This window comes from Chryseobacterium kimseyorum (assembly GCF_025971945.1).
GTDB classification, from domain to species: Bacteria; Bacteroidota; Bacteroidia; order Flavobacteriales; family Weeksellaceae; genus Chryseobacterium; species Chryseobacterium kimseyorum.
The window spans coordinates 141,334-199,004 of the sequence record NZ_JAPDHW010000008.1 but is presented as its reverse complement, the minus strand read 5'-3'; the positions used below and the strand labels follow the sequence as shown (position 1 = coordinate 199,004).

Here is a 57,671-nt window from a genome sequence, read left to right as displayed (position 1 = left end):
GCATATAGAATAAAATTGGTTACTACATAAACAACAATATTGATAATAATGATATTCTTCGTTAACGGCGGTATATTATTAAACATGTACTTTAAAATTTATTTTTAAAATCATTAAAAGGAACTTCATAAAAGCATCTTTTTCCTGTGGGTAAAAATTCCGGGAAACCCAATGCAGTGAAGTCTTTAATTAATTGCTCAGCATCAGCCTTATAAATAAAATCAAACCTTGATTTCGACTGCATTTTTGCCCACTGATTGTGGTAAAACTGCATAAATTCATCTTCGGTTTTATATTCCAGAATGTCGAAAAGATTTTCCAGAAACTTCATTACCTGAGTTTCTTTCAGTCCTTCAGGGACGGTGTCGATTCTAAGCACGTTCTCATGTGCAATTTTCATGTCAAACCCGAGTTCCGGCAGAAATTTTTTAATCGATTTGTATTTATTCTTCTCGATTTCGTTCATGTGATACTCCAAAGAGAACAATAAAGCATGACTCACGTTACCTTTCTTGACATTTTTACTGTTTTCGGCAACCAGCAATCGGTGCATTCTGCCTAAATCGAGCATCAGCGTTCTGTCTCCTTTATTGAAGAGCCAATATCCATTCGGAAGCCTCATCAAGTCTTCATCAAAGTCTTCATCTTCAAAAAGATTGATTTTTGAAGGCTCTGCAGAAATATTCTGATGATACATTTCTGTAAGATTCTGAATTTCAGCTTTTGAAGTTTCTCTTTCCTCTAAAAATGGATTGTAATCACGGTCTACAATAATCTCCGGCATTTTTAAGCTTCCACCAGAGTTATTGCTTTTGCTCGGAAAACTTTTCTGCATCATCTCATCCAACTGCGGATCTCTTTCAAAATCTAAGCTGGGTGCAATGTTATAAATCCCTAAAGATCTTTTAATGGTAGAACGGATTAAAGCAAAAATCAAATGTTCATCTTCAAATTTCACCTCCGTTTTTTGAGGATGAATGTTCACATCAATTTTCTCAGGATCTAATTCCAGGAAAAGAAAAAATGTAGGAATATATCCAGGTAAAAGCAATCCTTCAAAAGCTTCCTGAACTGCTTTGTTGAAATATGGACTTTTAAAAAATCTTCCGTTTACGAAAAGAAACTGCTCACCACGTGTTTTCTTGGCGCCTTCAGGTTTGGCAACAAATCCATGAAGTTTACACCAAAGAATATCCTCTTTAATAGGAATCAATTGCGGATGAAGCTTTCTGCCGAAAACATCTACAATTCTCTGCATCTGTGTTCCCTTTCTCAACCTAAAAACTGGATCGTCATCATGAAACATGGAAAATTCTAAATTCTCATGCGCCAACGCCACGCGCTGAAATTCATCAATGACGTGTCTGAATTCTATATTGTTGTTTTTCAGAAACTTTCTTCTCGCAGGAACGTTGTAGAACAGATTTTTAACTAAAAAATTAGATCCTTCAGCGGTCTGTACCGGTTCCTGAAACTGAAAAGTTCCTCCTTCAATGTAAATATTGGTTCCTAACGGAGATTCTGCCTGTTTGGTTTTCAGTTCGACTTGTGAAACTGCGGCAATAGAAGCCAGAGCTTCGCCACGGAAACCTTTTGTAGCAATCTTAAAGATATCATCAGTCGCTCTTATTTTTGAAGTAGCGTGTCTTTCAAAAGCCATTCTGGCGTCGGTTTCAGACATTCCTTTTCCATCATCAACCACCTGAATGAGGTTTTTACCTGCATCTCTTATAATCAGTTCTATTTTTGAAGCTCCGGCATCGATGGCATTTTCCAAAAGTTCTTTTACAATAGAGGCAGGTCGCTGCACCACTTCACCCGCGGCAATTTGGTTGGCTACATGATCCGGTAAAAGCTGAATAATATCTGACATAAAATGATAAATGAACTTACAAAAATAGTCAAAGGAAATAAGAATTAAAATAAATAGGCGATGAATTAAAAATTAAGTATTTAAAATATACCAATCAATGTCGTTGAACATTACAAAAAATGAAGATTGGCCCGTCGGAACTTCCGAGTTCTGCCCATCAAAAATTATGACAGCTATTTAAAAAGTAAAAAACCGATTAAAAAAGCCCCCATTTGTAAAACAAATAGAGGCTACAAAAACTAAGTATATACGATTTGTGCTGTCGGTTGATTAATGATCTTAAGATTCTTCTAAGACAAGCTTAGATTTTTCTTTCTTATGGGTGTTGATTACCACCTCTCCATTTCCATGGATTTTGTCATACATATACGCCATGAAATTTGGTTTGTTGTATATTTTTGAATAGCGGTAATTGGTTCTGAAGTGTCTGATGTTGATCTTGTAAAAATCATATCCGATTACGACCAATAAACATAAACTGATAATGTAAAATACACTGAATTCTAAAGAATAATAAACCAGTCCAGAGAAAATAGCTCCGAAAACGTAAGCGACCATAATACTTGACAGAAGTTTTGCTCTTGCAATCAGTTCAGGGTTCTTTCTGTATTTTTTATGTGTAAACATGGATGCTAAAATTCCCAAGTCGGTAGTTGTACCGGTAAGGTGGGTTGTTTTAACCAAAAAGTTAGATATACTTGCCGTCAGACCATTCTGTAAACCAGTTGCGAAAAGCATTAAGGCTACAAGAAATTCAGCTTCCTCAAGCGTTTTTCGGTAATAGAACTGCCCGTAAAAACCTACTCCAACGAGACATAAAATCTCTAAGATCAGTGGCATTGCGTGGGCAAAATATTTACTTTTCTTATTAAAATTAATCACGAAAAAGTTTGCGGTAAAGCTTCCGAAGAAGAATAAAAAAATCCATGCACCGACTACGGCAACCTGTGACCAGTTACCTTTACTGATTTCTGCGGCGAATACAGCGTAGTGACCTGTTACGTTTGAGGTAAAGGATAAAAATATAAGTAGAGATGCAATGTTTATAGTTCCTGCTGTAAATGCAGTCAGCGTCCCCAGTCTTATATTGTCTCCCAATGTCCTGCTGTTACTATAATTTCTTAACATTTTTTAAATTTTAAGTAGTTAATATTTAACTTTAAACTTCAACAAAAACTTCTGCAAGTCTTCCTCTTTCCGGCATAAATTCCTGCACGGTAAGAGTTATTTCCTTCACCTGAATATCCTTAGCCTTTTTGATGTAAGGTGCCAGGTCAAATTTCCCTTTTGTATTTTTATCTTTCAAAGACGGTGTGTAGTAAGCTTCTTCAATATTTTCTGCTTTCAGATAATTATTGAATGCCCGCTGGAAACTTCCTGTGAAAATGTCGCAAACGATTTTATTAACCAGGTGTGGATATTTATTTTTGATGATGCTGTACGCATCACAGAATTCTTTTGATCTGATTTTGTTAAAAACCGTTCCTTTGGTATTGAATAAAAGATCTCTGATAGAATCTCCCATATCATAACCCGATACAAGCATAATGTTGTATTGTGTATTTTCTTCTGTAGAGTCTTTCTCCTTTAAAACTTTCTTTAAAATATTTAAAGATTCAAGAGAATAGTCTGTTGCAATTAAAATGGTCTTGATCATATCTTTAAGATTTTGTGATTACCTATTTTGATAATACAAATCTATATCTGTAAGATTAGAGGACCTTTGGAACGAAATTAAAATGTAATTAAAGAGATTAAAATGAGATTAGAATTTCATGGTATGAAATGTTTCATTTTGAAGCTAAGATTGTTTTTCTTCCTGCTGAGCTGCATAAATAGTAGGAAAGCGAAGCTGTACAGTTGTTCCCTGATTTTCGTGTGAACTTACAATCAGCTCGCCATTATGCATTCTCACAATATTTCGTGCGAGTGGAAGACCGATCCCATAACCTTCATAGTTTTTAGTATTGGAAGCTCTGAAGAAAGGATCATAAATTTTATCCATTTCCTGTTCAGGAATTCCGATTCCGGTATCTTTGATAATGATGTAAACATCTGTATCTGTAGCACCCAAAGATACTTTCACCTGCTGAAAATTTGAGTATTTACATCCGTTATTCACAATATTGGCAACTGCAAGGTGAAGAAGCTGCTCATTCCCCTGAACTTTAAGTTTCTTAGGATTGTCCGGCAGCATGCTGATATCAAGGTAAATGTTGTTGCGGGAATCAATCTTTCTGATGGTTTCAATAACGTCCCATAGCAACTGATCAATTCTCACTTTATCAATTTTCTGAATTTTCCCGTCAAAACCTGTCTGTGCAATGATCAGAAGTGCTTTAATCTTTTTGTCAAGCTTCTCAGCTTCATCGAGGATAATTTCTAAAGTTTCTTTGTATTCATCAGCGGTTCGGTTTATAGAAAGTGCTACATCCGCTTCCCCCATGATTGATGTAAGCGGAGTTCTCAACTCATGAGAAACATTTCCGATCAGATGATTCTGGGTTTCAAAAGAGGTCTCAATTCTTGTCAACATGGTGTTGAACGTTTCTACCAATTCGTTTAATTCTCTGTTGTCCGGCTGTGGTTCCAGTCTTAAATGCAGATTTTCTGAACTGATTTCCTTTACTTTACCGGTGATTTTAAGAATAGGTTTGAATAATGTTTTAGACAGATAGAAAGAAAAAATCATACTGAAGAAGATGGAGAGTACCATACAGGTGATAATTGTTCTCTTTAGAAATCCCAGATAATAAACAACATAATGGTTTTTTGCAGAAGCAATGGCAATATATTCTTTTTGATTAAATTTAAATGACTGACCGATGTAGTAAAACTCTTTGTCATTGTAATTGGCTTCTCCTTTTCTGATGATATTTTTAAAAAAAGTATCGGGAATGTGTACTTCTTTGGAAATGTTTTTAAAATTAGAATCTGCAGGAACAGCAAAAACATAATCCCGTTCCATAGGAAGTTCTTCTTCATTTAAACTGTTGAGAATGTGATTCTCAGGTAGATCAAGCTGTTGTTTGCTTTTTTCGATCTGCACGATGGTAGTTGTACGGATTTTTAAAAGCTCATAGAAACGCTGATGTGAAAAATTTACGATAGAGAAATAAACCAATCCACCGAAAAGCGAAATGACGGTTATAAAAACAACCATCAAAAGCACCATCGTTTTGGTCTGATTTGTTATCACTTTATTCGGCATCTGCTAAGGTTTTTTCAGTACATAACCCATTCCGATAACTGTGTGGATGAGTTTTTTGTCATCCTGATTATCTATTTTCTTTCTTAAATAATTAACGTAAACATCTACTACATTTGTTCCCAGCTCGTAATTTACTCCCCATACTGCATCCAGAATTTCAGCTCTGGAGATCACTTTTTCAGGATTGTTGAGGAAGTACATCAATAATTTATATTCTGTAGAGGTAAGAGAAATTTCTTCTCCGGCGCGCGTTACTTTTTTCGTGTAATCATTCACTTTCAGATCTGAAAACTGAAAAAGATATTCATTAAAAGTTTCATCTTCGGTAACTTCGGGAGTCGCGATGGGAACACTTCTTCTCAATAATGACTTAATTCTGGCAACTAATTCAATAAACTTAAAAGGTTTCACCAGATAATCATCACCGCCACTTTCGAGCCCGAGAACAATATTCTCAGAACTTCCCAGGGCCGTCAGAAAAAGAATAGGAACGTGTTTATTGGTTTTTCTGATTTCTTTGCAGACATCAAGGCCATTCATTCCTGGAAGCATAATATCTAAAATCACGAGTTCGAAATCATTCTCCTGCACCAGGCTTACACCGGTCAGTCCGTCAAATGCCACCGAAACATCATATCCCTTTTCCTGAAGTCCTTTTTTAATAAAAGAAACTACGCTGGTTTCATCCTCAATCAGAACAATTTTTTTCACTTTGAAATCTTTTTTTTTAGGTAAATCTTGCTGACAACTTTAGAAATTTATTTAAAAAAATAAAGTCGGAAGCATTAAACTAACCGAATTAGACAAAAATAAGCAAAAGAATATAAATGCTTCACCCAATTTTTACAGGAGATTTTTAAAATAAAAAAAGCGGAAATTACTTTCCGCTTCTGTTTCTTATTAGTTTTTACCCGAGCTTTTAACTATTGTTTCAACAGCGTTAAATCTTAATAGCTTTGGCAAAAATATTCATAATTTTTTGATATTTATTACGTGGTAACGTAATTTTATTAAATAATTCCCAAATCTTTACAAAAAGCGATCAAATGCTCATTGCTTTTGACGCCTAATGAAGTTTTTAACAGGCTAATTCTCTTCTCAACTGCACTTAAACTGCTCGGACTGATGTTTTTTAATTTTAGAACTGCAGGAATATCTTTCAGAAAAGTTCCGTTCGCCAGCAGTGAGATAATTTGTGTGTCATACTTGGTAATCTCGTAGGTATTCATCTTTTTTACCGACTGCTGAACGTCCAGTGCCAGATGTTTCTCGTCTTTATACACCGTTTTAATAGCCTGGGAAAGTTCTTTGCTGTCGTATCTCGCTTTACGTACATAACCGTCAATTTGGAAATCTGTAAAAAGTGAATCTATAATTCCTGACTTACTTTCTCCTGAAAAAACGATAACTTTTAAATTAGCTTGTTCTGCCTTAGCTGCCTGTAAGAGTTCTTTACCACTTTTTATATTCTGAACATAATGATCTTCTTCAAATGATAAATCAGTAATCAGCAAGTCATATGGATTGCCGTCTCTCAGGCTTTTTTTAATTTTTGCCAAGGCGTCATCACAGTAGTAGACATGGTCTACATCTTCTATTTTAAGATCTTCCAGAACTCTCTGTACCGAAAGATTGGCACTTTCATAATCTTCTGCAATTAAAACTTTTTTAAACATGTGTTTTTTTTAAAAAACAGGAAGGCTCAGCTCGATCTTCAGTCCTGTTTCGGTTTCGGTTTCAAAATTAATTCTTCCACCGAGAACTTTTGTGCGGTTTACCGTATTTCGGAGTCCATTTTTGTGAGTTTTTTCATTTGCAATTCCGATTCCGTTATCAGAATAGTTGATATTGATCTGATTGTCAGTTCGTTCAAATCGTATAACGACAAGGTCGGCTTCACTGTGTTTTTTCATATTTACCATTAATTCCTGCAGAATATGATAGATATTTTCTTTTTTGAGTTCAGATAGTCCGTCCCAGATATTGCTTTCATTCCCGATGATGAATATTTTTCTGTTTTCACTCTGAAAGGTGCTCAGAAGTTTTGAAATTTTATCACTGAAAGGCTCTTCAGTTCTGTTCTCAGCTGTTTCGTAAGAAATATTTCTTGATTTTTCATACACGCTTTCGAGCTTATACAAAATGCTTTCGCGGTTAATTTCCTGTTGATTTTCAACTTCTGTCATCACATGATAAATTCCGTTAGCCACCACATCGTGTACCTTTTTAGAAATTTTCAGTTCTGAATCTTTCAGTTTCAGCTCATTTTTCTGTATCTGAATTTTATGTCTCTTTTGAAACCAGATAAAAATGATAATTAAAACCAAAATTAGAATTCCGACTAAAAAATACTGTCTGAAAATGTGATTTTCTCTCTGTACTCTGTCTGTTTTCAGCTTTAGATTTTCAGTTTTTTCTTTTTCTACTCCAAATCTGATGTAGGCAAACTCATCTTTAGCATCGTTTCTTGACCTTTGAACACTGTCGTTAAGATTTTGATACTGATCAAAGTATTTTGATATTTGATTCTGATTTAAATTGATAATCTTCCGTAAAGCCTGGAGTTTATCATCAGGACTGTCCAGTTCATCTGCCGTTTTAAGCATTTTTTCTGCAAATTCCAAGGCCTTTTTTTTGTCCGTGCTGCTGTAATAACTGGACAGCTCTGCAAAACTAGAATTTTGACCAGCGATGTCATTCTGATTCTGGCGTATTTTCAATGCTTTGTAGTAGAGTGGTAAAGGATCAAAGTTCTTGTCATCAGAAGCTTCAGCTCTCGCAAGATTGTGCAGAGCTCTTGCATAACTTATGCTGTCGGATACCTCCAGTGCTTTCTGAAAGCAAAGTATAGCCTGTTTACTTTTACCTTCACTTAAAAGTGCGTCACCCAGATTATTGTAAAATACTTTTTTGTTTTCATCTACAGAAGTCAGACCGATTGCTTTTTTATAAGAATCGATTGAATTTTTATACCGGTACAAAAATGAGGATGAAATTCCGATGCTGTTGTAGTTAGACGCCAACAATTCCCTGATGAGACTGTCTTTCTCATTGGTAAGATATCGGTTAGCTTCCAAGGAAGTTTCTATACTGCCGTGACAGTCGCCCTTACCACTTTGAATAATGGCCATGTTGATCAATGATTTTGCGGCTCTCAGTGAATCGTGCGTTTTTAAAAACTGATCTTTTGCAAGGTTGTAATAGTAAAATGCAGAATCTGAAACTTTAGAATCCCTAAATACAACGGCTTTGTCATAAAATGAATTGCTTGTATTTTTATTTTCATCTGTCGGTTTATTCTTGTTGCAGGAAAAAAGGAGAACTAGTAAAACAGTAGAAAATAAAGATTTCATGAAGGCGTTGGTTTTATCGTGCAAATTAGGAAAAATGATGATATTTTAATAGGCAGATGCTGAAATATTATGTTAAATTATAGATGCAAATAAAAAAGCGAAGATTTCTCTTCGCTTACGTTATTAAAATGAATTTGTTTTAATTTTTTTTGGAGATATAGGATAATCGGAATAATCATTTCGTGCAATAATTTAAACAGAAAACCCCTGAATAATTCAAGGGTTTCAATATTTATTCTGAATCTGCCTCAAGCATTCCCAGTTCTCCGAAATGTTTTTTGAACTTCTGAATTTTCGGGCCCACTACCGCGCTGCAGTACGGCTGGTTCGGGTTCACGTGATAATATCCCTGATGATACTGCTCTGCCGGCCAGAATTTTTCAAATGCCGCCAATTCTGTTACATATTTTCCTGACCATTTTCCTGTGGCCTCAGATTCTCTGATGGCATTTTCTGCGTTCTGTTTTTCAGCATCATCTTTATAGAAAATTACAGAACGGTATTGTGTTCCGATGTCATTTCCCTGTCTGTTGAGCTGCGTAGGATCGTGAAGGAAGAAAAATACGTCCATCAACTGATCATAAGAAATAATTGAAGGATCATAAGTGATCTGTACTACTTCTGCATGTCCGGTTTCGCCGGTGCAGATTTCTTCATATGTTGGATTGCTTGTATGCCCACCTGAATATCCTGAAATTGCAGATTCTACTCCTTTCAACATATTAAAACAGCTTTCAACACACCAGAAACATCCGCCTCCGAAAGTGATTTGCTGTGAATTGTCTTTATTCATTTTCTGATTGATTTATTGTTTAAACTGTTTTTCATTTGTAACCAAAGAGTGGATGTGAAAAACTTATCAAAAATAAGAAAAATAGAATCAAATCTTCTTTAAATACAATATCTAAACACCAATTATACTCATAGATTTCACAAATAACTTGTGCCAGATTTTTATTAAAATAATTTAAACGAAAAACAAAAAGCATCCTCAAAGAGAATGCTTCAATATTTTAAATTGTTGACAGTTATTTTTCCCAAACCAAAGCGCTTGCTCCCAAAATAGCAGCATCCGCTTCATCAAGTTCACTGAAAACCAACCGTACTTTATTTCTGAAAATAGGTAAAAGGTTTCTTTCCATGTGAAGTTTTGCCGGCTTCAGAATAAAATCTCCCGCTTTGATCACTCCTCCGAACAGCAAAATAGCTTCCGGTGAAGAGAACATTACAAAATTGGCTAATGCTTCACCCAATTTCTGACCGGTATATCTGAATACTTCGATGGCTACAGGATCTCCCTTCAGAGCGCATTCGTGTACTGTTTTAGAATTGATGGTATCTTCAGGATATTGATTCAGCATAGATTCAGGAAATTCAGCTCTCATTTTCTTCGCAGTAATGGCAATGCCTGTCGCTGACGCATAAGATTCAAGACTTCCTTCAGAACCCGTGCTCCAGTGTTTTCTTCCGCCCGGCTTTACAATGGTATGACCTAATTCTCCTGCAAAACCGTCGTGACCGTAGATCAGATGTCCGCTAGAAACGATTCCGCTTCCTACGCCTGTCCCCAAAGTAATCATGATAAAATCTTTCATGCCTCTGGCTGCACCGTACATCATTTCGCCTAACGCTGCTGCATTGGCATCATTGGTCATTTTACAAGGCTGTCCGAATTTTTCTTTCATCAGATCAGCAAACTGAATCACACCTTTCCAGGGAAGGTTAGGGGCCTGCTCGATGGTTCCTCTGTAATAGTTTGCGTTGGGAGCTCCTACACCAATGCCTTCCATCATTTTATCTACACCATGCTCGTCGATCAACGGTTGAATTTTTTCATGTAAAGCATCTATAAATGCTTCCGGAGTATCATACTGATCGGTGGGAAGTGAACCTTTTGCTAAAATCTGGCCTCTGTGATTTACTAAACCAAATTTAGTATTGGTTCCACCGATATCGATACCTAATGCAACCTGTTTTGACAAATCTATTACTGACATTTTCTTATTGTATAATTTCGAGGCAATAAATTTATAAAAAAGATTGTATTAATAATGATTTAACTCAACTTTTATTTGAAAATAGTCAGATTACTTTTTTGTTTTTTTTCTTCTTCCCCACCAAACTAAGAATCCTGTTACCGGAAGAGAAGCGCAGATTATACTGACGATAAAAGCAATAATTTTTGTCGGCAACCCTAAGATTGATCCTACATGGATATCATAATTGGCACCTACTGTTTTCTCACCAAAATTTTTATCTTTCATATCATGCGTATGAAGTAGCTCTCCAGAGTTTTCATCAAAAATCAAACTGCTGCTTTTGTGATAAGAATAGGATAGATGTTTTACGTAAATCTCGAAATTCGGATGCTCATGATCGTCGATGTGAGGATGTCCTAAGTCAATCGCGAAGCCATAAGAATTGGGATATCTTGCCTTTACCGTATTGCTGATTTTATCTAAAGTACCTTCAGTTCTCAACTCTGTGGGAGCTTTTGTTTTTATGGATGAGAAATCAGGGTAAACCGTACTTCCTCCTGAAAAAATAAAATAAAACGCCGCCTGTACAACAAAAAATGCATAGAACAAACCGGTAAGAGAAAATATTAAAGCAAATATAGATGCGTAAAATCCTAGAACATTATGAAGGTCATAATTTTTTCTTTTCCAGCTTTTTACATTTTGCCATTTGAATGAAAAACGTTGTTTTCTGGCTGCTTTATTTTTTGGCCACCATAGAATTATTCCGGAAATAAGCATGATGACAAAGATAATTACCGGAATTCCGACAACGTAAGTTCCCCATTCCTGCTTCAGTAAATAACTCCAGTGGATCATTTTTACAATCTGAAAAAAACCATTTTTCTCGTCGTACGTCTGTAGAACTTTTCCGTTGTATGGATTGACATAAGCAACTTTGTAGATAGGAAATTCTTCGAAATAATTCCAGGCATCCGGATTGTGCTCGTACCAGTAAAACTGATAAGACATTTTTTTATCAATAGGAATATTCACCCAGTGTACAGGATATTGTTCTTTTACCTGTGCAACAACCGATTTTTCCAAAACCCTGATTGGAAGTATTTCTTTTTGATCAATATTTTGCTCGTTGTGGTAAATAACATCTTTCCGGGTGAAGTTTTCCACTTCATCTTTAAATACGTAGAGAGCACCGGTAATTGAGATAATGAATATCAAAAATCCTACTCCCAGTCCGAACCATAAATGCAGTTTCCCAGTCCATTTTTTGAATGGGCTCGGTTTCCTTTTAGGGTGATGTTTTTTCTTCATGAATTTCTAAAGTTGTGCAAATATAAGATTTTCCATTTTTATTTAGATTAAATATAATTAACGGTTGGTAAGAACTTAATCTAAACAAATCTGCCAAACTACTCTTGCAGTTTGGCAGATGATTTTAATGTATATTCTGGATTAGAATTTATAGTTTAAACTTAAAGAAAGAGTTCTTAATCTCTGAGGTGTTACCGTAGACCAGCCAGAATAATATTTCTTATTTGCAATATTATCAAGTTTTAAGATGACACTATATTTATCTTCATTATAAGAAAGAGCAGTATTAAAAATTGCATAACTTGGAATAGTGAATGTTCCAATACCTGCTCTGTTTAATGTGTAAAGATTACTAGCAGAGTTTGCTCCGAAACCTATTCCTACATTTCTTAATACACCATCTTGAACTTTATAGTTTGCCCAGAAGTTGAATATATTTCTCGGACCTGCCTCTTCAGGGCGGTATCCAACGTAAGTAGGATCTCCTACAGTAACTTCACTGATGTTTTGGCTGAAACCTGCGATTACATTTAATCCTACAACAGGACTTCCAACTACGCTAATTTCAAAGCCTTTACTTTCTACCTCACCTCCTTGAATGCTCGCCAAAGGATTGGTAGGGTCAGCCATTACCTTATCTTTTACTAAAATGTTGTAATAACTTGCAGTAATGGATAATTTATCTTTAATCAAACTGGCTTTAGTTCCAACCTCCCATTGATTGGCATGTTCAGGATCAAAATATACAAATGATTTATTTCCATTTAGATCTGTGTTTTCTACAGGTTCAACATTTTGGAAACCATTCATGTAATTCGCAAAGATGGAAAGTTTGTCTTGAATTGGCTGATAAACCAAACCTAATTTTGGAGAAAATGTTGTTGTGTTTTTAGATTTTTCTACTGCATAAGCTGTTGGATTCCCAGTAAAGTGATCCATTCGGAGGCTTAGCATTGCAGATAAATTAGGAAGAATATTAACAACATCTGAAACATATGCGCTGTAAATTTTAGTTTCCATACTTCCTATTGCTTGAGAAGTTGTTGCCAAAGCATTATCTACAGCACCTTTGTTTAGCATGCCTGCATTGGTGTCTGATTGATTAACCAATGAGATGGTTCCAAATCCGGCCCAACCTGTTCCACCGAGTAAAAATTCTCTCTGGAAATAATCTAAACCAAATAGAAGTTTATTTTTCACACTTCCAATATTGAAGTTTCCTACAAAATTTTGTTGAATTGCTGTTGTGTTGGTTTCTCCACCTAGCTTTGAAATAAATCTCGTAAATTCATTTCCGTTTGAAGAATCCCACAAATAATGATTGTATCCATCAGTTTTTGTATTTCCCCTTGAAACGATAGTGCTTGAAGTCCAGTTATCTGAAATTTTATACTGAGCCTGAGCTTGGATATTAAATGAAGAATTCTTTATGCTTAAGTCGTTTGAAGTGTAAGAATTTTTATAATTCTGCTCAAATAAATCAATAGAATTAAAAGAAAGCGGACTGTATCTGCTTAAGAAAATCATAGGTGCATTAGCTGCGTCAGACTTCTTGATTTCAGTATTTACAAAGAAAGTCAATCTGTTATTTACAACATACTTAATAGATGGATTCACGTAGATAGATTCGCTGTAACCTGCATCCTGAAATGAGTTTTGCTTTTGGTATGCTGCATTAACTCTTGCATACAGATTTTTACCTACTGGCGTGTTTACATCTGCACTAACTCTATTTAGGCCATAAGTACCCGTAACGTATCCTACTTCACCTCCAAAATGATTATATGGCTTTTTAGTAACAACGTTTAATAATCCACCATAAGAAATTACACTACCTCCATAAAGTGTTCCCGAAGGACCTTTTATAGCTTCAATCACTTCAATTCCTGCTGGATCTAAAGTTCCGTTGTTGAAAGCAGGCATTCCATTGATAAGATTTGGCTGTAAAGAAAAACCTCTCATCGAATAATATTCTCCTCCGTCATTTCCCCTTCCAGTAGATTCCCAAAGTCTTGCAATACCAGTGATGTTTTTAAGAGCGTCATTAAAGTTAGTAACAACTTGCTCTTTAATTACGTTTTTATTTACAGTATTATAAACTTGAGGATTTTCAATATCTTTTAGTGGCATTTTGTTTGCCGATTGACTGTCTTTTGTTATGTATCCGGTGACAACTACCTCATCAATTTCGTTAGATTTTATAGTATCACTTTCCTGTGCAAACGTTATCATTGAACCTAGCAACGAAGCGCAAACCAATAGTTTTCTCATGAAGAATAATTTTTTGCAAATATATTGTTTTTAATTATTCTAAATAAAACGCTAAAATTGACATTTGTCATGTTATTGCCAAAGTACTATTCAATGAATAACAAAAAAACCGCTCCAAAAGAAGCGGTTTTTTATCATATCTGTAATATTTCTTATGCAGGAATTTCTCCTCTGTACAAGAATGAAATAATTTCTTTATTCATTTTGTCTACCATTTCGCTAAACAAGTGGAAAGATTCCTGCTTGTAGATTACCAATGGATCTTTCTGTTCGTAAACAGCACCCTGAGAAGATTTTCTTAAATCATCCATTTCACGAAGGTGAAGTTTCCAGTTCTCATCGATGATTGATAATGTTATATTCTTCTCGAAATCATTGATCAAACTGTCACAGTTCGTGTCGTGAGCTTCTTTCAGATCGGTAACGATGGTTAAAGTTTTAACTCCGTCTGTGAAAGGAACCTGAATCATTTTAAACATTGAGCCCTGGTTCTGATAAACATTCTCAATAATCGGGAATGATTTTTCTTTCAGAAGATTCAGCTTCATGTCATAGTCAGCCTGAGCTGCTTTAAAAAGAAGATCTGTAAGTTCAGGAATCTGTTTAGATTTAAAATCATTTTCAGAAACCGGAGATTCCATTGTGAAGTTTTTAATGACTTCGAATTCAAAATCTTTATAGTTTCCAGTTGCTTTTCCTTTCGCTACAATAGAATTGGCAACATCAAAAATCATATTGGTGATATCATACTTCAGGTGATCTCCGAATAATGCATTCTTTCTTCTCTTGTAGATTACGTCACGCTGTTTGTTCATTACATCATCGTACTCAAGAAGTCTCTTTCTTGTTCCGAAGTTGTTTTCTTCCACTTTTTTCTGAGCTCTTTCGATAGATTTAGAAATCATAGAATGCTGAATTACTTCGCCATCTTTATGACCCATTCTGTCCATCATTTTAGCAATTCTTTCAGACCCGAATAAACGCATTAAGTTATCTTCTAAAGAAACATAGAACTGTGAACTACCAGGATCTCCCTGACGTCCCGCTCTACCTCTCAACTGTCTGTCAACACGTCTTGAATCGTGTCTTTCTGTTCCGATGATCGCTAAACCACCTGACTCTTTTACTTCTTTAGTAAGCTTAATATCGGTACCACGACCTGCCATGTTGGTTGCAATGGTTACAACTCCTGGCTGACCCGCTCCGGCAACGATTTCCGCTTCTTTCTTGTGAAGTTTCGCATTCAACACCTGGTGCTGAATTTTTCTTAACTGAAGCGCTTTTGAAAGCAATTGTGAAATCTCAACAGAAGTCGTACCTACCAATACTGGTCTTCCCGCAGATGTTAAGTTCTCAATTTCTTCAATTACAGCGTTATATTTTTCTCTGTTGGTTTTGAAAACCAAATCCTGTCTGTCATGTCTTTGAATCGGACGGTTGGTAGGAATTACCACAACGTCTAATTTGTAAATCTGCCAAAGTTCTCCAGCTTCAGTTTCTGCAGTACCCGTCATTCCCGCAAGTTTGTTGTACATACGGAAGTAGTTCTGAAGAGTAACGGTAGCAAAAGTCTGTGTAGCTGCTTCGATTTTTACGCTTTCTTTAGCTTCAATTGCCTGGTGAAGACCGTCTGAGTAACGTCTTCCTTCCATGATACGACCTGTCTGCTCATCAACGATTTTCACTTCGCCATCAATGACAACATATTCATCATCTTTTTCAAACAATGTATACGCTTTTAATAGTTGACTCATTGTATGAACACGCTCAGATTTTTCAGCAAAATCAGAGAACAGTTTTTCTTTAGCTTCAAATTCTTCTTCTTTAGATAAATTTTTAGCTTCAACTTCTGCGATTTCAGTCCCGATATCCGGAAGTACGAAGAAATTGTTGTCTGAGTTTCCTTGAGACATGTATTCAACGCCTTTATCCGTCAAATCAACCTGATTGTTTTTCTCTTCGATAACGAAATATAAATCTTTATCAACGATTGGCATATCACGGTTGTTATCCTGCATATACTGAGCTTCCACTTTCTGTAGTAATGCTCTGTTTCCGCTTTCAGATAAGAATTTAATTAACTGTCTGTTTTTTGGTAAACCTCTGTAAGCCTGAAGTAATTTGAATCCGCCTTCTTTAGTATTTCCGGCAGCGATTAATTTTTTAGCTTCATTAAAGATTCCAGAAACTGTTTTTTTCTGAACTTCAACAATTCTGTCGATAGAAGGTTTAAGAACATCAAATTCCTGTCTGTCTCCCTGAGGAACCGGACCTGAAATAATCAATGGCGTTCTTGCATCATCCACCAATACAGAGTCAACCTCATCCACAATGGCAAAGTTTAATTCTCTCTGCACCAATTCTGTAGGTGAAGCCACCATATTATCTCTCAAATAATCGAAACCGAATTCATTATTGGTTCCGTATGTAATGTCTGAGTTGTATGCCTTTCTTCTTCCGTCTGAGTTAGGCTGGTGATTATCGATACAGTCAATAGACATTCCGTGGAATTGGTACAATGGTCCCATCCACGCCGAGTCACGTTTTGCCAAATAGTCATTCACCGTTACCACGTGTACCCCTCTTTCAGGAAGTGCGTTCAGGTAAATTGGAAGTGTTCCTACCAAAGTTTTACCTTCACCGGTTGCCATTTCGGCAATTTTACCGCTGTGTAGAATGACACCACCAATAAACTGAGTGTCATAATGTACCATGTCCCAATTTACATGTGTTCCTGCAGCGTCCCATGAGTTTTTCCAAACTGCTTCATTTCCCTGAATTTCAACGAAATCTTTAGTTGCAGCAAGTTCTTTGTCCCAAGCTGTAGCTGTCACACGGATTTCTCCGTTTTGAGCCCATCTTCTTGACGTTTCTTTGATCAACGCAAAAGCTTCCGGAAGAACCTGAAGTAGAACTTTTTCTTCAATCTCGTAAGAATCTTTTTTCAAAGCTTCTATCTTAGAGAATAGAGCTTCTTTCTCATCAACATTTTTTGAGTTTTTGATCTGCTCTTTAATTTGTTCTATCTGAGTTGTAATCGTACTGGTCGCCTCTTTAATTTTAGATTTAAATTCAGCGGTCTTTTCTCTCAAACCGTCATCAGATAATTCTCCGATGTTTGGTTCAACAGCTTTGATTTTGGTTACAACTTTTTTTACTTCCTTAAGGTCCTGCGCTTTTTTGTCTCCCAAAAACCCTTTAAGAACTTTATTTAAAAAACTCATAGAATTTGTTTTAAGCTCAAAACCTCAGGTTTCAAGCATATTAAAATTACACTCGATGGTGTATGTTATTATTGAAAAAGCTTTAAGCGTGTTGCCTAAAGCCTAATGCTTTTATTAGTATTCGTCCTCGTTCCAAAGATAATCTTCGTCGGTAGGATAGTCGCTCCAGATTTCATCAATAGCGTCATATACTTCACCTTCGTCTTCAATAGCCTGAAGGTTTTCTACAACTTCCATTGGTGCACCAGTTCTGATTGCGTAGTCGATAAGTTCTGCCTTTGTCATCGGCCAAGGTGCGTCGCTTAAGTATGAAGCTAATTCTAATGTCCAGTACATAATTTATTATTTTTTGCAAAAGTATAAAAATAGGTTATATTATAAACTTTTTTTATGACTTGATTTTCAATTCTTTTATTAAATTTCGTCTATGTTTACTGCAAATGCTTCAGTAAGCGTTATTGCGGTAGATTGATGTCATTTTCTCAAAAACCATTCCACAAATTTTTTTGTGCCATTTTGGAAGTTTGTGGTTGGTTTGTACCCGATTAAATTTCGCGCTTTTGTAATGTCAGCGTTGGTTTTCTGCACGTCGCCCTGTTGTAGTGGCAGTATTTTTTTTGTGGCAATTTTGTCAAGATTTTTTTCAATAACTGACAACATTTCAGAAAGATTAATGACTTCGCTTTCACCGAGATTTATAATTTCATAAATCTTTGAATTATTTTCTAAATAGTGAATTGATTTCAAAATTCCATCAATGATGTCGTCAATATAGGTATAGTCTCTTGCTGTGTCTCCGTCACCGTAGAAAGGTATTTCCTGATCTTCGGATATTAATTTCGTGAATTTATGTATCGCTAAATCAGGTCTTTGTCTAGGTCCGTACACAGTGAAAAATCTCAGCTGAATCATATCTATATCATAAAGACTGTGATACACATGACCTAAGATCTCACCACATTTTTTGGTCGCAGCATACGGTGAAATGGGTTGATCTACATTGTCTGATTCTGAAAACGGAATTTTCTCATTATTGCCATATACACTGGATGACGACGCACAGACGAATTTTTTAATTCCAAACTGATTGCAGAGTTCCCAGAGATTCATCGTTCCGCGAACGTTAACTTCCTCGTATTCTAAAGGTCTCTCAATAGAAGGTCTCACTCCTGCAAGTGCGGCTAAATGGATTATAAGATCAATGTGATGATTGTTCAATATTGCTTCCAGTCCTTTTTTATCTCTGATATCCTGATAATATAACGTGTAACGTTCTGATTTTGAAATGGAGATCAAATTTTCAATATCGTTCTGCTTGTCGGAAAATTCAAAATCAATATTTTTTCCAACTGAATCTAAAGTATTTTTAATCTTAACTTTATAATCATAGAAATCATCAAAATTGTCAATGTTTATGACAGAATGTCCGTGTTTAAGTAATTCTTCCACCAAGTGAGAACCAATAAATCCGCTTCCTCCTGTTACGAGATATGTCATCGTTGAGTTTTTAGTATTGCAAAAGTATTAATTTAAGTTTTGAAAATATTATTTGATTACATTTACTTCTCAAAAGTAATACAATCATATTATGCAGTTTCAGGGACAAATTTTAAAAATGACGAGTTTTAATGATCAGCCTATTCAATATTATCTCAATCTTTCAGGAGATTTAATTCATATGAATGAATTGTTGGGAAAAGAATTGAGCATTAAGCATACAGGTTATCAATGTGTACATTGTGGATTAGATAAAACAATTTACCGCATGGGCTTCTGCAAAAGCTGTTTTTTTGAAAGTCCTTACGCCAGTGATACGATAATTCGTCCGGAGCTTTCTACTGCTCATTTGGGAATTGTGGAGCGGGATCTTGATGTGGAAAAACAAATCCAATTGCAGCCGCATACCGTATATCTTGCATACACGGGTGATGTGAAAGTAGGGGTGACAAGAAATACACAGATTCCGACACGATGGATTGATCAGGGCGCAACATTTGCTTTACCGATTGCGCGAACTGAAAACCGCTACGAGGCGGGAATGATAGAAGTTGCTTTAAAAGAACATCTTGCCGACAAAACCAACTGGAGAAAAATGCTGCAGGATGATTTTGAAGATGAGGTAGATTTGGCGGATTTCCAGCAGAAAATAAGAGAATATTTCCCTGAGGACTTCCAGAAATTCTATTCGGAAGGAGAAGATATGTGGAAGTTTGATTATCCGTTTTCAAAGCCGGAAAAAGTAACTTCTTTTACTTTAGATAAAAAGCCTGATTTTACAGGTAGACTTGTTGGAATTAAAGGTCAGTATTTAGCGTTTGAAGGTGGAAATTTTATAAATGTGAGAGGGCATGAAGGTTATGTGATTGAGCTCGATGTAAGGAAATAATATAAAAATTAAAAATGAAAAAACCCTGGGTTAGAAAGCTTTTAATAGGTCTTGGAATTTTTTTCGGGCTTATTCTGATTGCCAACTTAGCAATCAATATCTGGCTCAAAACCCAGCTTCCTGATTATATTAAAAAAAATACAGACTATCAGATTTCCTACAAATCTTTGGGAGTTGATTTAGGAACCGGAAATATTTTTGCAACTGGTATTACGGTCAATAATAAAAATCCTCAGAATGTTAATGTGATGGGTTTTCAAGGGACAATTGATACTTTGAAAGTAAGCCGTTTTGGGATTTATGATGCGGTTTTCAATAAAACAATCAGTACATCAGATATTTATCTGGCAAAACCCAATTTGAATATTGTTTTAGCAAAACCTAAAGACAAAAAAAAGGATAAGAAAACAAATCCGGTAAGCTTTGAAAATATCAGAATCAACAACGGAACCATTCAGGTTTTTAAACATACCAAGCAAAAACTTTTAGGTGTAAATGATTTGGATCTGATGGTCGAAAACCTTCAGTTAACGGAAGACACTGTGGAAAACAAACTTCCTGTTACATTCGATCACTACAGCATTAAAGGAAAAGATATTTTCTTTCAGCCTGATGAAATTTATACTTTAAAGGTTCAAAAAATTACAACTGCCAATGGACAGGTTTCTGTCAACAATCTTCACCTGGCGCCCATCATTGATTTTGACAATTTTAAAAAGACCTATCCAAAGAAAAAGCAACTGATCACGGCTTCAATACAGAAGATTGATTTTAGAGATGTTGTTTTGAAGGATAATACAGTTTCTTTGACCAATGCAAGTTTTCAGAATCCCAATATTTTAATTTATACAACCGATGCCATTCCTGATAAAGTTAAAAAACCGCTTAATTTTGAATTAAATTTAGGCAATTTTAAATTGAATAATGCACTTATTCAGGTTAATAAGCCAGATGGAAACAAAATGCTATTTGCTAAAGATGTCAATCTAAATATCAAAAATATTGAATTTAACAAAGAGACTTCTGCGGAAATGATTCCTTTACGGTATAAAGATTTCAGCTTTTCAGGAAAAGACATTCAGTTTTCCAATCATCAGGACATGAATATTGGCACTTTTTCTTTGAGTCCCAAGAAAGGCGATATCAGAAACATTTCGGTGATTCCTAAGCAGGTTGGCTCTGGGAAAACAACAATGAACCTTACAGCCAATCAAATTGTTTTTAATATTAATAAATGGGAAATTGTAGACAAAAAACTCAATCTGGATGTAAAAGACGTCCTGGTAAATCAGGTTAACGGAACAGTCACAGCAGGAACCATAAAATCTACAAAGAAATCAAATTTTAACGGAATACAGTTTCCAGTATTGGTCAGAAATGTTACTTTGAAAAATTCTAATTTGACGTATGATTCAAAAAATCAGCCTCTGCAATTTCAAAATCTGAATGCAACAATAAAAGATATTGAACTCACCGAGAAACCAAAAAATGGAGGTTTGGCGGTTAAAGTGAAAGATTATAACCTGACCACCAGAAATTTTGCATACAGAACGAAATTTTACAATATGACCGTAGCCGCGTTGTCAGTCGGTAAAAACAAAATAAAACTGGATCAGTTTGCCATGAAACCTCTTGTTTCAAGAGCGCAGTTTATCAGAATGATTCCGGTGGAAAGCGATTTATATGATCTCAAAGCGAATCAGGTTAATGTAGTGGGAGAGTGGGATTTTTTCTCAGATAATCAATTTCTTCATGCAACGAATGTATCTGTTTTATCTGCCAATGCCAATATTTTCAGAAGTAAAATTCCGGCTGACGATCCTAAAGAAAAATTGTTATACTCAAGACTTTTAAGGACGATAAAACTTCCAATGTTTATCGATCAGCTTCAGCTGAAAAATTCAGTTTTAGAATATGAAGAAGATACGCCGAAGAGCAGCGGTCCAGGAAAACTGACGTTTACTAATTTTAATATGAACGTTAAAAACCTGAATTCTGCCAAAATGAAAGGCAAACCTACCCAGGTTGATATTAAAATCAACTGTACTTTTATGGAAACTTCGCTGCTTTCTGTCAATTGGGGCTTCAATACGGCAGATCAAAGTGACCGTTTTACTATTGCGGGAAAGCTTAACAATATTCCGGCGGTTGCGCTGAATGCTTTTGTGGTTCCGTACATGAGTGTTACAGCGACGGGAACGATTCAGGAGATGCTGTTTAATTTTAAGGGAAATCCTAAAGGGATTGGCGGAACTTTTAATATTAAACATAAAGATTTAAAGGTCTCCATATTAGATAAAGACAGTAAGAAGAAAAAAGGGGTTTTGAGCGCGGTGGTTAATATTTTCGTGAAATCAGATTCCGGAAAATTTCCCGAGTCAGTTGTTGTGGAAGATGTAGAAAGAGATCCCACGAAATCATTCTTTAATCTTTTCTGGAAAGGGATTGAAGATGGTCTGAAGAAAACGCTTATCGGAATTGATGTTGATAAAACTAAAAAGACCGTTGAAAAAACTAAGGAAGCAGTGAGAGATGTAAAAACTACTGTAAATGAGGCAAAGGCATCTGTGAAAGAGGCTGAAAAAGATATTTCCAAAGCAGTAAGTTCTGATCAAAAATCACCAGCGGAAAAGCCAAAGGAGAAGAAGGGAATCTTTAGAAAAGTTTTCAATAAAAAAGAAAATCCCGAAACCAAGTAGTTGCGGGACTGTATTTGTATGGAATAAATCTAAAAGTTATACTCATCACTCTCATTGATAGGAATGTCTCTCAAGAAGGTGTCGAATTCATGGCCGGGATAGTTGCTTTCTGCACCATAAGAATCGATAATGATACCTTTATTTCCTGAATTATCTTCGAGTACGTATAGTACAGCACTGTCATCCGGATTGCTGTCTCCCTCAAAACGGTAAGTTTTTAAAATAGTCAGTTCGTCAGGCTGATAATTTTTTTCTGAATCTTCATATTTCATTTCACAGGCTTCGTTCATTCTAAATTCTCTGTGAATTCCTCTTTCTCTCAGTCTTTCCATCACCTGGCTTAGGGTGGTCATTCTGTCCCTGTTGTCTGGATTTTCCATAATAATTATTTTTATTTAGTGTTAGTTTATGACAATAGTACAATTTTTAAACCATACCTGAGACTGCTACAAATGTGGTAGCACAGAATAGATGAAATGTTAACGAAATTTATAATTACGCAGTGAAAAAAGGTATACTATTTGATAGAACTCATTACAAAATTATACTAAATATGAAAAAAGAAGTAGGAGTTTTACTTGCGGGAGGAGTTGGTCTCCTGGCGGTGCTTAGCTTTTTAAGCGTAAAAAAAATATTAAGTAAGAAGCATAAGAGATATAGCGAATATTATTCTGATCATCACAGACACTTCGATAAAAATTCTGAAGACGATGATCATGGAATAGAATTCTATGCTTTCAAATAAAATATGAATCAGTAATAGAAGATATAAATTTAAAGAAAATCCAGCATCCAATTTTTTGGTGTTGGATTTTTTTTGTGGAAAACTTTTATCTTAAAACTCATTATTTTTCAGTGAAAGGTGTATAATTTTACATGAGAAATGCAGAACGAAAATATCATAAAAGGACAGGGTGCACAGCGAAATGTAATTAACCGTTTCGACCGGTTTACCTTTGAACCTGAGGATGAAGATTTCGAACTTATAAAAACTTCCTTCACAGAGGTGTTTCCGAAAAGTATTGTAAATCAAGTAAAAAGCGCTGATCTGCCCATGCAATATTCTATGAATCCATATCAGGGTTGTGAGCACGGATGTTCCTACTGTTTTGCAAGACCGACGCATGAATATTGGGGTTACAGTGCAGGAATTGATTTTGAAAGAAAAATTATGGTCAAAAAAAATGCTCCTGAATTACTGGAGAAATTTTTCAGAAAGAAAGGCTACCAACCTGAACCAATTTTACTTTCCGGAAACACAGACTGTTATCAGCCTGCAGAAAGACAGTTTGAGATTACAAGGCAGCTGCTGCAGGTTTGTCTCGATTACAGACATCCTGTGAATGTTCTTACAAAAAATGCGTTGGTATTAAGAGATTTAGATATTCTTAAACCGATGGCCGAACAAAATCTCGTTTCTGTCTCATTAAGCATTCCCACAATTAACGAAGAGTTACGGAGAAAAATGGAGCCACGAACGAGTTCTTCGCACAATAAACTGAAAGCTGTAGAAGTTCTTTCCCAAAGCGGAATTCCAACTCATGTTATGGTAGCGCCAATTATTCCGGGATTGAACAGTAATGAGCCATTAGCAATTTTAAAAGCTATTGCTGATGCGGGAGCTCAGAGTTTTGGCTATACTTTGGTGAGACTGAATGACAGCGTAGAACCTGTTTTTGTAAAGTGGATTGAAGATGCCTTTCCAAACAGAGCGCAAAAAGTTCTGAACCTTATTCGATCAATGCGGGGTGGGAAATTAGGTGAAAAAAAATATTTTGACAGACAGAAAGGTGAGGGAAATATAGCCGAAATGATTCACAATACTTTTAAAATCGGTAAAAAGAAATTTTTTGAAGGAAAAGAATTTCCAAAACTTTCGACCGATGGTTTTACAGGAACCAGGGAGCAGCAGCTGAGGTTGTTTTAAGAGTTGGTTTATAATATTTCCCGCAGATCGCACAGATTTGCACAGAAAATTTCACAAAAAAAACCGAACTCAACGTTCGGTTTTAAAATTATTTTTTAATTAATCCCAGTTCAATTAATCTTTCGTGTAAAAATTCTCCTGCGGTCGTATCTTCATACAGTTTAGGATGATTTTCGTCTACACAATTTTCTAAGGCATTCAGCGACATTTCACTCACCGGATGCATAAAGAAAGGGATAGAATATCTTGAAGTTCCCCACAATTCTCTTGGTGGATTAACCACTCGGTGAATCGTAGATTTTAATTTATTGTTGGTGTGTCTCGAAAGCATATCTCCAACGTTGATCATCAGTTCGTCCGGTTCTGCAATCGCATCAATCCATTCACCTTTATGGTTTTGAACCTGAAGACCTTTTCCCTGGGAACCCATCAAAAGTGTAATCAGGTTAATGTCTCCATGAGCAGCAGCTCTTACTGCATCATCAGGCTCTTGGGTGATTGGCGGATAATGGATAGGTCTCAAAATGGAGTTGCCTTCAGTAATTTTATCATCAAAATAAAATTCATCCAAACCAAGATATAATGCTAAAGCCCTCAAAACGTATTTTCCGGTTTTCTCAAGCATTTGGTAAGTTTCTTTACCGACTTCATTGAACTTTGGAAGCTCGTCTACGATGACATTGTCAGGATATTGGCTTTTGTATTTTGAGTCATCCGACACATACTGTCCGAAATGCCAAAATTCTTTCAAATCACCTTTTTTAAATCCTTTTGCTGTTTCTTTTCCGAAACCTACATAGCCACGCTGTCCTCCGATTCCGGGGATTTCATACTTCTGTTTGGTTTCTTTGGGAAGTTCGAAGAAGTTTTTTACTTCTCCATAAAGATCGTCTACGAGTTGGTCATCAAGGAAATGTCCTTTTAAGGCAACAAAACCAATTTCTTCGTAAGCTTTTCCGATTTCATTTACAAATTTCTGTTTGCGTTCCGGGTCACCCGAAAGGAAATCACGCAGGTCTACACTAGGTATTTTATCCATTTTATAGAAATTTTACGTGGCGCTAATTTACAGTTTTTTTGACTTAAATGTTTTTACAATTAATTAATTATAAACTAAATTTGTCTCATGGAATCGGCGAACACCTAATTCGTAAATAATTGCGGGTAGAATTAAGGCGATTGCAGTTGACTTTCAAAAATCAATAGAATTTTCAAATGAAAAAATATTCCTCCAAGAGAAGTATTCAGGTACTTGCCAATCTTTTTCAGCAATACAGTATTTTAGACGTTGTAATATCTCCGGGATCCAGAAATGCTCCTTTGGCAATTCATTTTTCAGAAATGGATGATTTCAACTGCTACAGTATTGTTGATGAAAGAAGTGCAGCATTTGTAGCTCTTGGAATGGCAATAAGTGAGAAAAAACCTGTCGCGATCACGTGTACAAGCGGTTCTGCCGCGGCCAATTATTATCCTGCTGTAACAGAAGCGTTTTATTCAAACGTTCCGCTTTTGATATTGACAGCTGACAGGCCTACGGATTATGTTGATCTTTTTGACGGACAAACCATCAGACAGAAAGATATTTTTCATCAGCATTCATACGGCGATTTTGAATTGCTGGAAGACAGCAAAGACAATGCGGAAGATATCAATTCAGAAATTATAAAAAAAGCAATTGAACTTTGTTTTGAAAAGCAGGGCCCTGTTCATATCAACATTCCGCTGGAAGAGCCTTTGTATGATTTGGTTTCAGAGTTGCCGAAATTTCCTGTAGTAGAAAAAACGATTAAAAAGAAAGAATACGAAATTCCATCCAACTTAGTTGCCGACTGGAATACTTCACAACGTATTATGCTTTTGGTAGGAACAAGAGATTACAGCCCCGAACTTGAGAATCAGCTGACGCAATTGGTGAAAAATCATTCGGTTGTGGTTTTAAGTGAAGTAAACTCAAATTTGCACCACGACAAGTTTTTCAGACATATCGACCGATATATTACCCATTTTTCAGAGGAAGATTACAAAACATACGCTCCGGATCTGCTCATCACTGTCGGACAAAATGTTGTTTCTAAAAGGGTAAAACAGTTTTTAAGAAAAGCACATCCGAAAGCCCACTGGCATCTGGATGAGGTTTGGCAGCCTGATACCTATTTTGCTCTGACTCAAAAAGTAGAGGTAAAACCTGAAGTTTTCTTTTCTAAACTTCTACATTTTATTAATTTAGAACCAAAACCATACTACAATCTTTGGGACGTTTTGAGAGATAAAAAAGACAAAAAACACTCAGAATTTTTGAATTTGATTGAGTTCTCAGATTTTTATTTTTTTAATAAAGTTTCTCAGAGTATCCCGGAGAATTACAATATACATTTCAGTAACAGTTCGGCGATTCGTTATGCGCAGTTATTTGATTTTGGTAAAAGAAAAATATACTGCAACCGTGGTACCAGCGGAATCGACGGATCTACTTCGACAGCCATGGGTTTTGCCATAAAAAATGAAAATCCAACTCTTTTGGTTACGGGAGATCTCAGCTTCTTCTACGACATTAACGGACTTTGGAATCAGTATATACCGCCTTTTACAAGAATTATGATCTTTAATAACGGTGAAGGAAATATTTTCAAAATCATTCCCGGACCGGGAAATGCCAATCCGAATACATTGGATGAATTTATCGCAACAAAACATCATAAAAACGCAGAGTTTTTAGCAAAACACTTTGGTTTCACATACACAAAAGTGGAAGATGACGGAACGCTTGACCGTGTTTTGGATAACTTTTACAAACCGGATGTTCAGCCAAAAATTATTGAAGTCTTTACACATGGTAAAAATAATGCTGATGTTCTAAAGGCTTATTTTAATTATTTAAAAGAGAATTAAAATGAATGCCTGTGCTTCTAACAGCTTAGTTGTTAATGGTTAAAGTGCTGACAATATGATGCTTTAGAATTCGACGAAATGGCAAAGCTAGTGATGGTTTTTAGCATAATAATTAAAATAAGAGATCATAAAAATCAGTAAAGTTTCAGGCAAGCCTGATATAAAACCGGGACTTTTAAATAAAAAAAGCAGATTTGTTTATTTCACAAATCTGCTAAATCCGCATCGTCTGCGAAAGAATATTTTAAAGTTACATATCCAAATAATCATTATTCCCCGGAAGATTGGTAATCTTCGAGATTGGATAGATAAACATATCATCAAAGTCATTCAGCGCATTAATTAATTGAAAATGAGAGAATTCTTTGATGTTTTGTAAAGTAATTTCTGCCTCCTTAATTTTCTTTTTCTTTAAAAGATACTGTCTTTGTACACCATTCAAAAGATAAGTTGACGGCGTAAACCATTCTTTACCTTTTTGGAAAAGGATATTAGAGAAAGAAGTATCTGTAATGTGATTGTTTTTTACGATGATAATTTCCTCAGCTTTAGACTTCGCCTTCATTTTTTCCAGCTCTTTACGGTCTTCAAACTTAAATGAATAATCATAGACATTATTCTCAACCAACTGGAAATCCTGTATTTCAGGAATTGCGTACGGAATCATCATGGTTCTGAATTTTTTATCCAGATCGTAAGTCAGCCTCAGTTTGTACAGACCATCTTCATCATGATTCAGGTTTTTAAAGATTTTTTCCAAATCAATAGAACCTTCTTTCCCGAAATGGGCAAAAGTATCGTTGACACGTTTTTGGTGAAATTCCAGCAGGAACAGTTCCTGATCTTCTACTTTAATGCTTTCAATGAATTGGGACATAAATTTTATTTTTCATTTCTTCGTACTCGTCTTCTAACTTGCTCATGTGCGTTATTCCTCCGCCGCTTTTAAAATACAGTTGGTCGCCTTCTTTTTCTATAAAACGAATCATCACGCAACTGTCGAGGTTTTCACCGTCAAACCAGCCGCAAACACCAGTATAAAAACCTCTGTCGAAGCCTTCCGCTTCCAGGATAATTTCTAAAGTTTTGGGTTTTGGCGCACCTAAGATGGAACCTGCAGGCAAAAGTTTCTGCATTATGCTTCCCACTTTTCCTTTGAATTCATCTTTTACAATTCCTGAAATTTCTGAGCTCATCGCAAAAAGATCTTTTTGGCGGGTTTTCAGAAAATCAATGTATTGAAATTTATCTACCGTCACATCATCTGCGACCATGCTGAGATCATTTCTAAGCAAATCAACAACGGTATAATGTTCGGCTTTTTCTTTTTTATCGTTCTTCAAAATTTCTGCGGCATTCTCCAAAGATGCATCAATAGTACCTTTCATCGGATAAGTGAAAATTTTATCACTGATTATTTTGACGAAAGTTTCAGGAGAAAAAAATACGAAAAAATCTTTATATAAAACCTTGTATTTTGCATGAGAATGATGAAAAATTTCTTCTAAACTCAGATTGGTTTCTATTTTTGTTTTTCGGGTATAATTGGTAAGATATGAATTTCCCAGACGGATATTTTTCTGAACGTGATCGAAGCCCTTTTGAAAGCTTTCCAGAGATTCAGGAAAAGATTTCCATTCTGTTTTTTTATTTAATGCTTCCTGTTGTTTTGTGTTTGAAAACGACTGAAAATCAATTAATAAGCCTTTTTCTTTAATTTCGTCTTCTTTAAAAATTTCCACCTGGTCAACAAGGAAATCTATCATAAAGAAAAAAGGAACTTTCTGCCGTGAAAGCCCGTCCATTTCAATAAATTTTTGATGATTTGCCGAAAACATTCCGCAAAAGTAGTTATTGATGTTTACTTTTGCACAAAATATTTTTAATGCAGGAGAAATATCCACAAAAACCGGGACTCGATTTTATTTTAAAACAGGCTTTTTATTACTGGAACCGAACATTGGTTTACCAGCTGATGTTTTCGATCATTTATTTTGCCGTATTTTTCTCGGCGATATTTTTCTTCGCGAATATGTATGGAATTCTTGAGTTTAACCGTGAACTGGAGATTGCCTTGCAGAAAGGTTTTAAAGAATACTTAGAGAAATCACAGGAACTGGGTAAGACGGAGAACGCGGCATATTTTACATATGCTTTCTTAGGAACAATTATTTTTCTTTATCCTTTAAATTTAGGATTCTATCAAATTTACAGGAAATTAGATTTAAAGGAGCCTACTGAATTGTCAGATTTATTTGTAGGTTACCGGGGTTTGAATTTCTTTAGATATGTATCTTACTTTATGTTTTGGTTTTTAACATGCTATATTCTTTCGCCTTTTATCATCTTGCCGATGGTTTGGGTGTTGGTTACTTTATTCGTCGCACCACTGATGTTCTTTCAGAATAAAACAATTTTTGAAGGCATCGCATTAAACTGGAAAGCCTTAAAAAAATATTTTGTCGAAATACTAGCATGTACATTCGTTGCCATTTTATTTAAATATGTTGGGTTTGCTTTGTTTTTAGTAGGTGCTTTATTTACTTTTCCTTTCTGGAATGCTATGATTTATTCGCTTTATAAAACCATTTTCACGGAAGAAAATTAAATTTAGGCATGGTTGTCAATTTTGTTCTCAAAAAAAATTAAATTTGAGAAACATTAAAAAATAAACACCATGTCAGAATTTAACGAATTTGATCAGCAGGGTTCGGCACCAAACCGAGATACTGGATCTATCATTTCTCACGCTTTCGAAATGTATAAAGGGGTGATCCTTTACGCTGTAGTTGTGATGATTATTTATATTATCGGAGATTCTATTATACAGTCATTCTCTGGTTTTAGTTCTTACATGAGCTACAAAGATTTTAAAGATTTCGATGAAGATACTTACAGAGAAATTCTTTTTAATCAACCGGGGATGACCTTGTATTACTCATTTACCGGTTTGCTCAGTGTTCTGTTATCTCCGCTTTATGTAGGATTAATTTATATCGTTAATAAGTTCAACACAAAAATTCCTGTTGAGTTTTCAGATTTGTTTATTGGTTACCGACAGAATTTTGGAAATATTTTACTGTACAGTTTAATTACCAATATTATTCTGTGGATCTCTGCATTAATGTGTGTTATTCCTGTAATTTTTGTTTTTCCGTTATTTCTCTTAGGGTATCCTATCTTACTATTTGAGAACGCATCTGCGATGGATGCAATTTCGAAAAGCTACAATATTGCAAAGGAAAATTACAGCGTTTTTCTTGGGACAGGAATTTTAGCAGCGCTTATTTCAATCTCCGGACTGTTACTTTGTTGTATTGGTATAGTTTTTACTTATCCATTTGTTTATATTGCAATGTACTCGGTGTATTGCGCATATTTAGGTAAACCAAGACAAATAACTTACAAATAATGTCACACCACGAAAAACAAATCAGCAGTGTTGTTATCAAGCAAATTGCTCTGCTCGCTATTATTCTGATCTTAGCAGCTTTAATTTGCTTCAATTTAGCACTATTCATCCCATCAGTATTGGGGGCAATCACGATTTACGTGGTGTGCAGAAAGTACAATTTCTATTTACAGGAAGAAAGGAAATGGAAACCCTGGGCTTCTGCGCTCGTACTAATGCTTGCGAGTTTGATCATTATTATTCTCCCGATTTATTTTATCGCTGATCTGCTGATTGAAAAGCTGGGAAATGCACAGGCTTATATGACTAAGTTTAATGTGTTTATCGATAAAATTCACGATTTTGTCTACAAAAAGACGAGTATCGATTTACTTAGCAAAGAAAATATGAGCAAGTTGAAAGGTACGGCAGGCCGCTTTTCAACAACCGCATTGAGTGGAACTTTTAACACGCTTACTGTGGTGATGTCAATGTACTTCATTCTATATTTTATGTTTGAGAGACCGAGGTTATTTGAAAGAATTTTAGCTTCTGCGGCACCTTTAAAAAGATCAAACGTATCGATGATCGGAGAGAAAATGAGAAAACTGATTATGGCCAACGCAATCGGAATTCCTGTTGTTGCAATTGGACAGGGAATTATCGCATTGATTGGGTATTTCATTTTTGGAGCCCCAAGTCCGATTCTGTTATTTGCATTAACTGCCGCTGCATCAATGATTCCGATCGTAGGAGCTGCGATTATCTATGTTCCGATCTGTATATTCATGATTGCAGAAGGACAGACTGGTCCTGGACTTGGTTTAGCTGCATACTGTGTCATTGTGGTCGGACTTACCGATAATGTACTCCGTTTTACACTGTTAAAAAGATTGGAGGATATACACCCTTTGAATACTGTTTTTGGGATTATTATGGGGATGAATTTATTCGGATTTATGGGACTGGTATTTGGGCCCATTTTGGTGTCTTTCACGCTTCTATTGATTCAGGTTTACAGGAATGAATTTTCTGATGATGATACCCCTGAACTTGAACTTCCGGGGAAGGGAAAAAATGATGATTTGGAAAATAAAATTGATTTAATAGTTTAAAATAAAATGGAGCAGGGAATAAATCCGGAGATATTACAGGAAATTTGTGTAGCAAAAATGCCTTTTGGAAAATATCAGAATACCATTATTGCTGATTTGCCTATAGATTATCTGGAATGGTTTAACAGGCAGGGAATGCCGAAAGGTAAATTGGGAATGCAGTTGGCCACAATTTATGAGATTAAATTGAACGGCTTAATGGATTTACTCACGCCGCTTCGTGGTGGCAAGGTGGAATATGTGAAACCAAAGACTAAGGTCTATAAGTTTTAAAATAATCTAAAAATAATATCGGCGGCTCCCAAAGGGAGCCGCCGATATTATTTGTTTGACTGTAAATTTTTAACCTTTCAAAACTGCAATCTCATCTCGCAACTGCGCTGCCTTAATGAAATCTAAATTTTTAGCAGCACTTTCCATTTCTTTTTGTTTTTGAGCCACTAGTTTTTCAACATCTTCCGTGGCATACGTTGCTTTTACATCAGCGACTTTCTGCATGATTTGTTTCTGAGTATATTTTTCGTCCGGGAAATCCTTGCTTCGTCCTACGAGGTTTTCAGAAATCTTTTTATTTAAAGCCATAGGAACTTTACCGTGCTCCGTATTGTAGGCCATCTGTTTTTCACGACGGTATTCGGTTTCATCAATCGTCGACTGCATTGATTTGGTGATCTTATCGGCGTATAAAATCGCTCGGCCATTCAGGTTTCTTGCGGCACGACCGACGGTCTGAATCATTGATCTTCTGCTTCTTAACATTCCTTCTTTATCTGCATCTAGGATAGCGACAAGCGAAACTTCAGGTAAATCTAAACCTTCTCTAAGCAAGTTAACTCCAATTAGAACATCAAAAATTCCAAGCCTTAAATCCTGCATAATCTGAATACGCTCCAGCGTTTCAACATCTGAGTGGATGTATCTTGTTCTGATTCCGAATTTGGTGAAGTACTTGGTCAGCTCTTCTGCCATTTTTTTAGTCAGGGTGGTTACCAAAACTCTTTCGTCAATTTCAGCTCTTTTTCTGATTTCTTCCATTAAATCATCAATCTGATTTAGAGAAGGACGTATCTCAATGATTGGGTCTAAAAGTCCGGTCGGACGGATAATCTGTTCGATATATTCACCACCTGTCTTTTCCAGTTCATAATCTGCCGGAGTTGCAGAAACGTAAATAACCTGATTTTGAATGGCTTCAAATTCTTCAAACTTTAACGGACGGTTATCCATTGCAGCGGGAAGTCGGAATCCGTATTCCACCAGTGCCTCTTTACGGCTTCGGTCACCACCATACATGGCATGAACCTGTGGAACGGTAACGTGGCTTTCATCAATCACCATCAGGTAATCTTTAGGGAAGTAATCTAAAAGGCAGAAAGGTCGTGAGCCGGGCAATCTTCCGTCAAGATAGCGCGAATAATTTTCAATTCCTGAGCAATAACCCAATTCTTTGATCATTTCAAGATCGAGTTCAGTTCTTTCCTGAAGTCTTTTTGATTCCAAAGGTTTCCCGATTTCAGAGAAAAAGTCGACCTGCTTAACCATATCATCCTGAATATTTCTGATTGCGCCATTCAAAGTTTCTTTAGAAGTTACAAAAAGGTTGGCAGGATAGATTTGAATCTGATCAAAATTCGCAGTTGTATTACCGGAAACAGGATCAAAACTCTGAATTTTTTCAATTTCATCTCCGAAAAACTGAATTCTTACCCCATTATCTGCATAAGCTGGAAAGATGTCTACCACATCACCTTTTACACGGAACGTACCGCGTGAGAAGTCTGCCAATGTTCTCGAATATAAAGCATTTACCAGAGAATGAAGCAGCGTAGTTCTCGTTGTTTTTTCACCAATTTCAAGTGAAATTAACGACTTATGAAATTCTGCAGGGTTTCCCACACCATAAATACATGATACTGAGGCAACAATTAAGACATCTCTTCTTCCAGAAAGCAGACTGGCAATTGCCGAAAGACGCAGTTTTTCCACTTCTTCGTTGATGCTCAAGTCTTTTTCGATGTAGGTTCCTGAACTGGCGATGTACGCTTCAGGCTGATAATAATCGTAGTAGCTCACAAAATATTCGACAGCATTTTCGGGGAAGAATTCTTTAAATTCCATAAAAAGCTGAGCGGCCAAAGTCTTATTGTGTGCTAAAACTAAGGTTGGTTTTTGAGTATTGTGAACGACGTTGGCAACGGTAAACGTTTTCCCGGAGCCTGTCACCCCGAGTAAAGTCTGATATTTTTCGCCGATTTCCAAACCTTCAGTCAGTTTCTCAATAGCTGTTGGTTGGTCTCCGGTTGGTTTATATTCTGATTGAAGCGTAAATTTCATTTGAGATATTTATTTTTTATTTGGTCAGATGGAACACCTTACCAATACGGCCTTTTCAAAGCTAATCTTATCGAGGCGTTTCATACATCAAATTTATGAAATAAAAAATGTAGGAAAGAGGAGTGTGGTCATAAAAAAAATCTATTCAGATTTATTTAAAATATTGTGACAGGATCAAGACCGGCTGCTTTAATAGCGGGTGTTAATGTATCTGCCAAAAATTCTTTTTCTTCAGTATCCAACTCGTCCCAAGGAAGCTCGTCAACGATTTCAGATACAAGTTCTAATTTTTCTTCTGATGATTCTTTTCGTTTGTAAATTTCTTCAAGCTTATCAAGAAAATCATTTGTTGCTTTTCTTAGAAGTAGAACTACGGGTTTGTTGGAAGGCATGAGTCCGCGAGTTTGCCAATTTTTTGGATTTTCGTAAATATCCGAAGTTTTTATAGCAGAAATTGTAGCTGCTAAATTGACATTAGTTATTTTCATGTGAGTTTCTTGGTTTATATTCTGTTCATCATTTTGCTTATTGCAGGAGATGAGAATAATAAAAATTGAAATGGTATAAACGGTGATTCTTTTCATTCGAAGGTCTACAATAAAGATTTTAATATTTAATTATCTAAAAGTTTCGCTTAATAGATTTATCAAATATAATTAAACTCTCATTGTCTTAGCCAAAGTTTTCAACCATTTCAACCTTGCTCTTTTAACAAGAAACCGCAAAGCAGCAGCTTTGCGGTTGGATTTCACATGATTGGTGAAGTTTTATAGTTTATTGTGTTTTCTTAAAATTTTCAAACATCATTGTTAATGGAAGTCGAAATAGGTATGCTACGTTACTGCCGTCTTTAGTGGCGGGTTTCCAGGTAACATTTTCATTGGCCAGTTTTACTGCTCTTATTGCTTCAGTGTTAAAAACCTCATTATTTCCGGTGGATCTTATGTTTGAAACCTCGCCTTTCTCACTGATTGTAAAAAGAATATTTGTCTTTACTGTGCCTTCATCTCCTTTCAAAGCTGCGCTACTAAAATGTTGAGTAACTTTAATACGCATTGCATTTACTCCACCTGGGTATTCGGGAAGTGTAGTGACATCCTGTGTAACACTTACTGCCGGAGCAATTGCCAAATCTTGTACTTTTTTGTCGTTGTTAAATTCGGTACCGGCAGAATTTAATTCTGATAGTTTAACATCAATATTTTTCTTCGGAATAATGGTGTCTTTTCGTAATTCTTCTAGGTATTCCTGACGGCTTCCGCTGAAGCTGATAACTATATTTTTTTGATTATTAAACTTTTTAGCATAATCGGAAGTAAATAATGTAACGCTGTATTCAAACTTTCCAAAATCTGGATTTTTCGGAAAAACTTTTAATATGTATACATGATAAAAGTCCGTGTTTTTATAATTTTTTAAAGTGCTGTTGTCTACAACTTTTCTGTTAAGTATAATTTTATATTTTGAATCTAAGAATTGATTAAGCTGCTTTTGTGAAGGAATTGCTTTAAGTATCTCATCATACCAAATCCACAAGGGAACATTACTCAAATCTTTGGCGTGTATTTGATTAAATAGTTCAATAAGTTTTACTTGTTCTGCTCTTGGAACTTCAGTATAAAATCGTTCGTAATCTTTCTCTGCAATGATAGTCTTATACTTATTAGTGATTTCTAAAAATTCTTTGACAGTATCACTGGAATAAGTTTTACTGACTTTTAATGGCTGAGCTAAACTTAAATCTTTGCTAAATGTGTTATTGTCATTAGCATAAACCCTTTCAGCAAAACTAATTGCCAAGACCGCAAATATGGGAATAGCTAAATACTTCTTTGCCTCCGCAAATTTTGAATTTCTTTTTGTCATCATAATAAATCTTTTTTTGGTGTTATTGAAATGGAATTGGTGTGTTAAAGGTAGATTTTGTTGCTTCAGGACTTCATTCAGAATGAGTTCCTGATAGTTTTTGATGTTTTCTTTCTGTTTAATAACTTCTTCATCTGCCAAAAATTCATGATTGGTAGTCATCATATTTTTATACAGATAAATGAAAGGATTGAACCATGAAAAAGCTTTTACAGTTTCGATAAAAAGTACGTCGAGAGAATGCTTCTGTTTAACATGAATTTCTTCATGAAGAAATATTCTACCGTCAATTTTATTATCCTTAAAAGACTTTTCAGAAAGATAAATAGTGTTCAAAAAAGTAAACGGCGCTATATTTTTCTCCAGTAAGATAACATTCCGGCTTTTATAAATGATTTTTCGACCCTTCAGTGTTTTAATTTTCACCACAGAATAAAGCATTTTGAGAATCATAATTCCTGAGATTACAAAGTAGATAATCAGCAGAAATTGTGAGTAATCAAAAGTTTCCTCCTGTGTAAGAATTGGATTTTGCAAAACCTGCGTTGGGATTTCCTGCTCCATTACCAAAGTTGGTTTCTCTTTTACAATTTCCTCTGTTTCGATGGTCAAAAAAGGAATAGAGTATGAGAAGATAAGCCCCAAAAGCAAATAAAAACGGTTAAACGTGAACGTTTTTTCTTTTGCCAGAAAAAGATAGTAAAGACCAAGCACAATTGCTGAACACAGAATTGTTTTCAGTATAATGGTTTCCATATCTAATCTTTTATTTCTTTGTCGATAATTTCACGAAGTTCTTTCAGCTGCTTTTGGCTCAATTTAGTGTTTGAGGTAAAAAAAGATGCAAACTGAGTCACCGAGCTGTTGAAAAAACGGTCAATCATAGAAGTCATTTCCTCCTTGAAATATTCACTTTTCGCGACTTTCGGAAAGTATTCTCGTGAATTTCCATATAATGTATAGCCCACCAAATCCTTGTTCTGCATTCTTTTGAGTAAGGTTGCAACGGTAGTTGAAGCAGGTTTTGGTTCAGGATAGGTTTCTAAAATTTCCTTCATGAAAAGTTTTTGTTTTTCCCAAAGCATTTCCATAATTACTTCTTCAGAATCTGTCAGTTTAATTTCTTTCATGTTCTACGTATTTATATTTTGTTCTACAAATGTAGAATAAAAATTTAATTCTGCAATTTTTTATGGCATTATTTTTACATTCAGTTCAGTAATGCCATTTTCTGGCATAATGAAAACAGCAATACCATTCTGCAAAACAGTTATTTAGGTTTGGCTGTTTTATAATTCTTAAACCAATAAATAGTACATATGAAAAAATTACTCCTACCCGTTTTATTAGTCTCGGCAACGATGATAGTATCTTGTCAGGGAAAAGGTAAACGCAGCGAACCTGCAGCTACAGCAGAAAAAGCAAACACCAATTACAAACCTGCATTCGAAGGGCAAACCCGAATTGCACCAGTCAAAACAACAACGCCTTATAACGTAGAAGTGCTGAATACTTCATTAGGCAAACCGTGGGGAATTATTAATCTACCCGACGGACGTTTTTTAATTACCGAGAAATCAGGTTTCATCAATGTGGTTTCTACAGACGGAAAAACAGTGTCTAAAATCGAAGGCTTTCCAAAAGTGGACGACAAAGGACAGGGAGGAATGCTTGATGTTGCTTTAGATCCCGATTTCAAAACAAACAATATGATTTATTTCTGCTACTCTGAACCTTACGGAGACGGAAATCATACAGCAGTTGCCAAAGGAAAATTATCTGCTGACCTGAAAAATATTTCTGAAGTAAAAGTAATCTTCAGAGCCACACCAACATACGATGGCGACAAACATTACGGAAGCCGTTTACAGTTTGACAAAGACGGAAATCTTTTTGTAAGCACCGGAGAAAGGTCAGATAAAGAAACGAGAGTTTATGCTCAGAAAACCGATAATTATTTAGGTAAAATTCTAAAAATTACCAAAGATGGAAAACCTGCAGAGGGAAATCCATTCATCGGAAAAGCCGGTTACAAACCAGAAATCTACGCTTTCGGAATCAGAAGTCCTCAGGGTTTGGCTTTGGATGAAAAAGGACAGCTTTGGGATATTGAAATGGGACCGAGAGGGGGAGATGAAATCAATCTGATCCAGCCCGGAAAAAATTACGGTTGGGGCGATGTCACCTACGGAATTGAGTACAACGGCGACAAAATCAACAACGGAACTACGCAAAAAGCAGGCACCGAACAGCCGGTTTATTATTGGGATCCGGTAGTTTCGCCAAGTGGAGTCACTTTCTACACCGGAAATATTGAAGAATGGAAAAACAACCTTTTCATCGCCTGCCTGAGTGGACAGCACATCAACCGAATTGTTTTAAAAGACATTAAAGTGGTGGGTGAAGAGCGTCTGCTGTTAGACCAGAAAGAAAGATTCAGAGATGTTTTGAATGGTTCTGACGGAAATCTTTATGGGGTGACGGATAGTGGGAAACTGTATAGGGTTTCTAAGAAATAGAGAAGCTGAAAGCTGAAAGTCCCAAAGAGACAAATTTAAAGGATTGGATGCAATCCGATCCACATAAATATTGAAGCCTTGCAAAAAAACTTTTGCAGGGCTTTTTAATTTGAGCCAAAAAACTCTTTTGGAGATTTTCCATATTTATCTTTAAAAGCAGTAGCGAAAAATTCCGGACTTCCGAAGCCTAATTTAGATGAAATGTCCTTGATTTTTTGGTTTCTGAATTGTGAATCTGTTATAAGTTTCTCGTCAAGATATTCAAATCTTAAGTCTGTGAGATAGGAATTAAATGTTTTTCCTTTGTAGATTTTAATGACTTTACTCAAATACTTTTCGTTAGTATTCATTTTTTGTGCTAAAGTGGTGAGTTTTAAATCTTGTTCCAAAAATCCAAAGGAAGATTCGAAATTTTTCATGGAAGCGAGAATCTGATCGACGGTAAGTTTGTTAATCGGTCGGTACAAACTATAATCGATCTCGGTACCATCAGAAGTTTCCTGTATTTCGTCCCTGTTATGCTTTGGTTGAGGAATCTCTGTAGGTGTTTTCTGAATTTCTACAACTTTTAGATCGGCTTTCTTTTTATTGGCTTTTAATTTTCGATACACAAAATATGCGAGGCCAATCGAACTTAAAGAAATAATGGCGATACTAAGCCAATCGCTAAACTTTTGCTCATCTTCAGAAAGAGCCTGCTCTTTTGTTTTATGTTTGTCGTCAAAGTCTTTCAGCTTTAATTGAACGTAGTTTTTAACATCTTTTTCAAACTTGTCAAACTCAAGCAGATTATTTAATGAAGCTAATTGCTGTTCTGTAGTTCCGTTCTTTTTATAATATTCTGTAAAGAAGTCGAATGCCGGACGGAAGGCCAAAGATGTTCTCTTGGTTTTAAGAAAATTGTTTTTTATTTTTTCAAATATTGGGAAAGCTTTATCTATTTTGCCGGTTTTCCAATAGCATTGGGCTAAAAGAAAATTTATGTTTTCAGATACTTCAATATTGGTTTTACCCATCATATCTGTCGCGAGATTTATTTTTTGTATTGCAGACGTATAATTTTTCATGTAAAAATCATTGTAAGCATCTGCAAAAATTGCTTGATAATTACTTAAACTAATTTCTTTGTTTGTCTTGTCAAAATTGTAAGACTCTTTGATAAGAAGTTCATTTTCTTTGTGTTTTTGAAGTTTTGCATTTGTCATTATCAATGAAGTCAAATAAAACCGATACCATAATTTATTATTAGGTGGCGTTAGATTTTTCTTGAGATTTTGATACTGTTCGTTTAACAGTTTTTGAGCAGCTTCATCCTCATTAATTAAAGATTTCAGTTTTGCTATCGTAAATATAGATTTTACTACTTCCTCTGGCTTTTGAGTTAAATAATAATCGTAAGCAATGACCGAAAATTCTGAAGCTTTTTTATAATCTGATAGCATTAAACTTCTTGTGGCTATTGTGTAATAGGAATTTCCAATAGCAACCTGATCCTTCAATTTTATTGCTAAATTTAAGATGCTGTCTCCATACTTTAGACCAATGCTATCATTAGCCATACCTGATGCACTTTCATAACCATTAAGTAATTCCTGAGGGTTGTCTTCTTTTTTAGCTAAATCAATGTATTTTTTGCAAAACGCAAAAGCTTGGTCTCTGTTTTTAGCAGTTATGATTTCTTGGTGAATCTCTTCGAATTGGGAAGATTCGTTAAAATTTGTTTGGTTTTGTCCTCTAAAAAGGTCCGAAAAGAAAATAAGACTTAAAATGAGAAGTAAAAACCGACAATTTCTGGTCATTGAGAAAGGGAATTATCTGCAAAATAACGGAAATATTTAGGTTAAATCCAATTATCATTTAATGCATTGAAAATCAACGGCAAATTTTCACCATTTTTCTTTTTAGAAAGACTGTTTTCCTTTTAGAAAAGATTCCTTTCCTGCTTTCTAATGAAAATTTTCTTTTTGCTCAGTTGCTTGATTTTCAGAATTTGGAAAGTAGATTTTTAGCACAATATATTTGCCTCAGAAAGGACAAGGAATTCAAAATTTAAAAAATAAAACGATCATGAATCAAAAAAGCAGTTGGATCGAAAATCCAAGCAGAACACAATTGATTATAAGTCTGACAGTCTATTTAATCAGCTTGACCATCATGGTTGCTGTAATGACTGATTTTTTTCAAGAACCACTAGATCTCAAAGTCAGTGTTATTTTATCAATCCTAAACATTTTTGCAACATTAACAATAATTAAGGTGGTTAGAAGCTTTTATACAAAACATTAGGAATATAATATTATGAAAAAATTTATAATTTCTGCGATCACGTTGATATGTATATCTGGCAGTATGAATGCACAAGACAAATTGGAACAAGCAGGATTTTATGATTCTGAAATAAAAACAATTGAAACAAAAAGTGCTGGCAAGTCATTGATTTTTTTTCCAATGAAACATGTGGGTACAGAAAAGTTCTATAATGATATTAAGAGTAAAATAGAAATCTTGAAAAAAGAAGGATATTATTTTCTTTATGAAAAAGTAACTGTCGATGCAAAAGATGAGATAACGCGCCGAAAACTGAAAAAAATTACAGGAGACATCGGAATTTCTCCTGAAAAAGGTTACGTACAGCTTCTGAAAGAGCATGGAGTTAAAATGAAAGAAGAATTATTGGAACAGCCATCGTATTCAGACTTTGGATTAGATGAAAGTAATAGCAAAAATGTGGATGTTACAGCTTTGGATATCGTCAAATACTACGAGAAAAATTATGGTGAAATAAAACTCAATAAGTGTGAAATGGAAAATGCAATTACTGCAAAAGATAGTTGTCGTGGTAAAAATCTGAAGAAAAAATACAGGAAGGATGCTATAGTTACTTTTAGAGATAAAGTAATCGTGGATGGCATTATCCGTGAAAAAAGCGATAAAATTGCTTTAATATACGGTAAAGGTCACTTACAGGGTGTTCTTAATAAAATTAATAAGTAAAACTCTTTACCGTTTCGCAGCTAAGAAAATACTCATCAATAAATTTTACAGGAGTGTTATTTATGGAATATTCCTTTTGGTTAACCAACAAAAATAGTAATGAATTCTAATACCAATAATAAAATTAGCGATGCAATTAAGCTCATTATCATTGCATTTGTCATCTACAGATTTTTTAATTCTTCCGTTTTTGAAACAATAATGTCAAATGGAAATGAAGAAATTAAAGACTTTGTAAAGAAATCCTTCAGCTGGGGAATATGCTTCGGTGCGCTTACAGTGATCTTTATAAAATTTCTTGCAAAGATTCTAAACACTAACAATAATTAACTTTAAAAATAAAACAATGAAACCAATCGCTATTCCGTTCGCAGCTCAGGCATCTGCCGCCACTTTTATAAATTACTATCACGAAATCTGGGATCTTCCCTCAATCATTAGTTTTGGAAGCCTTGTCATTTCCGCTGGATATTTGATTGTAAATTTTCTTGGAAGGCAATTTTAATCACTTTTTTTATATAATGGTTACTTTACAACAGTTTATTATGAGTGGCGTAAGATAAAGCTTCAGTGATATTTTCCACACCCATTTTTTCAAATAGCTTTCTTCTGTGGAATTTTACCGTATCGGGAGATAAAAAGATTTTTTCTGCAATTTCATTGATCGTTAGGCCTCTCGCATGTAAAGTTAAAATCTCAGTTTCACGGTCAGATAATTTTGCCTTCTTTTTATTCTCCCACACATTATCTTCGAGATTAAATTCTGATATAATTTCTGACTTTATACTGGAGATGATGATGTTCCCTGAAGAATGATTTGGGCTTAAAGAAACAATGCACATTGCCTTCCATATTTTGCCTTCTTCATTCAGGAATAGTGGAGTAAGTTTATGATTAATGAGGATTGAATTCTTTTTTTCATTAATGATATGAAAATCATAGGAAATCGTATAATTTTTTCTGTCCTCCACCGGAAGATTGTCGAAAAAATCAAATCCAATTTGATTGATTTTTAAAAGTAAGTTCAGGTCTTTCTCTCCCACATTTTTAAAATAAAAATCGTAGCCAAGTTCTCTAACTTCTTCAGAGGTTAAGCCACATAAAAAAATAGGATTATCTGAGACATATTCAAAATTTCTCTTTTGATAATCGATAATATAGACACTTTGATATGTGAGCTTGGCAAAGGTTTTTACGACTTCCAGATAGTTTTCTGTCTGTGAAATATCCTTATCTGAAATTTCAGTAATGGTATTTTTATTTGAAAAAAAGCTGTTGAATTTTTCCCTCATCTGATAAAATTACAACCACACTGTTGTGCAGTTATTTGAAAATTAAAACAAATCTACACAAAAGTGTAGGACTTATAAAAATATAAATGTTATGGGCTGCCTAAAATAAGAAAAAATTATACGCTTGTCACCCGACTAACCAAAAGTGTAGTATTCTAAGCTAAACTTTGAAACTAACCTTTAGTGTAGCAATTGTTTTTTTTAGCGATTATACATTTGTTGCAGAAATAAAATTAAAATTCTTTAAAATTTAAAACATAATTTATGAGCCAGAAAACCAATTGGGTAACAAATCCCACAAAAACACAATTTATAATAGTTTTAGCTTGGTACTTTGTAAGTTTAATTTTAATCGTAGCTGTTATGACAGAACTTTTTGAAAAAGCACCGGCTTTCAGAGAAAATTATATGCTTCTTGTCGTCCTCACCTTTGCAACGATTGCAATTGCAAAAATTTCAACAAACTATTTCAAAAAAAACTAAATAATTAATCAGATGAATAACAAAAGAAACTGGCTTGAAAACCCAACCAAAACACAATTTTTAATAAGTCTTACCGTCTACATAATCAGCTTAATTATTATGGTTGCTACAATGACAGATTTTTTTCAGAAACCGTTTGATCTAAAGGTCAATATTGTTTTATTGTTCCTGAACATTTTTGCTACTATCACAATGCTTAAAGTGATTAGAAATTATTACAAAAATAAATGATCAATAAACGAATAATAAAAGATACTGGCTTGAAAGTTCAACCAGAACATAATTTATAAAAGCGTGATAATCAGCATGACCAGCTTTAAAATAGTGTTCGCCACGTTAACAAACTTCTTTCAAGAATCTATTGATTTTAAAAGAAACTATGTGTTATTATTTTTAAACATTCAGTATTTATATTGATGATAAAAACTATACAAAACTTTTACGGAAACACTAGTAAAACAAGAGAATAAGAAATGACTGTAAATACCAAAAACAAATTTATCAATGCAATTCCGCTCATTATCTTTGCATTCGTAATCTCCAGATTTTTCAGCTCCTCAGTTTTCGATACAATGATCTCTGAAGGGAATGAAGAAATCAAAGACTTTGTAAAGAAATCCTTCAGCTGGGGAATATGCTTCGGTGCGCTTACCGTGATCTTTATAAAATATCTTTCTACAATAATCAAGAAACAATAATGAAAAAAATAATATTACTATTTGTATTCGCCTACTTATTAACTTCTTGTAAAGAGATTGCAAATGCGTTCAATCAATCGTACATTTATGAAAAAGGTGTTGTGCTCAACTTCAACAATGACAATAAGAAAACAGTAACTGCAAGTATAAATGGTGCGAACTATAACCTGTATTTTGATACTGGGAGCGGAGCTGATGTTACAATTAATGAAGCAAAATTCGATCTTAAGCAAGCCAAAATTCTTAGACAGCGTGATATTTCGGGTTTTGACAAACAGTATAAAGTTTCATCTGTTTACTATGTAACAGATTCTATTTCCTCAAAACTTTTCAGGCTAAAGAACATTCCCATTTTTATAACAGGTAGAGAAAAAGAAGACTGTTTCCATAATGATGAATATGAAGGTTTGATCAACATCATGACAGATTCTGACTTGCCCGTAGAATTGAATTATGAAAAAGGCTACATCAAAATACTCGATAAATTGCAAACTGCTCCAATTGGATATACATTCATGGAAAGCAAATTCAGTTCTGTGTCTTCGGTTTTTAAAATCAAATTGTTTGCATTGGGAAGAAGTGACTTTTTCATTTTTGATACAGGTAATAATGGACCAATACTTTTAAATGATGAAATTTTTAAGCCTAAAGAACTTTTGAATTCTATTGATTATATCGGAAAAAGTGTGGGAGGTTCACAGATTGTAAATCATTTGAAAATGTATGATGCGGATTTCCAGATGAAAAATACAAAATTCACTCAGTACGTTGGAATTTCAAAAGGGTCAAAACGCAGCATTGTAAATTTTAATTTTATAAAAAAATTCAATTGGATAATTGACCGCAAAAACAAGAAAATCTATTACAAAATAATAGACGCTACAAAGCTGAATAATCCATATTCTAAAAATCATGCTGTACATGTGGCAAGCGCATATCAAGGAAAGTTAATAGTAAGCTATTCTACAAGTGATTCCAACTTCGGAATAAGCAAAGAAATCATTTCCGTCAACAATAAAACTATTACTCCACAAAATCTTTGTGAAATGCAAAGTCTACTTAACTCTACGGAAGATTGGGAAAAATTAAACATAAAAATTAAATAAACTAAAATATACATGAAAAAATTAGTATTGCCATTTTTACTACTGTCATCTTTAGTGTTTTCACAAAACAGCACTTATGTATCAGCTGGAGCCGGAGTATTGGCACATAAAAAAACAGCTGCTTTTGATTTTGACCTTGCGGTCGGTTACCAGTTCAACAACAATTATTTTGTGGAAGCCAACTATATTCAGTCAAGAGATATAAATCTGGCGAATGCCGTATTTGGATTGGAATCTTCTTCGGAAAAAAAGATTGTCTTTTCAGGATTCACTGGCTTTGGAGCTGCGTTCGCTGAGGATAAAACATATCTCAACTACCAGCTTGGTGTAAACATGGGTTATCGAATAGAGCAAAAATCTCTTGTAGGACTAAAAGTTTCCAACAATTTTAATAAAGCTAAAATATTCACCGCCATGAATTTATTTTACAGATTCAGTTTTTAAATATTAATGTGAGTTTATCAAAAAAAATAAAACAATGAAACAAATTGCCATTTTATTCGCAGCTCAGGCATCTGCCGCTACTTTTACAAATTACTATCACGAAATCTGGGATCTTCCTTCAATCATTAGTTTTGGAAGCCTAATTATTTCCGCAGGATATTTTTTTATAAATTTTATCAGAAAGTAAAATTAAAATCGAAAAATGTCTTGGCTAAGAAGATCATTTATTTTTATAACAAAATAGCAGACGAAGCTTAGATGAAATACGATCTAATTACTTAGCCTATTTATTGGTGCTTCTTAAACAAAGCACTACGAAATTGTCAAAACTTAAATATATACAACCATGGAGATCTTTGCAGTGCTAATTATAATAGCAATCATATTCACTATCATCACCGGATTAATTTCCGTTAGAAACAACCCTAAGTTGACAAAAAGAGAAAGAGTTAACTATTCTTTTTTGATAATAATTTGTCCTTTTTGGGGTACTATGATATATTATCTTTTATCAACAAAAAAATAATATTGGTTACTTTATATACAGCAAAAATAAAGAAGACTGATAAACTGATTATTATGCATTGTATGTTAAGAAGCCTTGTAAAATGTTAGTTTTACCAGTGATTATACAGATAAGGGATGAAAAACTTCACCCCTTATCTTGTTTAAAAACTCTTAATAATCCTGTTCAGTCCCTCTTCCAAAATCTCTCTCGAGGTAGAAAAGCAGATTCTGATGTGGCCTTCTGCTCCTTTTCCGAACCAACGCTCGGAGCCGGGAACTACAGCCACTTTAGCTTGTTGTAGAACGTGTTGGGCAAACTCATCACTCGGCATTCCGTTTTCTATTTTTGGGAAAATCACGAAAGTAGCTTCAGGTAAGTTCGGGGTTAAAATTCCTGTGTTGCTCAGGATGCTGTGCGCCAAATCCCGGTTATGCTGTAAATGCGTCAGGAAGTCATTAAACCATGGCTTCGCCCTGTCGATGGCTACACTGGCAGCAATTTGTGATAAAGTGGAAACGCCTTCAATGGTAGAATTAAACTGAGATTTTTCTGTGAAATCATCCAACAGCTCCTGATCATTGCATAAAACAGCACCGATTCTTAAACCAGCAATTCCAAATGATTTTGAGAATCCGAATACAGTGAAACTTTTCTTTTTTGCGGCTTCAGAAACAGAAGAGTAGGTATTGAATTCTTTTTTATCGTAAACAATATCGCTCCAGATTTCATCACTCATTACCCAAAGATCATGAGCTGCGGCAATTTCAGAGATTTTAATTAAAATTTCTTTTGAATACACACGACCAACCGGATTGTGAGGGTTGCAGATGCTGATCATCTTGGTTTTCGGACTGATTAGGGAAACCAATGTCTCAAAATCGATATCTCCGGTTTTGGAATCTACCGGACATAATTTCAAAACTCCACCCACTGCATCAACGGTTTTTTTAAATAAGAAATCAACCGGATCAAAGATGATCGCTTCGTCGCCGGGATTCAGAACATATTTGGCAACCATAAACATTCCCATTGCAGCACTGTTGACTGCCAAAACATTTTCAGGAGTGAAATTTCCGTTTTTCCCTGTATTGAAATGCTCTGAGACGCTTTTTTTAAACTCAGGTAATCCGGAAAATGGTCCGTAGCTTAAATAGCCATCTTTAATATATTCAATAATGCCCTGCTCGATTTCGGCAGACATTCTGAAATCCGGATCAGCAGCGGTAAGAGGGATGATTCCGTCTTCTAATGTTGCCCATCTTCCGTTGTAGGCCTTTTTTTTGAGAGCCTCAAAATTTATATCAGTATTATTAAACATATTATTTGTAAGAGATTGGTAAAGAGTCTTTTGGTTGTTCGCTGACAGGTAACAAAAACTGCTCAAGCAGTATTCTGCCGTTTTTGATGTGTATTTCTATCTCAGGTTTTCTTTCCTGCTCATATTTTTCAAAGGTTTCTTCCAGATCTTTATTTTCCAGTAAAAGCTGAGTCAGAATATAAGAATCTTTCAATGCCGAAGTTACACCCTGACTCGTAAAAGGAATCAGAGGATGCGCTGCGTCACCGAGAAATGCAATATTTTTATAATGAAAAGGATTCAGTTTTTCCAGTTCATATACTCTCCAGATGTGTGCATTGTCGTAGCTTGATTCTTTTACAATCGATGAAACCAAAGGATTCCAGTCTCCGAAATTGTCTAGCATAAACTGTCTGATGCAGTCCGCTGTATAATCTTCGTTAATAAAATAACGGGTAATGTCAAACTGGCAATACCAGAGGATTTTAGTAGGAGACAGTTTTAAAACACCGAAAGTTAAACCGCCGTCTTCATGATGAAATTTGTGAAAGTTGCCTTCAATTTGGCTGGCAATTTCTTCATTTTCAATAATGTTCACGACTTCATTTTCTCGCACTGCTTTCATCACTTCATCCTGAAAGATTGCCCTTCTGATTCTGCTTCGTGAACCGTCTGATGCGATCACAACATCAGCCTGCAGTTTTGTGTGATCTTCAAATTCAAGTTCGGCTTTACCATCTGAAAAACCTGTCAGATTAAGCGTATTTCTGTAAGAAATTTTGTCTGCCGGAATATTTTGGCTTAAAACTTCAATCAGAGTACTTCTTGAAATCACAAAAACATTATCCAGATCTTTTTCTGAAAGAACATTTCCGTTGTGACAGTAATGAATATATTTTTTCAGGAAACTACCTTTGGTATAAAGATCATTGATGTCAATAATTTCAGAAAGATATTCAATTCCTTCTTTAGGCAGGATAAAACCATGACCCTTTAAGTCGTCTTTTGTGCGTCTTTCGTAAAGATGGTAATCGATATTGTTTTTTTCTAAATAATTGGCCATGCTTAATCCTGAAACGCCGGCTCCTACAATTGCAACTTTGCTCATTTTAATTAGAATTTGAATTCAAAATCCAAAGATCACCATTTTTAATCTTCTTGTGCTTCAATTTATTTTCAGCGCTCAGATTCAGTAAAAATTCCTGAGATTTTTCAAACGAAATATTAGAAAGTACAGCAAATTCCTGAGTGGTCAAAGTTGGATATACCGCAAACAGATTTTGCCAGTCTGCAGAATATTCTTTCTTTTTCGCTTGAGGATTGATCTTTTTTACTCTTTTCTCAAACTCTTCGTAAGGTTTGAAACCATACAGTACGTCAAGCATTTCATCATCTTTCACGAAGATCAAAGTAGGAAATCCTCTTACTCCCAACTGTTTTCCAAGATCAAGATCTTTTTTAAACTCGATTTGTGCTTTAGATTCATAATCATCTTTCCATTGTGCAACATCTAATTTTGCCAAAGCCGCAGCTTTTTCAAGATGCTCATCTTTTGTGATATTTAATTTGTCTAAGAAGACCATTTCACGGAGAATTCTTAAAAATACAATCGCTTTCTTTTCATCCTGCATCTGTGCTGCTTTGAATGCAATGGATGGAGGATATGATGAGTTTAAAGGATCTTCAATCCAAACGCCACCGTCGATTGGCATTTTATAATGCGGGCTCACTTCTTCCCAATGTCCTGCAACGTCACTCGGCTTACTGATTCCACCTGAATTGTAGATATCCCACGACGGTAGAAGTCCGCCCATTCGGTAATCGATTTCTACGGCATCACCATATTCCAGTTTAAATTTTCTAAGCTGAGCTTCAATTCCCCAACATGATGAGCAGATAGGATCTGTGTAGTATATAATTTTAATTTTATCTGTTTTTGCTGTGGTAAATTCAGCAGAAGATGATTCGTCAGCAGGTGTTTTCAAAATTTCGCACACACCTTTTTCGTAATCGCAATTGAGAAGAGGATTATTATTCATAGTATTCAAATGATTAGCATTAAAAAAATTGAGAAGTATAGACAGAACTGTCATGAGAGCTGTATCCATCGTCGAGTATATTTTTGATTTAACATAATATTAGTGGTAGAAATGATAAAACAATCAAATCTTTTGATATTACGAAAATTCTACTCCGGAGCCTTAAATACGTTGTCGTCTGAATGAAATCCTGCCACACCGCCACTTACCGCAAACTTCATTGCAGTGGCAGCTGTCATTCCGATCACAGGTTTAATGTTTTTTTCTGCAGTGACAATAACCCAACCCGAGATTGCATAAGAATGCGGAAGATACACCGCAACAAAATCGTGTTTATGAACGTCGGACATATCTTTTTGGGTGAGGAAGCCAATTCTCCAGATTTCCGGATTTTCATTGGTTTTTACCCAGACAGGATCGTTAAATTTTTTCTTATCACCCACGAACGAAGACATCACATCTTTTGTCGGCGAATAAATATGTTTGATGCCGGGAGTTCTTTCCAGCACGCGGTCGATAGCATCCACAAAAAATCGACCCACCACGAATTTGTTTCCCAGATATCCGAGTAGTGCGGTAACCAAAAGCGTAGAAACGAAAACCAATCCCGGAATTTGTCTTGCCACAGACGGAATCATGTTGTCGATGGAGGAAATCACATACCAAATCACAAAAATCGTCAACCCGATTGGGCCAATGATTAATAATCCCTGAAAGAAGTTTTTCAGGAAAAAATTTGTGATATTTTCAAAAGTAAGTTTTTTCAATGGGATTTTTTAGCCGTGTATGGTTTCTTTGTTTCCGTAAGATTTAATGATTTTGGCTTCGTATTCCAACCATTCTTCCCAACGTTTATTTACTTTTTCAGGGTCGCCCAATTCTCTTGCGAAACCGATAAATGTTGTGTAATGATTAGCTTCAGAAATCATCAGTTCCTTATAGAATACTTTTAGTTCTTCGTCTTTTATATTTTCTGTTAAAACTTTGAACCGCTCACAGCTTCTCGCTTCAATCATGGCCGCAAAAAGCATTTTGTCGACAATCATTGTATCTCTGTGACCTCCTTTCTGGATGAAATTTACCAACTCGTTGACGTAATCGTCTTTCCTGGTACGTCCAAAAGTATAACCACGCTTCTTGATAATCTCCAGCACCTGACCGAAATGTTCCAGTTCTTCCTGAGCAATTGCCAACAACTCTGTCACGATGTCCGGACGTTCCGGAAGCATGGTGATCAACCCGATCGCATTGGTAGCCGCTTTCTGTTCGCACCAAGCATGATCGGTTAAAATTTCCTGAATGTTGTCCTCCGCAATATTTGCCCACCTTGGATCGGTAGGAAGTTTCAACTTAAACATGATTTAAAAATTTTGGTAAATTTAATTAATAAAATTCACATTCTGCGACGCCGAATCTGTATTTGTGAAATTTTTTGATAATGTAAACGTCTGTGGCATAGAGTTGGATTTACAGTTAATTACATTAAAAATATAAATTATGAATAGTAAATTAATTACAAAAAATTTGCAAAAGTTTGCATTCTCAATGCTGGCTTTATTCTTCAGTGTAATGAGTTTTGCTCAGGACACAGCACCTGACACTCAGGTAAGCACGTCTACTAAGACTACCACAACAGAACAGTGGTATATGGATCCTACATATCTTATCATTGGTGGAGTAGTTCTTATCGTAGTGATCGCACTTCTTGTAAGAGGTGGAGGCAGAGGAAGAAGAGATTAAGATATCAAAAAAATAATAGTGCCGCTCAGTAATTTACTGAGCGGTTTTTTTACGTAAAAATTCTAAAACCTTCCATCCCAAAGCATCAAATTTCTTCAGACCCGTAGCGATAATGAATGCCAGAATCACATTGATAACATAAATGAGAACCATTAAAACCCACCAAGGCATTGATTCTTTCATCGGCACGACCAGGAAATACACCAACGACGAGCTGATTCCCTGTCCGAAATAAAAGAATATCGCATTTTTACCAATGTGCGTAACGAAATTTTCTTTGGTAATTTTTAATCGGTTGTATAAAACAAATAAAGTTGTCAGTGAAAAGAATGTCCAAATGATGTATGCCGTTTGAGGCGGAAATTTCTTCTTATTGATTTTGAAGAATACATCGTCACCGAAATACCAGAACATCCATACTAAGGCTGCTGCTACCAATCCATAAAGCACGGGAATCATCTTTGTTGGAATTGTCTTGCCGCGCATTCTGTTACCGACAAGAAATATCGTCATGTAAAAGGCTACATAACCGACCTGTCCGCTCGGATATATTTCCGGGAAAATATTGAATATCAACGTTAGAGCAATGCAGATTCCTATAAACCAATTGACGTGTTTAGGAAAGAATCTTAAAATTAAAACGCCAAAAACGGTGAGGATAAAATATACTTTTAAATACCAAAAACTTCCCATAACTACAGGGAAAGTATCAGCATTGGAATACTCATGAAGATACCAGTTTCCTAAGTTCTGCCACTGTGGAGCTGTTGAAATGCTTGTTGCCGAGTATTTTGAACCGAAGGTCGAATAGAAGCTCTGCAACCATTCGAGCGAGAAAAAGGTAAGCCCGAAAATTTTAAAGAAATAATCTAAAAAGAACAGCAGCGTTACAAAAATCATGTAGGTGATCTGTAATTTGAGGAGTCTGTACAGTGTTTTTTCGATGTTGGAGCCTGAGGTGATTCCGCTTAAAGCATAGAAAAGTGCAACATCAAAAACCAATGAAAAAACCCGTACTTCCGGAAGGATGTAAAACTGTCCCGACCAAAATGCGGTGTGGATAAATATAATGGAAAGCGTGGCTAGACCTTTCGCAAAATCGATGTAGAGATCTCTGTTCATATTACTGAGGTAATTCTCTTGTTACTTTTTCTAGTTTATCGTAATTGAAAAAATATAAACTTCCTTCCCATTCAGGTTTGGCTTTTTTCTCAATTCCTCGCAATTCGTTTTCAAAAAGCCTGTGATATCTTACAGAATACCAAGAATTATAAAAATCATTATCGATTGAATACAGTGGCTCTCTGAAAACTTCGGAACGCTGCTCAGTGGTCTTCTGAAGTTGTGAATAACCTTCCATCACAAGAAAAAGTTTGTAATTGTTTTCTTTTGCAAATCTCTCGTAGTTTGACATCGGAAGGCAATACTGTGATGTGCATCCATTGGTAAATATATAAACCAATGATTTTGGATGTTTTGATAATTCTGATTTAAGCTGTTGTCCGTTTATTTTGTACACGTGTTGACTGTCAGTCTGCTCAAAACTCTGTAAGGGCACAATCATCGATTTATCTTTTTCTGAAAGTTTTTTGTAATCATTGGTTACACCGTAAACAGTGCATGACGTTAGCGATAAACAAAGTAAAATGCTTAAAATTATCTTCATTGTAAGTTTTTTCCAAAAGTACAAATAAAACAGAAGCAATTTAATTTCTATATTTGAAGAATTAATCACAAAATGATGAAGCATATTTTGAGTCTTATTTTAATTCTTTTAGTCAGTCTTAATCTCTCGGCGCAGGGAAATCGTTTTACCTATGAATATCAGTTCAGGATTGATTCCACGAAAACCGACAGTCTTAAAAAGGAATTTATGAATCTTGATATTTTCCCGACGAAATCTTATTTTTATGGTCAGGCTCAATATGCAAGCGATTCTGCGATGAACCATTCAATTATTCAGCAGAGAAAATCTACTCCGAACAGTATAAGTTATTCCTCCACTACGGATGAGTGGAATGTTTCTTATTTAATAGAAAAATCTTATCCGAGTTTTAAAACAAACTGGTTTACGAATATCGAACAGACCAATATGATTGTGGAAGAAACACCTGTCTTACAATGGAATATTCTTCCCGAAACGCAGAAAATAGAAAACTACAACTGTCAGAAAGCAACTGCAAATTTTGGAGGTAGGACTTGGGAGGCGTGGTTTTCTCAGGACTTGCCATTTACTGACGGTCCATACAAATTTCAAGGCTTGCCGGGATTAATTGTAAAACTCGAAGACAAAACAAAATCACATCAGTTTTTATTGAAAGGAAATAAAAAATTAAAAGCTGAAGATCATTCGTGGGATTATATTTTAGCTTTACAGAATGAGGCAGATAATGAATTTCAGGGCGTGAAAGTGAATCCTGCTCAATATAAAAAGCTCTTTATGTCTTACAAAAATGATCCTGCAAAAGACATCAAACTTGATTTGGCAAATCCAAATAATTCGATGACTGTGACTACAGAATCGGGTGCTAAATTGACGAGTAATCCTGAAATTATTAAGTATTTTGAAGAGTCGATGGCAAAGAAATATAAAACAGTCAACAATCAACTGGAATTAAATTTACACAGAAAGTAGAAAATTTCTCAAAATCATGTTGTTACTAAAGAAATAATCAGTACATTTGCACCTCGAATTAACTAAAAATTTATAGACAATGTTTGCAATTGTAGAAATAGCAGGGCTTCAATATAAAGTTGAGCAAGACCAGAAGTTGTTTGTGAACCGTTTGAAAGGAGACAAAGGAGGAAAAGTATCTTTCGATAAAATTCTTCTTACTGTAAACGGAGCAATCACGGTAGGCGCCCCAGCTGTAAGCGGTATCACTGTAGAGGCAGAGATCCTTGACCACGTAAAGGCTGATAAAGTAATCGTCTTCAAAAAGAAAAGAAGAAAAGGTTATGAAGTAAAGAACGGTCACAGACAATCTTTAACTCAAATTCAAATTACTGGTATTACAGGATTTGAAGGTAAAAAAGCAGAGAAGCCTGCTAAAAAAACAACTAAAAAAGCTGACGCTGAAAGCGCAGAATAATTGTTAAACCAAAAAACCTTAAAATAAAATGGCACACAAGAAAGGAGTTGGTAGTTCCAAAAACGGTAGAGAATCTCATTCTAAAAGATTAGGTGTGAAGATTTTCGGTGGACAAGACGCTATTGCTGGTAACATTATTATCAGACAAAGAGGTACTCAACATCACCCAGGTGAAAATGTTGGTATGGGTAAAGATCACACTTTGCACGCACTTGTTGACGGTAAAGTAGTTTTCAGAAAGAAAGCAAACAACAGATCTTACGTATCTATTGAGCCAAACGCATAATTTAAAAAGCGTTTTATAAAATAAAATCCTCAGCATTTTTGTTGAGGATTTTTTGTGCTTAACTTATTTTACGTTGGGATGATTGTCTTTTCAGTAGCTTAGACAAGAATAGAATTTCTACAATTCCCAAGGTCCACCAAATTGGAAATTTAAGAAATAAATACAAAAGATTAAATCCATCTACTATTTTAAATTTTTCCTGGACGTTGTGTAGTTCTATTTTACTTGAAATAAAAGGGATGAGAATGAAAAACAGTAATAAAATAAAGACTTTGGAAACTGTATTTAGTTTCATCTTCATCGTGAAAATAAAATAGTTAATTATGATTATTACTGACAAGAATAGAATATCATAATAAGTAAAACATGTGAATAGTTCGGCAGGCTCATTAAAGAAATGCATATCAAAAGAATTAGAACCCAAACTGGAATCCGGCCTTAATTCCAAACTTAGAAGCATCCGGACGGTCAAGATAATTTCCTCTCCAGTTAAAGTCTACACGGAATATTCTGATGTTTCCGAAACCGATATTCTCAATTCCAAATCCGTACTCATAATAAATTTGCTGATCCGGTGCTGAGTATTTTAAATTTTCAACGTTAATGTTTTTAGAAGCATCACTCAAAGATCCGTAAGCTCCTCTTATGAATGCAACTTCTCTCAGTTTCAGTTTCTTAATTAAAGGAATAAATGAAAGAATTTTACCGTTAAAATGATGTTCTATGTGAAGGGTAGAGTAAGTATCCGCAACAAATTCATAGTAATTTAACTGAGCAAATGTATTCGGAACTATTCCATACGACTGATTTCCGGGAATAATATTCTGTAACGCCAAAGGAACGGTATCAAAGTTTTTGCCAGCTTCAAAGTTCAGAAACGTTTTTCCCCAGCTTCCCAAAAGGACTGGTTTATAAAACATAAACTGCAGTTTATTATAATTGAAATCGGCATTAAATAATCCGTCAATCCCTCTTGTATATTTTAAAACAATCGTCGGGGCTAAAGTTCCGTGTTCATAACGGTCAACTCCCGTTTGGGAGAATGTAGCACCAGGCCTTGCAATTAAACTCACCGTAACGTGTGAATCAATTGTTGTTTTTCTCAAGTCACCATTTCTGTAATACATCAAACTGAAACCTGAAGGATTTGCAGATTTAATGCTCTGCATCGTTCCGTCAACTCTTACCTGAAAGTTTTTCCAGGGCTCAATAGAAGTAAAGAAACTCGTTTGGTTTACCGAACTCAATGAGGCATTTTCTCCTCTCGCAAATACCGTTGAAGAAGCGAATGAACGCGATAGAATTCCATCTTCTGTGGTCAGTTGTACGCCAAGTTGGGTGATGTCTCTTTTGGTTCCCCCGCCAATCATAAAACGGTTGACTCTATTAAACATGTATCGACCTTCCACACCGTATTTGAACTGTTGATCTTTAAAACCGTAAGCATTGTAAAATTCAATCCTCCAAGGGTCATTCTGTCCAAAGTATGTTCTTGCACCCAAACGTATTCTGTCACCTTCCACATCGTTTTTCCCATAAACAGAAGTAATTGGACCTAAATCAATTCCCTTTGTGACATTATAATATCTCGAAGCTAATGTTTCAGTCAGCTTTAAGATTCTGTTGAATTTTGGAGTCTGCTGTAATTTATCCAGCATTTCGTAAACGCCTTTTTCCTGCTTCGAAAGTGAATCCGGTCTTGCTGTTACCCAAAAAGCATCATCCTTATCCACAAAACGGTCATCATATTCCTCCTTTCTTCTCGTGAAAAGAGAATCTGCCAAAGGTTTATTAAAATCATAATCAGAATAATCTACAGAACGCTTTGCGATAATGCTCTTGGCACTTTTCTTTTTGGAGAAAGGCGTCATTTCAATTTCTGTAACGTATTTCTTAGGTAAAAATGTTTCGTCATCAGGGTTGTCATATTCAAGCTCTGTTGAAATGGCATTGATGAAATTAACATTGATTTTGTTGGTCGACTTTAAAGTGGCTTCCAGAACTGCATACGAATCGGTATCGATGTAAAGATATCCCTGAAAAGCCAAAACTTCAGTTCTTCTGGGCTGGTAACGTATTTTATACGCCTGTTCGCCTCGGATAGAGACAGTGTCGGTAAGATTGTAATCATACGTGCTGAAACCATCCGTTCCCACCGGGCTTGGAAATCCAATGTCGAAATAGTTTAAAGTATTATCGTAAATATTAATATCACGGTAAAGATTCTTGGCAGTAATTGCAATCACCTGATTGTCCTGGAATCCTGAAGTCTTTTGAGCGACTAAAAGTTTCTTTGTCTTCTTGTTAGGTTTATTTTCTCCGAAGTGATTGTAAATTGATTCATTTAAGAAAATAGGCAAGGCCATTTTTCCCCGTGCAGTAGAATCTGCGTAATCAAAGATAAAATCTAACTTGTTAAAGATTTTTCTGTTCATGAATGCGCTGTCCAAATTATTGGCGTCAAACTGAATTTTCTCGTATTCTTTGTAAGTGTAGGTGTCAAATTTATCAAGACCGTTATTTCTCTTGCGCTTCCAGACTTCCTGCATAATTCGGTAGGCCGGATTTTCTTTCTTGTTTTTAAATTTCGTCTTTTCGTTATGAATAACAACTTCTTCAATGCTGCTAACTTTCTCGGAAGACAATTTAACAAGCAGATTGCTGTTTTTGACTGCACTGATATCTACACTTTCTAAAGCATAGTTTTTTTTCTGAAATTTAAGTTTGTAAATAATGCTGTCAGACTGTATGCTGAAGTTTCCTGAAGTCGTGGTAAGAGCTGGTGTATTATTGTCATTGATAAAGATATCAACTCCACTGATTTCTTTGTTGTTTTTAGCGTCTGTAATTTTTCCGTTTGCTGTGTTCTGAGCATGAAAAAAACTGGTTATTAAAAGGGAAATATAAAGGAAACCGTATTTAAGTTGATTGGTTGACATCATTCGTATCTTCAAGCATTTAGCTAAACAAAAATTGTGCTGTTTATAATTAAAATTTAAAAGTTTTTTAAAGACTTTTGGGTTTGTCTATCAAAATGCAAATGTAACGAAAATAAAGCTATGAATAATACGCTCAGGCACTGTGAGAATTTGATATTTGATAAATATTCTGCTTTAGGAATAATATGCGTTTTAAAATCAAAAAAGACTTACAATAATGTAAGTCTTTTTTGCTCCTCCTCTTGGGCTCGAACCAAGGACCCTCTGATTAATCCCGAATTTTCGGGACTCTAACCAACGGTGCTAAAATTCCTGAGAGTTGTGAGTTTTCGTCACAAAGCATTTCTATAAATTTTGTTGATTTCTGTTTTTTAATGAAGCGCTCAATCTGTATTGCGAGAT

The 57,671-nt window shown here is 35.3% G+C and carries 55 protein-coding genes (1 of these 55 running past the window's edge); 22 read left to right on the top strand and 33 right to left on the bottom strand.

The window, feature by feature from the left end; genetic code table 11:
• The 15 genes from OMO38_RS13040 to OMO38_RS12970 form a co-directional block, all read right to left on the bottom strand.
• Nucleotides 1-86, bottom strand: the 5' end (the start) of a protein-coding gene (locus OMO38_RS13040) for a rhomboid family intramembrane serine protease (protein ID WP_264750615.1). The gene continues 685 nt to the left of window position 1, outside the view; the window shows 86 of its 771 coding nt (coding positions 1-86); its start codon is at nucleotides 84-86; the stop codon falls past the left edge of the window.
• Nucleotides 87-91: 5 nt separating this feature from the next.
• Complete coding sequence (gene mutL, locus OMO38_RS13035) at nucleotides 92-1,873, bottom strand: DNA mismatch repair endonuclease MutL (RefSeq protein ID WP_264750614.1); 1,782 nt, start codon at nucleotides 1,871-1,873, stop codon at nucleotides 92-94.
• Nucleotides 1,874-2,152: 279 nt separating this feature from the next.
• The gene (locus tag OMO38_RS13030) at nucleotides 2,153-3,001 is read right to left on the bottom strand and encodes a YoaK family protein (RefSeq protein WP_264750613.1); all 849 of its coding nucleotides are present in this window, start codon (nucleotides 2,999-3,001) and stop codon (nucleotides 2,153-2,155) included.
• A 31-nt stretch (nucleotides 3,002-3,032) separates the two neighbouring features.
• Complete coding sequence (locus OMO38_RS13025; RefSeq protein WP_264750612.1) at nucleotides 3,033-3,530, bottom strand: hypothetical protein; 498 nt, start codon at nucleotides 3,528-3,530, stop codon at nucleotides 3,033-3,035.
• Between the two features lie 144 nt (nucleotides 3,531-3,674).
• On the bottom strand, nucleotides 3,675-5,084 hold the full coding sequence (locus OMO38_RS13020; RefSeq protein WP_264750611.1) for a sensor histidine kinase: 1,410 nt from the start codon (nucleotides 5,082-5,084) through the stop codon (nucleotides 3,675-3,677).
• A gap of 3 nt (nucleotides 5,085-5,087) precedes the next feature.
• Complete coding sequence (locus OMO38_RS13015; RefSeq protein WP_264750609.1) at nucleotides 5,088-5,795, bottom strand: response regulator transcription factor; 708 nt, start codon at nucleotides 5,793-5,795, stop codon at nucleotides 5,088-5,090.
• 299 nt (nucleotides 5,796-6,094) lie between these two features.
• Complete coding sequence (locus tag OMO38_RS13010; RefSeq protein ID WP_264750608.1) at nucleotides 6,095-6,760, bottom strand: response regulator; 666 nt, start codon at nucleotides 6,758-6,760, stop codon at nucleotides 6,095-6,097.
• 9 nt (nucleotides 6,761-6,769) lie between these two features.
• Nucleotides 6,770-8,437 (bottom strand): tetratricopeptide repeat-containing sensor histidine kinase, encoded by a 1,668-nt coding sequence (locus OMO38_RS13005; RefSeq protein WP_264750607.1) that lies wholly within the window; start codon nucleotides 8,435-8,437, stop codon nucleotides 6,770-6,772.
• A 232-nt stretch (nucleotides 8,438-8,669) separates the two neighbouring features.
• Nucleotides 8,670-9,230 carry a peptide-methionine (S)-S-oxide reductase MsrA gene (gene msrA / locus OMO38_RS13000; RefSeq protein WP_264750606.1) on the bottom strand — a complete coding sequence of 187 codons (561 nt, stop codon included), beginning with the start codon at nucleotides 9,228-9,230 and terminating at the stop codon, nucleotides 8,670-8,672.
• 235 nt (nucleotides 9,231-9,465) lie between these two features.
• Nucleotides 9,466-10,434, bottom strand: coding sequence for an ROK family protein (locus OMO38_RS12995; protein WP_264750605.1), 969 nt, complete (start codon nucleotides 10,432-10,434; stop codon nucleotides 9,466-9,468).
• Nucleotides 10,435-10,524: 90 nt separating this feature from the next.
• Nucleotides 10,525-11,727: a PepSY-associated TM helix domain-containing protein gene (locus OMO38_RS12990; protein ID WP_264750603.1), complete on the bottom strand. Its 1,203-nt coding sequence runs from the start codon at nucleotides 11,725-11,727 to the stop codon at nucleotides 10,525-10,527.
• A 141-nt stretch (nucleotides 11,728-11,868) separates the two neighbouring features.
• Entirely contained in the window at nucleotides 11,869-13,998 is a 2,130-nt protein-coding gene (locus tag OMO38_RS12985; RefSeq protein ID WP_264750602.1) for a TonB-dependent siderophore receptor, read from the bottom strand.
• A 152-nt stretch (nucleotides 13,999-14,150) separates the two neighbouring features.
• On the bottom strand, nucleotides 14,151-17,222 hold the full coding sequence (gene secA / locus OMO38_RS12980; RefSeq protein WP_264750601.1) for a preprotein translocase subunit SecA: 3,072 nt from the start codon (nucleotides 17,220-17,222) through the stop codon (nucleotides 14,151-14,153).
• 114 nt (nucleotides 17,223-17,336) lie between these two features.
• Nucleotides 17,337-17,558: a DUF2795 domain-containing protein gene (locus tag OMO38_RS12975; protein WP_034709134.1), complete on the bottom strand. Its 222-nt coding sequence runs from the start codon at nucleotides 17,556-17,558 to the stop codon at nucleotides 17,337-17,339.
• Between the two features lie 138 nt (nucleotides 17,559-17,696).
• Nucleotides 17,697-18,719 (bottom strand): GDP-mannose 4,6-dehydratase, encoded by a 1,023-nt coding sequence (locus OMO38_RS12970; RefSeq protein WP_264750598.1) that lies wholly within the window; start codon nucleotides 18,717-18,719, stop codon nucleotides 17,697-17,699.
• A 91-nt stretch (nucleotides 18,720-18,810) separates the two neighbouring features.
• Between OMO38_RS12970 and OMO38_RS12965 the strand changes: the two genes are divergently transcribed.
• Both OMO38_RS12965 and OMO38_RS12960 read left to right on the top strand, forming a co-directional pair.
• Nucleotides 18,811-19,608, top strand: a complete 798-nt coding sequence (locus OMO38_RS12965; RefSeq protein WP_264750597.1) for a DUF2797 domain-containing protein — start codon at nucleotides 18,811-18,813, stop codon at nucleotides 19,606-19,608.
• 14 nt (nucleotides 19,609-19,622) lie between these two features.
• The gene (locus tag OMO38_RS12960; RefSeq protein WP_264750596.1) at nucleotides 19,623-22,307 is read left to right on the top strand and encodes an AsmA family protein; all 2,685 of its coding nucleotides are present in this window, start codon (nucleotides 19,623-19,625) and stop codon (nucleotides 22,305-22,307) included.
• 29 nt (nucleotides 22,308-22,336) lie between these two features.
• On the opposite strand, the gene OMO38_RS12955 is transcribed toward OMO38_RS12960, so the two are convergent.
• Entirely contained in the window at nucleotides 22,337-22,687 is a 351-nt protein-coding gene (locus OMO38_RS12955) for a hypothetical protein (RefSeq protein ID WP_264750595.1), read from the bottom strand.
• Between the two features lie 173 nt (nucleotides 22,688-22,860).
• Between OMO38_RS12955 and OMO38_RS12950 the strand changes: the two genes are divergently transcribed.
• Both OMO38_RS12950 and OMO38_RS12945 read left to right on the top strand, forming a co-directional pair.
• A complete protein-coding gene (locus OMO38_RS12950) occupies nucleotides 22,861-23,052 on the top strand; it encodes a hypothetical protein (protein ID WP_264750594.1) in 192 nt (63 codons plus the stop codon).
• 138 nt (nucleotides 23,053-23,190) lie between these two features.
• Nucleotides 23,191-24,234 carry a PA0069 family radical SAM protein gene (locus tag OMO38_RS12945; protein WP_264750593.1) on the top strand — a complete coding sequence of 348 codons (1,044 nt, stop codon included), beginning with the start codon at nucleotides 23,191-23,193 and terminating at the stop codon, nucleotides 24,232-24,234.
• A gap of 88 nt (nucleotides 24,235-24,322) precedes the next feature.
• Here OMO38_RS12945 and OMO38_RS12940 read toward each other — a convergent pair whose 3' ends face one another.
• Nucleotides 24,323-25,273, bottom strand: coding sequence for an isopenicillin N synthase family dioxygenase (locus tag OMO38_RS12940; RefSeq protein WP_264750592.1), 951 nt, complete (start codon nucleotides 25,271-25,273; stop codon nucleotides 24,323-24,325).
• A 176-nt stretch (nucleotides 25,274-25,449) separates the two neighbouring features.
• Between OMO38_RS12940 and menD the strand changes: the two genes are divergently transcribed.
• Nucleotides 25,450-27,126: a 2-succinyl-5-enolpyruvyl-6-hydroxy-3-cyclohexene-1-carboxylic-acid synthase gene (gene menD / locus OMO38_RS12935; RefSeq protein WP_264750591.1), complete on the top strand. Its 1,677-nt coding sequence runs from the start codon at nucleotides 25,450-25,452 to the stop codon at nucleotides 27,124-27,126.
• Between the two features lie 250 nt (nucleotides 27,127-27,376).
• Here menD and OMO38_RS12930 read toward each other — a convergent pair whose 3' ends face one another.
• Nucleotides 27,377-28,003 carry an aminotransferase class IV gene (locus OMO38_RS12930; protein WP_264750590.1) on the bottom strand — a complete coding sequence of 209 codons (627 nt, stop codon included), beginning with the start codon at nucleotides 28,001-28,003 and terminating at the stop codon, nucleotides 27,377-27,379.
• Nucleotides 27,987-28,964, bottom strand: coding sequence for an aminodeoxychorismate synthase component I (locus tag OMO38_RS12925; RefSeq protein WP_264750589.1), 978 nt, complete (start codon nucleotides 28,962-28,964; stop codon nucleotides 27,987-27,989). Before OMO38_RS12925 ends, OMO38_RS12930 begins: the two co-directional genes overlap by 17 nt.
• A 47-nt stretch (nucleotides 28,965-29,011) precedes the next feature.
• Between OMO38_RS12925 and OMO38_RS12920 the strand changes: the two genes are divergently transcribed.
• The 4 genes from OMO38_RS12920 (at nucleotide 29,012) to OMO38_RS12905 (ending at nucleotide 31,905) form a co-directional block, all read left to right on the top strand.
• Complete coding sequence (locus OMO38_RS12920) at nucleotides 29,012-29,734, top strand: hypothetical protein (RefSeq protein WP_264750588.1); 723 nt, start codon at nucleotides 29,012-29,014, stop codon at nucleotides 29,732-29,734.
• A 69-nt stretch (nucleotides 29,735-29,803) separates the two neighbouring features.
• Nucleotides 29,804-30,538, top strand: coding sequence for a beta-carotene 15,15'-monooxygenase (locus tag OMO38_RS12915; protein WP_264750587.1), 735 nt, complete (start codon nucleotides 29,804-29,806; stop codon nucleotides 30,536-30,538).
• A complete protein-coding gene (locus tag OMO38_RS12910; protein WP_264750586.1) occupies nucleotides 30,538-31,632 on the top strand; it encodes an AI-2E family transporter in 1,095 nt (364 codons plus the stop codon). Before OMO38_RS12915 ends, OMO38_RS12910 begins: the two co-directional genes overlap by 1 nt.
• Before the next feature lie 18 nt (nucleotides 31,633-31,650).
• Nucleotides 31,651-31,905: a DUF3820 family protein gene (locus OMO38_RS12905; protein WP_264750674.1), complete on the top strand. Its 255-nt coding sequence runs from the start codon at nucleotides 31,651-31,653 to the stop codon at nucleotides 31,903-31,905.
• A 69-nt stretch (nucleotides 31,906-31,974) separates the two neighbouring features.
• On the opposite strand, the gene uvrB is transcribed toward OMO38_RS12905, so the two are convergent.
• The 4 genes from uvrB to OMO38_RS12885 all read right to left on the bottom strand — a co-directional run bounded on the left by uvrB (nucleotide 31,975) and on the right by OMO38_RS12885 (nucleotide 36,962).
• Nucleotides 31,975-33,966 carry an excinuclease ABC subunit UvrB gene (gene uvrB, locus OMO38_RS12900; RefSeq protein ID WP_264750585.1) on the bottom strand — a complete coding sequence of 664 codons (1,992 nt, stop codon included), beginning with the start codon at nucleotides 33,964-33,966 and terminating at the stop codon, nucleotides 31,975-31,977.
• Nucleotides 33,967-34,121: 155 nt separating this feature from the next.
• Nucleotides 34,122-34,550 (bottom strand): hypothetical protein, encoded by a 429-nt coding sequence (locus OMO38_RS12895; protein WP_264750584.1) that lies wholly within the window; start codon nucleotides 34,548-34,550, stop codon nucleotides 34,122-34,124.
• A 190-nt stretch (nucleotides 34,551-34,740) separates the two neighbouring features.
• Nucleotides 34,741-36,588, bottom strand: coding sequence for a M56 family metallopeptidase (locus OMO38_RS12890; protein ID WP_264750583.1), 1,848 nt, complete (start codon nucleotides 36,586-36,588; stop codon nucleotides 34,741-34,743).
• A gap of 2 nt (nucleotides 36,589-36,590) precedes the next feature.
• Nucleotides 36,591-36,962 (bottom strand): BlaI/MecI/CopY family transcriptional regulator, encoded by a 372-nt coding sequence (locus OMO38_RS12885; protein ID WP_264750582.1) that lies wholly within the window; start codon nucleotides 36,960-36,962, stop codon nucleotides 36,591-36,593.
• A gap of 189 nt (nucleotides 36,963-37,151) precedes the next feature.
• Here OMO38_RS12885 and OMO38_RS12880 point away from each other — a divergent pair, with 189 nt between their 5' ends.
• The gene (locus OMO38_RS12880) at nucleotides 37,152-38,351 is read left to right on the top strand and encodes a PQQ-dependent sugar dehydrogenase (RefSeq protein WP_264750581.1); all 1,200 of its coding nucleotides are present in this window, start codon (nucleotides 37,152-37,154) and stop codon (nucleotides 38,349-38,351) included.
• Between the two features lie 104 nt (nucleotides 38,352-38,455).
• On the opposite strand, the gene OMO38_RS12875 is transcribed toward OMO38_RS12880, so the two are convergent.
• Nucleotides 38,456-40,150 carry a helix-turn-helix domain-containing protein gene (locus tag OMO38_RS12875; RefSeq protein ID WP_264750580.1) on the bottom strand — a complete coding sequence of 565 codons (1,695 nt, stop codon included), beginning with the start codon at nucleotides 40,148-40,150 and terminating at the stop codon, nucleotides 38,456-38,458.
• A 499-nt stretch (nucleotides 40,151-40,649) separates the two neighbouring features.
• Here OMO38_RS12875 and OMO38_RS12870 point away from each other — a divergent pair, with 499 nt between their 5' ends.
• Together OMO38_RS12870 and OMO38_RS12865 are read left to right on the top strand one after the other, a co-directional pair.
• Nucleotides 40,650-41,345, top strand: a complete 696-nt coding sequence (locus OMO38_RS12870; RefSeq protein WP_264750579.1) for a hypothetical protein — start codon at nucleotides 40,650-40,652, stop codon at nucleotides 41,343-41,345.
• 346 nt (nucleotides 41,346-41,691) lie between these two features.
• Nucleotides 41,692-41,850, top strand: coding sequence for a hypothetical protein (locus tag OMO38_RS12865; protein WP_264750578.1), 159 nt, complete (start codon nucleotides 41,692-41,694; stop codon nucleotides 41,848-41,850).
• Nucleotides 41,851-41,875: 25 nt separating this feature from the next.
• Here OMO38_RS12865 and OMO38_RS12860 read toward each other — a convergent pair whose 3' ends face one another.
• Complete coding sequence (locus OMO38_RS12860; RefSeq protein WP_264750577.1) at nucleotides 41,876-42,637, bottom strand: response regulator transcription factor; 762 nt, start codon at nucleotides 42,635-42,637, stop codon at nucleotides 41,876-41,878.
• A gap of 264 nt (nucleotides 42,638-42,901) precedes the next feature.
• Between OMO38_RS12860 and OMO38_RS12855 the strand changes: the two genes are divergently transcribed.
• From OMO38_RS12855 to OMO38_RS12830, 6 genes are all read left to right on the top strand, one after another.
• A complete protein-coding gene (locus tag OMO38_RS12855) occupies nucleotides 42,902-43,120 on the top strand; it encodes a hypothetical protein (protein WP_264750576.1) in 219 nt (72 codons plus the stop codon).
• 12 nt (nucleotides 43,121-43,132) lie between these two features.
• A complete protein-coding gene (locus OMO38_RS12850; protein WP_264750575.1) occupies nucleotides 43,133-43,351 on the top strand; it encodes a hypothetical protein in 219 nt (72 codons plus the stop codon).
• Between the two features lie 242 nt (nucleotides 43,352-43,593).
• Complete coding sequence (locus OMO38_RS12845) at nucleotides 43,594-43,818, top strand: hypothetical protein (RefSeq protein WP_264750574.1); 225 nt, start codon at nucleotides 43,594-43,596, stop codon at nucleotides 43,816-43,818.
• Entirely contained in the window at nucleotides 43,818-44,924 is a 1,107-nt protein-coding gene (locus OMO38_RS12840) for a hypothetical protein (protein ID WP_264750573.1), read from the top strand. Before OMO38_RS12845 ends, OMO38_RS12840 begins: the two co-directional genes overlap by 1 nt.
• A 12-nt stretch (nucleotides 44,925-44,936) precedes the next feature.
• Nucleotides 44,937-45,368: a hypothetical protein gene (locus OMO38_RS12835; RefSeq protein ID WP_264750572.1), complete on the top strand. Its 432-nt coding sequence runs from the start codon at nucleotides 44,937-44,939 to the stop codon at nucleotides 45,366-45,368.
• 34 nt (nucleotides 45,369-45,402) lie between these two features.
• Complete coding sequence (locus tag OMO38_RS12830; protein WP_264750571.1) at nucleotides 45,403-45,555, top strand: hypothetical protein; 153 nt, start codon at nucleotides 45,403-45,405, stop codon at nucleotides 45,553-45,555.
• A gap of 481 nt (nucleotides 45,556-46,036) precedes the next feature.
• On the opposite strand, the gene OMO38_RS12825 is transcribed toward OMO38_RS12830, so the two are convergent.
• From OMO38_RS12825 to OMO38_RS12805, 5 genes are all read right to left on the bottom strand, one after another.
• The gene (locus tag OMO38_RS12825; protein WP_264750570.1) at nucleotides 46,037-47,194 is read right to left on the bottom strand and encodes a pyridoxal phosphate-dependent aminotransferase; all 1,158 of its coding nucleotides are present in this window, start codon (nucleotides 47,192-47,194) and stop codon (nucleotides 46,037-46,039) included.
• A 1-nt stretch (nucleotide 47,195) separates the two neighbouring features.
• Nucleotides 47,196-48,281 carry an FAD-dependent oxidoreductase gene (locus OMO38_RS12820; protein WP_264750569.1) on the bottom strand — a complete coding sequence of 362 codons (1,086 nt, stop codon included), beginning with the start codon at nucleotides 48,279-48,281 and terminating at the stop codon, nucleotides 47,196-47,198.
• Nucleotide 48,282: 1 nt separating this feature from the next.
• Nucleotides 48,283-49,281, bottom strand: a complete 999-nt coding sequence (locus OMO38_RS12815; RefSeq protein WP_264750568.1) for a DsbA family protein — start codon at nucleotides 49,279-49,281, stop codon at nucleotides 48,283-48,285.
• A gap of 80 nt (nucleotides 49,282-49,361) precedes the next feature.
• A complete protein-coding gene (locus tag OMO38_RS12810) occupies nucleotides 49,362-49,979 on the bottom strand; it encodes a DUF502 domain-containing protein (RefSeq protein ID WP_264750567.1) in 618 nt (205 codons plus the stop codon).
• A 9-nt stretch (nucleotides 49,980-49,988) separates the two neighbouring features.
• Nucleotides 49,989-50,570, bottom strand: a complete 582-nt coding sequence (locus OMO38_RS12805; RefSeq protein ID WP_264750566.1) for a MiaE family protein — start codon at nucleotides 50,568-50,570, stop codon at nucleotides 49,989-49,991.
• 139 nt (nucleotides 50,571-50,709) lie between these two features.
• On the opposite strand from OMO38_RS12805, the gene OMO38_RS12800 reads away from it, so the two are divergent.
• Nucleotides 50,710-50,952 carry a hypothetical protein gene (locus OMO38_RS12800; RefSeq protein WP_264750565.1) on the top strand — a complete coding sequence of 81 codons (243 nt, stop codon included), beginning with the start codon at nucleotides 50,710-50,712 and terminating at the stop codon, nucleotides 50,950-50,952.
• Nucleotides 50,953-50,985: 33 nt separating this feature from the next.
• Here the strand turns inward: OMO38_RS12800 and OMO38_RS12795 are convergent, their stop codons facing one another.
• Both OMO38_RS12795 and OMO38_RS12790 read right to left on the bottom strand, forming a co-directional pair.
• On the bottom strand, nucleotides 50,986-52,074 hold the full coding sequence (locus OMO38_RS12795) for an acyltransferase family protein (RefSeq protein ID WP_264750564.1): 1,089 nt from the start codon (nucleotides 52,072-52,074) through the stop codon (nucleotides 50,986-50,988).
• A 1-nt stretch (nucleotide 52,075) separates the two neighbouring features.
• Nucleotides 52,076-52,618: a hypothetical protein gene (locus tag OMO38_RS12790; RefSeq protein WP_264750563.1), complete on the bottom strand. Its 543-nt coding sequence runs from the start codon at nucleotides 52,616-52,618 to the stop codon at nucleotides 52,076-52,078.
• Nucleotides 52,619-52,690: 72 nt separating this feature from the next.
• Between OMO38_RS12790 and OMO38_RS12785 the strand changes: the two genes are divergently transcribed.
• From OMO38_RS12785 to rpmA, 3 genes are all read left to right on the top strand, one after another.
• Nucleotides 52,691-53,587: a GLPGLI family protein gene (locus OMO38_RS12785; protein WP_264750562.1), complete on the top strand. Its 897-nt coding sequence runs from the start codon at nucleotides 52,691-52,693 to the stop codon at nucleotides 53,585-53,587.
• Between the two features lie 79 nt (nucleotides 53,588-53,666).
• On the top strand, nucleotides 53,667-54,044 hold the full coding sequence (rplU, locus tag OMO38_RS12780) for a 50S ribosomal protein L21 (protein ID WP_263002820.1): 378 nt from the start codon (nucleotides 53,667-53,669) through the stop codon (nucleotides 54,042-54,044).
• Between the two features lie 28 nt (nucleotides 54,045-54,072).
• On the top strand, nucleotides 54,073-54,330 hold the full coding sequence (gene rpmA / locus OMO38_RS12775; RefSeq protein ID WP_034677604.1) for a 50S ribosomal protein L27: 258 nt from the start codon (nucleotides 54,073-54,075) through the stop codon (nucleotides 54,328-54,330).
• A 413-nt stretch (nucleotides 54,331-54,743) separates the two neighbouring features.
• Here the strand turns inward: rpmA and OMO38_RS12770 are convergent, their stop codons facing one another.
• Nucleotides 54,744-57,272 carry a DUF5686 and carboxypeptidase regulatory-like domain-containing protein gene (locus OMO38_RS12770; protein ID WP_264750561.1) on the bottom strand — a complete coding sequence of 843 codons (2,529 nt, stop codon included), beginning with the start codon at nucleotides 57,270-57,272 and terminating at the stop codon, nucleotides 54,744-54,746.
• Between the last annotated feature and the right edge of the window lie 399 nt (nucleotides 57,273-57,671).

Coding starts and splice junctions, on each gene's coding strand:
- OMO38_RS12820 (WP_264750569.1), bottom strand. CDS start 48,281: ATGAGCAAAGTTGCAATTGTAGGAGCCGGCGTTTCAGGATTAAGCATG.
- OMO38_RS13030 (WP_264750613.1), bottom strand. CDS start 3,001: ATGTTAAGAAATTATAGTAACAGCAGGACATTGGGAGACAATATAAGA.
- OMO38_RS12785 (WP_264750562.1), top strand. CDS start 52,691: ATGATGAAGCATATTTTGAGTCTTATTTTAATTCTTTTAGTCAGTCTT.
- OMO38_RS12790 (WP_264750563.1), bottom strand. CDS start 52,618: ATGAAGATAATTTTAAGCATTTTACTTTGTTTATCGCTAACGTCATGC.
- OMO38_RS12920 (WP_264750588.1), top strand. CDS start 29,012: ATGCAGGAGAAATATCCACAAAAACCGGGACTCGATTTTATTTTAAAA.
- msrA (WP_264750606.1), bottom strand. CDS start 9,230: ATGAATAAAGACAATTCACAGCAAATCACTTTCGGAGGCGGATGTTTC.
- OMO38_RS12945 (WP_264750593.1), top strand. CDS start 23,191: ATGCAGAACGAAAATATCATAAAAGGACAGGGTGCACAGCGAAATGTA.
- OMO38_RS12835 (WP_264750572.1), top strand. CDS start 44,937: ATGAAAAAATTAGTATTGCCATTTTTACTACTGTCATCTTTAGTGTTT.
- OMO38_RS12850 (WP_264750575.1), top strand. CDS start 43,133: ATGAATAACAAAAGAAACTGGCTTGAAAACCCAACCAAAACACAATTT.
- OMO38_RS12985 (WP_264750602.1), bottom strand. CDS start 13,998: ATGAGAAAACTATTGGTTTGCGCTTCGTTGCTAGGTTCAATGATAACG.
- rpmA (WP_034677604.1), top strand. CDS start 54,073: ATGGCACACAAGAAAGGAGTTGGTAGTTCCAAAAACGGTAGAGAATCT.
- mutL (WP_264750614.1), bottom strand. CDS start 1,873: ATGTCAGATATTATTCAGCTTTTACCGGATCATGTAGCCAACCAAATT.
- OMO38_RS12965 (WP_264750597.1), top strand. CDS start 18,811: ATGCAGTTTCAGGGACAAATTTTAAAAATGACGAGTTTTAATGATCAG.
- OMO38_RS13020 (WP_264750611.1), bottom strand. CDS start 5,084: ATGCCGAATAAAGTGATAACAAATCAGACCAAAACGATGGTGCTTTTG.
- OMO38_RS12770 (WP_264750561.1), bottom strand. CDS start 57,272: ATGATGTCAACCAATCAACTTAAATACGGTTTCCTTTATATTTCCCTT.
- secA (WP_264750601.1), bottom strand. CDS start 17,222: ATGAGTTTTTTAAATAAAGTTCTTAAAGGGTTTTTGGGAGACAAAAAA.
- OMO38_RS12870 (WP_264750579.1), top strand. CDS start 40,650: ATGAAAAAATTTATAATTTCTGCGATCACGTTGATATGTATATCTGGC.
- OMO38_RS12865 (WP_264750578.1), top strand. CDS start 41,692: ATGAAACCAATCGCTATTCCGTTCGCAGCTCAGGCATCTGCCGCCACT.
- OMO38_RS13025 (WP_264750612.1), bottom strand. CDS start 3,530: ATGATCAAGACCATTTTAATTGCAACAGACTATTCTCTTGAATCTTTA.
- OMO38_RS13005 (WP_264750607.1), bottom strand. CDS start 8,437: ATGAAATCTTTATTTTCTACTGTTTTACTAGTTCTCCTTTTTTCCTGC.
- rplU (WP_263002820.1), top strand. CDS start 53,667: ATGTTTGCAATTGTAGAAATAGCAGGGCTTCAATATAAAGTTGAGCAA.
- OMO38_RS12995 (WP_264750605.1), bottom strand. CDS start 10,434: ATGTCAGTAATAGATTTGTCAAAACAGGTTGCATTAGGTATCGATATC.
- OMO38_RS12815 (WP_264750568.1), bottom strand. CDS start 49,281: ATGGATACAGCTCTCATGACAGTTCTGTCTATACTTCTCAATTTTTTT.
- OMO38_RS12825 (WP_264750570.1), bottom strand. CDS start 47,194: ATGTTTAATAATACTGATATAAATTTTGAGGCTCTCAAAAAAAAGGCC.
- OMO38_RS12910 (WP_264750586.1), top strand. CDS start 30,538: ATGTCACACCACGAAAAACAAATCAGCAGTGTTGTTATCAAGCAAATT.
- OMO38_RS12925 (WP_264750589.1), bottom strand. CDS start 28,964: ATGTTTTCGGCAAATCATCAAAAATTTATTGAAATGGACGGGCTTTCA.
- uvrB (WP_264750585.1), bottom strand. CDS start 33,966: ATGAAATTTACGCTTCAATCAGAATATAAACCAACCGGAGACCAACCA.
- OMO38_RS12930 (WP_264750590.1), bottom strand. CDS start 28,003: ATGTCCCAATTCATTGAAAGCATTAAAGTAGAAGATCAGGAACTGTTC.
- menD (WP_264750591.1), top strand. CDS start 25,450: ATGAAAAAATATTCCTCCAAGAGAAGTATTCAGGTACTTGCCAATCTT.
- OMO38_RS12950 (WP_264750594.1), top strand. CDS start 22,861: ATGAAAAAAGAAGTAGGAGTTTTACTTGCGGGAGGAGTTGGTCTCCTG.
- OMO38_RS12840 (WP_264750573.1), top strand. CDS start 43,818: ATGAAAAAAATAATATTACTATTTGTATTCGCCTACTTATTAACTTCT.
- OMO38_RS12895 (WP_264750584.1), bottom strand. CDS start 34,550: ATGAAAAGAATCACCGTTTATACCATTTCAATTTTTATTATTCTCATC.
- OMO38_RS12805 (WP_264750566.1), bottom strand. CDS start 50,570: ATGTTTAAGTTGAAACTTCCTACCGATCCAAGGTGGGCAAATATTGCG.
- OMO38_RS12800 (WP_264750565.1), top strand. CDS start 50,710: ATGAATAGTAAATTAATTACAAAAAATTTGCAAAAGTTTGCATTCTCA.
- OMO38_RS12855 (WP_264750576.1), top strand. CDS start 42,902: ATGAGCCAGAAAACCAATTGGGTAACAAATCCCACAAAAACACAATTT.
- OMO38_RS12955 (WP_264750595.1), bottom strand. CDS start 22,687: ATGGAAAATCCAGACAACAGGGACAGAATGACCACCCTAAGCCAGGTG.
- OMO38_RS12975 (WP_034709134.1), bottom strand. CDS start 17,558: ATGTACTGGACATTAGAATTAGCTTCATACTTAAGCGACGCACCTTGG.
- OMO38_RS12830 (WP_264750571.1), top strand. CDS start 45,403: ATGAAACAAATTGCCATTTTATTCGCAGCTCAGGCATCTGCCGCTACT.
- OMO38_RS12875 (WP_264750580.1), bottom strand. CDS start 40,150: ATGACCAGAAATTGTCGGTTTTTACTTCTCATTTTAAGTCTTATTTTC.
- OMO38_RS12845 (WP_264750574.1), top strand. CDS start 43,594: ATGACTGTAAATACCAAAAACAAATTTATCAATGCAATTCCGCTCATT.
- OMO38_RS12915 (WP_264750587.1), top strand. CDS start 29,804: ATGTCAGAATTTAACGAATTTGATCAGCAGGGTTCGGCACCAAACCGA.
- OMO38_RS12940 (WP_264750592.1), bottom strand. CDS start 25,273: ATGGATAAAATACCTAGTGTAGACCTGCGTGATTTCCTTTCGGGTGAC.
- OMO38_RS12990 (WP_264750603.1), bottom strand. CDS start 11,727: ATGAAGAAAAAACATCACCCTAAAAGGAAACCGAGCCCATTCAAAAAA.
- OMO38_RS13010 (WP_264750608.1), bottom strand. CDS start 6,760: ATGTTTAAAAAAGTTTTAATTGCAGAAGATTATGAAAGTGCCAATCTT.
- OMO38_RS12960 (WP_264750596.1), top strand. CDS start 19,623: ATGAAAAAACCCTGGGTTAGAAAGCTTTTAATAGGTCTTGGAATTTTT.
- OMO38_RS12890 (WP_264750583.1), bottom strand. CDS start 36,588: ATGGAAACCATTATACTGAAAACAATTCTGTGTTCAGCAATTGTGCTT.
- OMO38_RS12795 (WP_264750564.1), bottom strand. CDS start 52,074: ATGAACAGAGATCTCTACATCGATTTTGCGAAAGGTCTAGCCACGCTT.
- OMO38_RS12860 (WP_264750577.1), bottom strand. CDS start 42,637: ATGAGGGAAAAATTCAACAGCTTTTTTTCAAATAAAAATACCATTACT.
- OMO38_RS12970 (WP_264750598.1), bottom strand. CDS start 18,719: ATGACATATCTCGTAACAGGAGGAAGCGGATTTATTGGTTCTCACTTG.
- OMO38_RS12880 (WP_264750581.1), top strand. CDS start 37,152: ATGAAAAAATTACTCCTACCCGTTTTATTAGTCTCGGCAACGATGATA.
- OMO38_RS12885 (WP_264750582.1), bottom strand. CDS start 36,962: ATGAAAGAAATTAAACTGACAGATTCTGAAGAAGTAATTATGGAAATG.